The organism is Psychrobacter sp. W2-37-MNA-CIBAN-0211 (genome assembly GCF_040309405.1).
Classification (GTDB): domain Bacteria; phylum Pseudomonadota; class Gammaproteobacteria; order Pseudomonadales; family Moraxellaceae; genus Psychrobacter; species Psychrobacter glaciei.
This window is the reverse complement of record NZ_JBEOOU010000003.1, coordinates 288358-332016: the sequence shown is the minus strand read 5'-3', so window position 1 is coordinate 332016 and position 43659 is coordinate 288358. Positions and strand designations below refer to the sequence as shown.

Annotated in this window: 32 protein-coding genes (1 of these 32 only partly in view); 13 read left to right on the top strand and 19 right to left on the bottom strand. The window is 42.7% G+C overall.

Annotated features, from left to right (window positions below; all coding sequences use genetic code 11):
- Positions 1-117 precede the first annotated feature (117 nt).
- The 4 genes from yidC to rpmH all read right to left on the bottom strand — a co-directional run bounded on the left by yidC (position 118) and on the right by rpmH (position 3103).
- Positions 118-1815, bottom strand: coding sequence for a membrane protein insertase YidC (gene yidC, locus AAEY72_RS06000; protein WP_352309829.1), 1698 nt, complete (start codon positions 1813-1815; stop codon positions 118-120).
- Between the two features lie 219 nt (positions 1816-2034).
- Positions 2035-2409, bottom strand: a complete 375-nt coding sequence (gene yidD, locus AAEY72_RS05995) for a membrane protein insertion efficiency factor YidD (protein ID WP_352309828.1) — start codon at positions 2407-2409, stop codon at positions 2035-2037.
- 1 nt (position 2410) lies between these two features.
- Positions 2411-2782, bottom strand: coding sequence for a ribonuclease P protein component (gene rnpA / locus AAEY72_RS05990; RefSeq protein WP_240216406.1), 372 nt, complete (start codon positions 2780-2782; stop codon positions 2411-2413).
- Positions 2783-2968: 186 nt separating this feature from the next.
- Positions 2969-3103 (bottom strand): 50S ribosomal protein L34, encoded by a 135-nt coding sequence (gene rpmH / locus AAEY72_RS05985; RefSeq protein WP_007394757.1) that lies wholly within the window; start codon positions 3101-3103, stop codon positions 2969-2971.
- A 578-nt stretch (positions 3104-3681) separates the two neighbouring features.
- On the opposite strand from rpmH, the gene dnaA reads away from it, so the two are divergent.
- The 6 genes from dnaA to AAEY72_RS05955 all read left to right on the top strand — a co-directional run bounded on the left by dnaA (position 3682) and on the right by AAEY72_RS05955 (position 13362).
- Positions 3682-5127, top strand: coding sequence for a chromosomal replication initiator protein DnaA (dnaA, locus tag AAEY72_RS05980; RefSeq protein WP_189583876.1), 1446 nt, complete (start codon positions 3682-3684; stop codon positions 5125-5127).
- 205 nt (positions 5128-5332) lie between these two features.
- Positions 5333-6508 (top strand): DNA polymerase III subunit beta, encoded by a 1176-nt coding sequence (gene dnaN / locus AAEY72_RS05975; protein WP_352309826.1) that lies wholly within the window; start codon positions 5333-5335, stop codon positions 6506-6508.
- Between the two features lie 196 nt (positions 6509-6704).
- The gene (gene recF / locus AAEY72_RS05970; protein WP_352309825.1) at positions 6705-7919 is read left to right on the top strand and encodes a DNA replication/repair protein RecF; all 1215 of its coding nucleotides are present in this window, start codon (positions 6705-6707) and stop codon (positions 7917-7919) included.
- Positions 7920-8419: 500 nt separating this feature from the next.
- Positions 8420-11065, top strand: coding sequence for a DNA topoisomerase (ATP-hydrolyzing) subunit B (gene gyrB, locus AAEY72_RS05965; RefSeq protein ID WP_352309824.1), 2646 nt, complete (start codon positions 8420-8422; stop codon positions 11063-11065).
- Between the two features lie 126 nt (positions 11066-11191).
- The gene (locus tag AAEY72_RS05960) at positions 11192-12673 is read left to right on the top strand and encodes a DUF6880 family protein (RefSeq protein WP_352309823.1); all 1482 of its coding nucleotides are present in this window, start codon (positions 11192-11194) and stop codon (positions 12671-12673) included.
- Positions 12674-12732: 59 nt separating this feature from the next.
- The gene (locus AAEY72_RS05955; protein ID WP_352309822.1) at positions 12733-13362 is read left to right on the top strand and encodes a manganese efflux pump MntP; all 630 of its coding nucleotides are present in this window, start codon (positions 12733-12735) and stop codon (positions 13360-13362) included.
- A gap of 242 nt (positions 13363-13604) precedes the next feature.
- Here AAEY72_RS05955 and rlmF read toward each other — a convergent pair whose 3' ends face one another.
- Both rlmF and AAEY72_RS05945 read right to left on the bottom strand, forming a co-directional pair.
- The gene (rlmF, locus tag AAEY72_RS05950) at positions 13605-14642 is read right to left on the bottom strand and encodes a 23S rRNA (adenine(1618)-N(6))-methyltransferase RlmF (protein ID WP_189583864.1); all 1038 of its coding nucleotides are present in this window, start codon (positions 14640-14642) and stop codon (positions 13605-13607) included.
- A gap of 65 nt (positions 14643-14707) precedes the next feature.
- A complete protein-coding gene (locus AAEY72_RS05945) occupies positions 14708-15406 on the bottom strand; it encodes a LysE family translocator (protein ID WP_352309821.1) in 699 nt (232 codons plus the stop codon).
- Positions 15407-15621: 215 nt separating this feature from the next.
- On the opposite strand from AAEY72_RS05945, the gene AAEY72_RS05940 reads away from it, so the two are divergent.
- Entirely contained in the window at positions 15622-16425 is an 804-nt protein-coding gene (locus AAEY72_RS05940) for a crotonase/enoyl-CoA hydratase family protein (protein WP_352309820.1), read from the top strand.
- A gap of 107 nt (positions 16426-16532) precedes the next feature.
- Here AAEY72_RS05940 and AAEY72_RS05935 read toward each other — a convergent pair whose 3' ends face one another.
- The 4 genes from AAEY72_RS05935 to AAEY72_RS05920 all read right to left on the bottom strand — a co-directional run bounded on the left by AAEY72_RS05935 (position 16533) and on the right by AAEY72_RS05920 (position 24075).
- Complete coding sequence (locus tag AAEY72_RS05935; RefSeq protein ID WP_201589016.1) at positions 16533-18581, bottom strand: DUF262 domain-containing protein; 2049 nt, start codon at positions 18579-18581, stop codon at positions 16533-16535.
- A gap of 2 nt (positions 18582-18583) precedes the next feature.
- Positions 18584-20287: a DUF262 domain-containing protein gene (locus AAEY72_RS05930; protein ID WP_201589019.1), complete on the bottom strand. Its 1704-nt coding sequence runs from the start codon at positions 20285-20287 to the stop codon at positions 18584-18586.
- 668 nt (positions 20288-20955) lie between these two features.
- Entirely contained in the window at positions 20956-21795 is an 840-nt protein-coding gene (locus AAEY72_RS05925; RefSeq protein ID WP_352309819.1) for a hypothetical protein, read from the bottom strand.
- Positions 21796-21948: 153 nt separating this feature from the next.
- Positions 21949-24075, bottom strand: a complete 2127-nt coding sequence (locus AAEY72_RS05920; RefSeq protein WP_352309818.1) for a YadA-like family protein — start codon at positions 24073-24075, stop codon at positions 21949-21951.
- A gap of 489 nt (positions 24076-24564) precedes the next feature.
- Between AAEY72_RS05920 and AAEY72_RS05915 the strand changes: the two genes are divergently transcribed.
- A complete protein-coding gene (locus AAEY72_RS05915; RefSeq protein WP_352309817.1) occupies positions 24565-25731 on the top strand; it encodes a MalY/PatB family protein in 1167 nt (388 codons plus the stop codon).
- 62 nt (positions 25732-25793) lie between these two features.
- On the opposite strand, the gene AAEY72_RS05910 is transcribed toward AAEY72_RS05915, so the two are convergent.
- The 3 genes from AAEY72_RS05910 to AAEY72_RS05900 all read right to left on the bottom strand — a co-directional run bounded on the left by AAEY72_RS05910 (position 25794) and on the right by AAEY72_RS05900 (position 31105).
- Positions 25794-27359, bottom strand: coding sequence for an FGGY-family carbohydrate kinase (locus tag AAEY72_RS05910; protein WP_352309816.1), 1566 nt, complete (start codon positions 27357-27359; stop codon positions 25794-25796).
- Positions 27360-27513: 154 nt separating this feature from the next.
- Positions 27514-29172 (bottom strand): glycerol-3-phosphate dehydrogenase/oxidase, encoded by a 1659-nt coding sequence (locus AAEY72_RS05905; RefSeq protein ID WP_352309815.1) that lies wholly within the window; start codon positions 29170-29172, stop codon positions 27514-27516.
- A gap of 172 nt (positions 29173-29344) precedes the next feature.
- Positions 29345-31105 (bottom strand): FAD-binding oxidoreductase, encoded by a 1761-nt coding sequence (locus tag AAEY72_RS05900; RefSeq protein WP_352309813.1) that lies wholly within the window; start codon positions 31103-31105, stop codon positions 29345-29347.
- A 729-nt stretch (positions 31106-31834) separates the two neighbouring features.
- Between AAEY72_RS05900 and guaA the strand changes: the two genes are divergently transcribed.
- The 5 genes from guaA to AAEY72_RS05875 all read left to right on the top strand — a co-directional run bounded on the left by guaA (position 31835) and on the right by AAEY72_RS05875 (position 37317).
- On the top strand, positions 31835-33439 hold the full coding sequence (gene guaA / locus AAEY72_RS05895) for a glutamine-hydrolyzing GMP synthase (protein ID WP_352309812.1): 1605 nt from the start codon (positions 31835-31837) through the stop codon (positions 33437-33439).
- 315 nt (positions 33440-33754) lie between these two features.
- A complete protein-coding gene (locus tag AAEY72_RS05890; RefSeq protein WP_352309810.1) occupies positions 33755-34441 on the top strand; it encodes a DUF2628 domain-containing protein in 687 nt (228 codons plus the stop codon).
- Between the two features lie 45 nt (positions 34442-34486).
- Complete coding sequence (locus AAEY72_RS05885) at positions 34487-35299, top strand: hypothetical protein (RefSeq protein ID WP_352309809.1); 813 nt, start codon at positions 34487-34489, stop codon at positions 35297-35299.
- Between the two features lie 192 nt (positions 35300-35491).
- The gene (locus AAEY72_RS05880; protein WP_352309808.1) at positions 35492-36628 is read left to right on the top strand and encodes an SH3 domain-containing protein; all 1137 of its coding nucleotides are present in this window, start codon (positions 35492-35494) and stop codon (positions 36626-36628) included.
- 86 nt (positions 36629-36714) lie between these two features.
- A complete protein-coding gene (locus AAEY72_RS05875; RefSeq protein ID WP_010197577.1) occupies positions 36715-37317 on the top strand; it encodes a hypothetical protein in 603 nt (200 codons plus the stop codon).
- 74 nt (positions 37318-37391) lie between these two features.
- Here the strand turns inward: AAEY72_RS05875 and AAEY72_RS05870 are convergent, their stop codons facing one another.
- From AAEY72_RS05870 to AAEY72_RS05845, 6 genes are all read right to left on the bottom strand, one after another.
- On the bottom strand, positions 37392-38396 hold the full coding sequence (locus AAEY72_RS05870) for a YhdH/YhfP family quinone oxidoreductase (protein WP_352309807.1): 1005 nt from the start codon (positions 38394-38396) through the stop codon (positions 37392-37394).
- Positions 38397-38462: 66 nt separating this feature from the next.
- On the bottom strand, positions 38463-39443 hold the full coding sequence (locus AAEY72_RS05865; protein ID WP_352309806.1) for a zinc-binding dehydrogenase: 981 nt from the start codon (positions 39441-39443) through the stop codon (positions 38463-38465).
- Positions 39444-39718: 275 nt separating this feature from the next.
- Positions 39719-40696 (bottom strand): zinc-binding dehydrogenase, encoded by a 978-nt coding sequence (locus AAEY72_RS05860; RefSeq protein WP_352309805.1) that lies wholly within the window; start codon positions 40694-40696, stop codon positions 39719-39721.
- Positions 40697-41013: 317 nt separating this feature from the next.
- A complete protein-coding gene (locus AAEY72_RS05855) occupies positions 41014-41646 on the bottom strand; it encodes a GDYXXLXY domain-containing protein (protein WP_352309804.1) in 633 nt (210 codons plus the stop codon).
- The gene (locus AAEY72_RS05850; RefSeq protein ID WP_352309802.1) at positions 41643-42824 is read right to left on the bottom strand and encodes a DUF4401 domain-containing protein; all 1182 of its coding nucleotides are present in this window, start codon (positions 42822-42824) and stop codon (positions 41643-41645) included. Before AAEY72_RS05850 ends, AAEY72_RS05855 begins: the two co-directional genes overlap by 4 nt.
- A protein-coding gene (locus AAEY72_RS05845; protein ID WP_352309800.1) for a DUF2157 domain-containing protein crosses the window boundary here: on the bottom strand, positions 42821-43659 show its 3' portion. It continues 328 nt past the right edge of the window; the window shows 839 of its 1167 coding nt (coding positions 329-1167); the start codon falls outside the window, past its right edge; the stop codon is at positions 42821-42823. Before AAEY72_RS05845 ends, AAEY72_RS05850 begins: the two co-directional genes overlap by 4 nt.

The window sequence follows — 43659 nt, the reverse complement described above, 5'->3', positions numbered from 1 at the left end:
ACCCTTAGTTTAAAGTCGATGTCATACTTCATAAAATAACCCCCATAAGTTGTGTCCAACTTATGGGGGTCAGTTCATCTAGGCGGGTTTTTTATTATAGAGCTAACTACTTGTCGATTAGTCGAGCACTTTAACCGTACGGCGCTTTTGCTCTTCGTCAACTTTCTTATTAACGATATATTGCTGAGTCATACTAAATAAGTTGTTCACTGTCCAGTATAAAACCAGACCCGCTGGGAAGAACAGCATGAATGCAGTAAAGATAATCGGTAAGAATTTCATTACCTTTGCTTGCATTGGGTCAGCGGGCTGCGGATTTAGCTGTTGCTGTACAAACATCGATGCGCCCATTAGTAATGGCAAAATAAACCATGGATCCATCGCTGATAGATCTTGAATCCATAGGATCCACGGGGCATGACGCAACTCAACACTTTCAACCAGTACCCAATATAGTGCTAAGAAAATCGGCATTTGCATCAAGATAGGTAGACAACCCGCCATCGGATTGACTTTCTCTTCTTTATAGATCGCCATCATTTCTTGCGACATCTTCATGCGATCATCGCCATGCTCTTCTTTGAGCACTTTAAGTCGCGGTGCGATGGCACGCATCTTCGCCATTGAGTAGTAGCTCTTGTTTGAGAACCACATGAGAGCAATTTTAACCAAGATAGTCAGTACAATAATTGACCAACCCCAGTTGCCGATTACCTTATGAATGCCGTCCAAGATAGCAAATAAGATCTTCGATATTGGCCATAACAGACCATAATCGACCGTTTTGTTCAAGCCAACTGCCACGTCTTTAAGCTCAGACTGTACTTTCGGCCCAGCATATAACGTTGCATTTAGTGTGACTTGCTTGTTCGGTGCAACATTAACTGGCTGACTGTTAAAGCCGATAAAGTATTCATCAGCGGTTTCACGACTGAAGAACTTACCGGTGAAATTTTCAGGCGTCCATGCAGAGACAAAATAATGCTGCACGATGCCGACCCAGCCTTTATCACTGGTTGTCGTTAACTCACCATCACTAAAGTTACCGAACTTCAGCTTATTATAAGGATCATCAGGTGTGCCCCAAGCGCCGCCCAAATACGTCGCCATGCTTAGCGCGCCTTTATCAGACATCCCAGGATCTTTACTATCATCACGTTTTAACTGCGCAAACATCTGTCCTTGCCACGCTGCGGCAGAGGCATTTTGAATTTGATAACTGATATCAATCGGATATTTGTCTTGCGTAAAGGTGAAGGTCTTGGTAATCGTCACGCCATCTTTTTTATAAGTAAGCGGTACAGACAACGTTTGTTGCCCTTTTTCCATTACATAGTTATTAGCAGTATGGCTATAATTGGCACGACCTTCTGCAGTATCAATACCGTCTTGACCAATCAGACCAGACTGAGCCACGTAAACGCGATTGCTATTATTTTCTAATAGTACAAAAGGCGTCTCGCTATCGAGCATCGCGTCATACTGCTTGAGAGCAGCATAAACGATATCACCGCCTTCTGGATTGATTTTTATATCATAGCGATCGGTAGTGACTGTAATCAAACCAGCATCTTTCGCCGGAGTAGCCGTCACAGTGCCGTTAACAGCAGTCGCGTTATCCACAGGTAGTGTCTGTACCGGAATATCACCTGCTGCGCCCGTCGTAGATGGAATGTCAGCACCTACTGACGTCGCAGCTTCTGGTACCGTGTCTACAGCTGGTGCATCGGCATAATCATCTCGCCATGCCAAAATCAGCAGATAAGCGGTGATTAGCATCGCAATGATGATCATCACCCGAAATATCTTTTGCATAAACCTTTCCTAGATTAAAAAATTAGGGAATGAAAAATTAGGGCATGTGTCATGAACACAAAGCACCGTTATCTATTATCGCCATGACAACAGTATTGGCAGTCATTTACATAAAATGTGCATCATTTTACTAAAAATCCACCTCGAATGATACCAAGAGTGTGGATAACTTGTGGGTAACTCTGAAGACCTAACAAAACAGCCAGTCGAGCACCTATTCTATGTGGTCTTCAGCAAATAGTTTAAGCGGCTCACATAACTCTTATCGTCTCGATACACCCCAAAACCAAAGTTTTTAGAACTGCCCAACTTAGTAGAGGGCAAATACTGGTATTTATAGGTCGCTAAGGGCAGAGGCACAAAATCAATACCATGGCCACCTAATGGGTGACAGCGCCCAATGCGCTTTAACAACAGCCAACTACCTCTTCGCACTCCATGCCACGCTAAAGCTTGTTTGCCATAATTAGAACACGTTGGATAATATCGGCAACGGGCAGGAATAATTGGGCTTATGATTTTTTGATAAATAAGAATAATGTAATAAAAAAAACGATATAATAAAAATTTTAATTTTTTATAAATTAAATTCATTTTATTTTTTTTCTATTTTTTTAAATATATTAATTATTTCGTTTTTTAATTCTTTATTATCTAATTCTTTAATTGATTTTTTAACAATAAAAACAATGTCTTTATTTTCTAACATTGAGGACTTTACGCGAAACTGCTCACGTATTTGACGTTTTATTAAATTTCGAGCGACCGCAGTAGGTACTTTACGCTTGGTAATCGCCATACCGACTCGCGGCTGCTCATGCGTATTGGTGCGTACAAAAGCCATGAGATGGCTTTGGTGTAGCTTACGCTCAGGAGCGTCAAATACTTCACGGAAAGCCGCAGGCGTTAGCAGGCGTTGCGCTTTGGTGAAGCGGGCAGTCGATGTAGCTGGGACAGTAGTGGACATAGTACAACCTAGTATAAGAGCTGGTGACAATATCAGAAATAACCATAAAATATAGAGACAAAAAAAGCGCCTATTTGGGCGCTTTTGATATACGGCTACGTGTCAGTTGTGATGATTGACTATCGCAATCTATAAACAATAGGAACACAACAAGCACTAGTAGCCATGCTTATCGTTATCTAGTGATTATACAGTAAGACGATGACGTCCTTTAGCGCGGCGACGAGCTAAGACCTGACGGCCTTTTTTAGTTGCCATACGAGCACGGAAACCGTGAGTACGTTTACGCTTGATCACGCTTGGTTGGAATGTACGTTTCATAACTCACCTATCAAAATAATGGACTAAATTCGTAATAACGGAGGATTATACCATTGCATTGTATTTTGGTCAATAAACTAATTTTTTGTTGTCAACGTAATGATTAAATTCTTTCAACTGACTGCAGAATTCCATTAATTTATTAGTTATTGACTGGCTGATCTCAGTTTTAATTTCATAAAGTTATCCACAGAAATCGTCGTGCTCTATAATAATTAATGATTAATATATATAAGTATTGTTGTTATTGGGAGCACGATTATCTGGGGTTAAGTCTTATTTATCCTTTATTATCAAAATACTAGACTATGGGTAAACCTGTGGATAACCTGTGGGTGAAATATGGATAACTTGGGTTATTGACTTATCCACAAAACTATCCACAGTCTTATCCACAAAAAACAGGATGTTATCCACAGGGTATTTGTGTTAGATTAGCCCCCTGCTTGATATATGATTTTGGCGTATTCTCTAATGGTTTTTTTGAGATAGCACTCAGCGACAATATCGGATGCTGGTCGACCAATTATGCCGTTTAGGCACCTTTATTATTTCAGATTATGGGGTTATTGTTTTTCATGATAGATACAGCAACTATTTGGGATAAATGTCTAAACGACCTACGTTATAACGTCAAAGATAATGTATTTACTATGTGGTTAAGACCTTTGTCAGCTCATCAAGAAGCACAAACGCTGATCATTCTTGCGCCTAACGATTATTTTGTGACGTATATCAAAAAAAACCATCTGCAAGATATCCAGCAACTGGTGGCTAAGCACAGTCAAGGTGTTATCGAAGAAGTGATCGTGCGGGTCGACAATGCGGGTCGAGAGTCAGATGAAAATAATCAGTCACAATCAGGTTCGCTATTTGTAGAGGACAAACCCTCCCCTACCCCTGCCGAGCACAAATTTGAATCTATACATCAGAATAATGCGCGTGCAGATATCGATGCAAACATGCGTCACGCTGCCCTAGTAGACTCTGCTGATGCCAAATCTTTGAGCTATCTAAACCCTGACTTTACCTTTGAGACCTTTGTTACTGGTAAGTCTAATAATCTGGCATACAAGGCTTGTTATGAGCTTGGTAAACGCCAGTCAAAAAACCGTCATAATCCTTTATTTATATACGGCCCTTCAGGATTAGGAAAAACGCATTTAATGCATTCGGTAGCACATCGCTATTTAAAAAATAATCAAAGTTTTTATTATTTCACTTCTGAAAAATTTATTAATCAATTGGTTTATTCATTAAGAAACAATAAAATAGAAGATTTTAAAAAGAAAATAAAAAAAGTAGATTTATTAATTGTAGATGATATTCATGTCTTAGCAGGAAAGACTAAAAGTAGTAATGAGTTTTTAACGTTATTTGCAGATTTTACCAGTGGTGACAAGCAACTGATTTTGGCATCAGATCGTCATCCCTCGCAAATGACGGAGTTTGATGAACGTTTTAGATCTCGTTTTTCTTGGGGTTTGACGGTGGCTGTTGATCCACCTGAGATTGATACACGAGTACAAATATTGCAGAAAAAAGCGGCATCACATGGCATGACACTGCCTAAAGAATGCGCATTATTCATCGCTCAAAATGTGGTTTCAAATGTTCGGCGTTTAGAAGGTGCTCTAAATCAAGTATTTGCCAATGCCAATTTGACGGGTGCACAGATTACTCTCGAAATGGTGCAATATGCGTTGAAAGACATCGTCGCAATGCGTGTCCAAGCCGTGAATATGGATAATATTCGTAAAGTGGTCGCTGAGTACTATGATGTGACTATCAAAGATATGATGGGGCGTAAGCGCACGCGTAGTATTGCTAGACCACGCCAAATAGCCATGGCATTATCACGTGAATTGACCAGCGATAGCTTTCCGGAGATTGGACAGTCTTTTGGAGGCCGGGATCATACGACGGTGATGCATGCTTGTGACAAAGTTAATGAGCTGCGCGCCGCCGATCCTGCGTTCGATAAGGATTACAAGACACTCGCGCTGATGTTACAAGCAGGTTAAAGGCGTATGCAGTCGCTAAATTTAGGGTGTGGCTGCACTATTTTTAGGCTGTGGTTACACTATATTTTAGTCGGCTGATATGGTTTATAATATTGCGAGTGTCAACAGACAGATACCTTATGGATTATCGTCAGTAGACAAGGTATTATTGAGTCATTATTTTACATTTATATAAAAAGAATCATTCAAATAAGAGTAACCAAGCATGCAATTATCGATTAATCGAGAGTCGTTACTAAAAGCTATTAACTTGATCGCCAAAGCCGCTGACAAACGCCACAATATGGTTATCTTGGGTAATATCAAGCTACAGTTGTCTGAGTCAGCGCTTATTTTGACCGCTTCTGATTTAGAGGTAGAGCTGACATCGACGTTGAAATTGCCTGCTGGTGCTTGCGTGGAAGCAGGTACAACCACCTTACCTGCGACCAAGCTGAGAGATATCTGCAAATCTTTACCAGCACAAGCACAAGTTAGTCTTGCCACCCAAGAAAACGAGCGCTGCTTGCTGACCAGTGGTAAGAGCCGTTTTACCTTGGGTACATTGCCTAGCGAAGATTATCCAAGCTTGGGCAATCCTGAAAATATCACACCGTTGACCATCAGCCGTAGCCGTCTTACTGATTTGATTCATAAAACCCAGTTTGCCATGGCGATTCAAGATGTCCGTTATTATTTAACCGGTATGCTGTTCGATGTTTCACAGCAGCAGCTAACCACCGTTGCGACTGACGGACATAGACTGGCATTGGCACGTAGTGTTATTGATGTCAGTGCTGATTTAAGCATGCAGGCTATTTTGCCGCGTAAAGCTGTCATTGAGCTTGAGCGTTTGGCCTCTGAGCTTGGTAAAATGCTAGGTGATCAAGATAATGCAGTAACGCTAAGTTTCGGTCGCGAGTTTTTGCAAGTAAGCTTGCCATTCGGTGAGGTGGATAGTGCAGGGCAGGTGAGCGATAATCTAATGGTTACCTTTACCGCGCGTCTGATCGACGGTAAGTTCCCTGACTATCGCCGTGTCATGCCAAGCAATACCGATAAATTGGCCTTGTTTAATCAAGAGAAAATGACGGATGTGCTACGCCGCGTCGCGATTTTAAGTAACGAAAAATCACGTGGTGTGGTGTTTAATTTCGCCAGCGACGGTATGGTAGAAGTACGCGCTAATAACGCTGAGCAAGATGAAGCAGTTGAGATGATACAAGCTAAGTATCAAGGGGAGCCTATGGAGCTGTCCTTTAATGCTGCCTATCTGCAAGATGTGCTAGGTGTCATCCAAGGTGACCTACAAATGCATATGAGCCAATCTAACGCCTCAGTGCTAGTGAATCAGCTGAATGATGAATTTCATCAATATGTCATTATGCCAATGCGTATATAGTGCTTTTAGTTTTGTAGAAAGCTGTACAGTTAGACCGTGGCACTTGTCCTGTTAGACGGTGTCGCTATCTTTATAGCGTTGTTTTGAAGACCATTTTTACATTCAAAACTAACATCTGCAACCTTGAAAAATCTATAGTTAATTAAACTTTTGCCTGCTAAAATGTAGGTGGCGAAAATAGGCGGCTGTCGACATTATGATTGAACGTCTACAAATCTCACACCTACGTAACCTCAGCCAAGTCAATCTACTTGCCACTGCTTGCAACGTCATTATCGGCGCGAACGGTAGTGGCAAAACCTCGCTATTAGAAGCAATATTCTTGCTATCAAGAGGCAAGAGTTTTCGTCATCACCAGCCCAAACGCTATATTCAGCATCATAAAGACAACGCGACGGTACATGCTAGGCTCAGTGACAGCAGTACTTTAGCGATTCAAAAGCAAGCTGATGCGACGACGATACTACGCCTCAATCAAACCACGGTCTACAATCAAAGCATCTTAACCGAACAGCTCCCCACACTATTGATAGATCCTTCTACGATGGACATGTTAGAGCAGGGCAGTGCCAGTCGTCGACAGCTATTGGATTGGTTGGTGTTTCACATGAAACAAGGCTTTCATCCGCAGTGGGTGGCTTATCAACGCCTGTTAAAACAGCGCAATAGTTTGCTAAAAAAATCGCGTCATTTGAGCCAAGTTCAACTCGCTGAGCTAAAAGCATGGGACAAAGGTCTGAGCAATCATGCCGCACTTATCCACCACTATCGAGAACGAATATTTAGTGAATGGCAGCCTTACTTTGCTCAAAGCATTGCTCAGTTATTGCCTGCTTATGCGGAGCAATTGAGCTTGAGCTATAGCGCCGGTTACGATACCAATGTTGCGCTCGATGTACAGCTTAATGAGCGCTTGGAGCAGGATTTGCAGCTGGGCTATACCCGTATCGGTAACCACCGTGCCGATATTCATGTCCATTGGCGCTCTAGCGAGCCGCTAGCCATGCATGAAGGGCAGCTAACTAAAAGCACGACAGTAGAAGGCGATGTGCACACGAAATTACCCGTTTTAAAAGAGCAGGCCGCTAATGTGTTGTCGCGTGGTGAAAAGAAACTATTGATCACCGCATTGCGCTTATCACAGTTGCCGCTGCTACTTAATACTGAAAAAGGTGCTGATACCTCTAATAATGATTTTAAATCACGAGTGACACCCGTGGTACTGTTAGACGATATCACCGCAGAGCTGGATGATAGGGCGATTGAGATTTTATTGTCAACGCTAGCACAGCTGCCCTGTCAGGTATTTATGACCAGTTTGACCGAGGATATCGTGCCGCTAGTCAACAAACTATGGTCAGAACCTAATATGTTTCATGTGAAACAAGGTCAAATCTCATCTGCCCAATAGTAATTATTTCTGACATTATTGCCTCCTTGCTTTGTCGTCAACTCTGCATTTGATCTATAAATTCCACCCTTATTCCAACATAATTTTCACTATCCTAAAATACTTAACGAATAGTGATAAAACTGCCAGTAAACAGTGACTTAGAAGGGAAAAAATGCTAAAATGGGGCTTTATTTTTGTCCTATTCTCAGCAAGTTATCTTATGGCGTGATATAGAGTTTTTTTATTATCTATAAAATTCTAAGTGGCTGATAAACATGCGTTTTATTTATTTTACTTGGCTTCAATAATGTTCAAAAAAACAGAAGCTAGTATTAAAAAACTGAGCGCTAATTTTATGTCTTTAAAGACACGCCACAAAGTTGTAGCTAACGCTATTTAGCTACTAATACGCATGAAAGACTTTGACCATAAAACGTTAAGTCTAAGATAACATCGTGAGGCGTCACCGTAATGGTGCGCCCGTGATGGGCTGATGATGGCTAGATTAAGGAATGCACATGAGTGATTCATTACCTACCGATTACGAGCAATTGACAGCCGATACGACAGTTTCAGATGCTACAGTGTCAGATACTGTCGTTGACACGATTGTTCCTGCCGCCGTTCCTGAGAGTTTACCTTCTGATTATAGCTCCAAAGATATCCGTGTCTTACGCGGTTTAGAAGCCGTGCGCGTGCGTCCTGGGATGTATATCGGTGATACCGATGACGGCACTGGCTTGCATCATATGGTCTTTGAGGTAGTGGATAACTCTATCGATGAAGCGTTGGCCGGTCATTGTGATCAGATCGATATCGTCATTCACGAAGATGAATCGGTCAGTGTCATGGATAATGGTCGCGGTGTCCCTGTCGATATCCATCCAGAAGAGGGTGTGTCAGCGGCGCAGGTTATTATGACTGTCCTGCATGCAGGCGGTAAGTTCGATGATAACAGCTATAAAGTCTCAGGCGGTCTGCATGGTGTCGGCGTTTCGGTCGTTAACGCTTTATCTAAAAAGCTGGAAATGAATATTTGGCGTGAAGGCTATCACTATCATCAGACTTATACGGATGGCGTGCCTGATGCTGACATTCAGCAAATGGAAGCAACGGATAAAACCGGTACTCAAATCCGCTTTTACCCTAGTAATGACGTATTTACTGGCACTATCTTCGAATATGATATTTTAGCCAAGCGTTTACGTGAGCTGTCGTTTTTGAACTCAGGTGTACGCATCGTCTTGACCGATGAGCGTATCGATAAGCGTCATGAGTTTGAGCATAAAGGTGGATTGTCCGAGTTTGTCAGCTATATCAATGCGGGCAAAGATGGCGTCAACGAAGTCTTCCATTTTGATAGTGAGCAAGACGATGGCATCAGTGTCGAAGTGGCCCTGCAATGGACAGATACTTATAACGAAAAAGTATTGTGCTTTACCAACAACATCCCGCAGCGCGATGGTGGTACGCATTTATCAGGCTTTCGTTCAGCATTGACCCGTTGTCTAAACAGTTATATGGATCGTGAAAACTTATTTAAAAAAGAGAAAGTGACCGCGACGGGCGACGATGCGCGTGAAGGACTAACGGCGATTGTCTCGGTCAAAGTGCCTGATCCGAAATTCTCTAGTCAAACCAAAGATAAGCTGGTCTCAAGCGAAGTAAAATCTGCTGTTGAATCGGCCATGCACGACAAATTCAACGACTTTTTGTTAGAGAATCCAACGGCTAGTAAAGCCATTGCGAATAAAATCATTGATGCAGCACGAGCGCGTGACGCAGCTCGTAAAGCGCGTGAGATGACGCGTCGTAAGACTACTTTGGATATCGCCGGTTTGCCTGGTAAGTTGGCCGATTGCCAAGAAAAAGATCCAGCGCTTTCAGAACTTTATATCGTGGAGGGTGACTCTGCAGGTGGTTCAGCGAAGCAAGGTCGTAGCCGTAAGACCCAAGCGATTTTGCCACTAAAAGGTAAAATTCTAAACGTTGAGCGTGCGCGTTTTGATAAAATGCTATCGTCTGCGGAAGTGGGTAACCTAATTACCGCGCTTGGCTGTGGTATTGGCCCTGATGAATATAATCCTGATAAAGTACGCTATCATAAAATCATCATCATGACCGATGCCGACGTTGATGGGTCACACATTCGTACCTTGCTGTTGACCTTCTTCTTCCGCCAAACGCCAGAGCTGATCGAGCGTGGCTATATTTATATCGCTCAGCCACCACTATATAAAGTAAAAAAAGGTCGTCAAGAGCTGTATCTAAAAGATGATGAAGCGCTTAAAGCGTATCTACTGTCATCTACGATTGACAATACCAAGCTACATATCAGTGAGGATGCGCCTGCGATTACTGGGCAAGCGTTAGAAACGCTATTGAACGACTATAACCAAACGCAGCTGATTAAAGCCCGTTTGCAAATTCGTTTTCCAGCGGTGATTTTGGATGCTTTAACGCATACGCCGAAGCTTAGCACCGACATGACTTACGATAAGTCTGCTATGCAAGGGTGGCAAGAGGCTATGCAAACTCAGCTTGAGCACTTCGGTAGTGATCTGAGCCCTGAGATTGAATTGGTCAATATTCATGCGCCGCAACCGAAAAATATGGATGCAGCCGCTGCAGACTTATTGGGTATGAAACCTGCCGTAGCAGCTGAAGATGGCGACACTTCTGACGGTGAAGCATTATCGGCTAAAGCGCAATGGTTACCTCGCATCACGGTTTATGTGCATCAATTGGCCCATCATTATCTGCTAGATGCAAGCTTTATCAATTCAGGTGAATATACCAAGTTGCTACGATTATCGGCGGAATGGAATACTTTGCTTGAGGATAGCGCGTTTATCCGCCGCGAGAATACTACGGGTGCTAGCAAAGACATTCCAGTCCGTGACTTTGATTATCTCTGGCAACAGATGATGCTGGATGCGCGTCGTGGTTTGGCAATCCAGCGCTATAAAGGGCTAGGGGAGATGAACGCTGATCAGCTTTGGGATACCACTATGGATCCTGAAAACCGTCGCATGCTACGCGTCACAATCGAAGATGCTATCGCAGCGGATCATATGTTTACCTGCCTAATGGGTGATCACGTTGAGCCACGTCGTATCTTTATCGAAGAAAATGCGTTAACAGTGTCTAATTTGGATATTTAGCTTTTAAGCTTTGAGATTGTAGACCTTGAAGTTTGAATATAAGTATTTATTGGTATAAAGTCATCTTGCTCGCAAGGTGGCTTTTTTCATGTGAAACATTACCAGTAAAATAGTGAGGGTAACACTATGCTAAACGCAGAACAAAAGAAGTATTTGTCACAACTATCAAAAACGGCCTTAATTGATTTTGTCTCTGATGTGTATGGTGTAGATAAAATGCTCGATAAAAAAATTGAGCGTCTGCTATTACAATCAGATAAGCCTAAACTTATAAAAAAGTTAACCACTACACTAAAAGGACTTAGAAGACGAAGGAAGTTTGTAGATTACTGGGAGTCTAGCGAATTTGCTACTGAGCTTCAGCACTTAGCCAGTGACATAATGAGTTTTTATCCTGAGCAACCACAAGAATGCTTGACGTTACTTGAGTTATTTATAGAATCTACTAATGCTAGCTTAGGGCGTGCTGATGATTCCAACGGCTATATTGGTGATATTTATAGGAGTTTGACTGCATCTTGGCTGATAGTAGCTAGCACATGCTATGAGCAAGAAAAGCGAGACATACCTGTTGATGAGCGCGATATACTCAGCCATGCTTGGATAAAGAAAGTAAAAGTGCTGGCTGACGATAATGATTATGGTACTAAAGATAGTTTATTAGAAGATATTAATCAGCTGTTATCTGAGCCTGAGATACGTGGATTGATCGCTGATTATCAACAAGAGCGTGAGATTATACAAACAAAAAAGGCAAATGAAGATGTGCCCAATGAAAGGCAAAACAGCCCTTTAAGCGATGGTGCTTTTTCAATTAACTATGAAAAAATGGTAATTGAGATCGCCATAAAAAGTCTAACAAGGGCGCTAGGTGATGTGGGTTTTTTTGAAACGATCTTTTTTGAGATGCAAGAGACTAGACCAGTTCATCCTCGAATATTAGAAGAGTTGCTAACATTTTTGCTAAATCAAAGAGCTTTTGATAAGGCACTACACTACTTAAATGAAGAGTGGCAAAGCGATGGTCTGTTAGATAAGACCAGACGCTTAGATTGGCTGAGTCACATATATCATATGCAAAAGAATACCGATGCGCTCATGGAAGTGCTAGGCGAGGCATTTGAGCTGCAACCAAGCGCTTCAAGGCTAAAAGCTATCATGGCTGAGGCCAGTCCTGCTCAGCAAGCTCAGTGGCGAAAAAGAGCTTATGAGCTGGCAGAGCAACAAGAAAATGTATTTATGGCAACATCACTACTGCTAGAAATAGGAGAGGTTGGGCTTGCCAATCAAGTCGCAGTTGCCCAGTATTGCCAGTTTGCTGATGTACATTATACAGCTCTAACCGGCATGTTAAAGGAGTTGCCAGCTGAGACTGATTTACTTCAAGTTATTATTTATCGCACTTTACTTAATGATATTCTAGACAGCTCTCGCAGCAAAGCCTATGGTCACGCGGCTCGCTACTTCAACCGTCTAACAAAGCTTGATACGGTTATTAGTAAATCGTCTAAGCCTTACAGCGAACTTGCAACCCATGAAGAATATGTCATTACGCTTAAAGATAAGCATGGCAAAAAGCGTAGTTTTTGGGAAAAGGTAAACGATTAAATCGATGTGATGTTTCACGTGAAACTTATGGCAATAAGCAAAAATAAGCGAAGAATAAAATGATTGAAGTTGTATTACTTGCCATTGCTCTTGCGATGGATGCGTTTGCCGTTGCGATTGGGCTAGGGTCAAAATCACAAAAACAAAGCAAGCAGTATTTGTTACGTTTAGCTGTTTATGCGGCGTTATATTTTGGTGTTGCGCAGGGTATTATGCCGCTTATTGGCTATTTATTAGGAGCGGCTTTACTAGGTTGGTTGGCTGCTGCTGCGCCTTGGATTGGCGGCATTATACTGATCGGTCTCGGTGGCAAAATGCTGTATGAGGTGTTTACTGGCGATGGGGAGGATGCGGTAGACAGTGCGCTTCATCTAAAAGCCCATGATATTGATACGGCTGGCAATGAAGTTGCCGTCATTCATACTGGAAACAACCATATCAATCATCGCACTATGCTTACGCTCGCAATTGCCACCAGCATCGATGCCATGGCGGCAGGGTTTACGCTTAACTTATTGGCGCTGAATGCTTGGTTTGCGTGTTTAATTATCGCTGTAGTAACGGCTGTATTTGGGCTGTTCGGTGTTTATTTAGGCTGGCGCTCTGGCACATGGTTAGAGGATAAAGCAGAGGCACTGGGTGGTTTGGTGCTTATTTTAATTGGTGTAAAAATCATGTTTTTTGGCTAAATAACTATAGGGTCTGTTGAACATTCAAATGTTAGGACTGCTGATATCAATTTTTCTTGCTTGCTGTGCCTGCGCAGACAGAGGCGACAAAAAATTGATATCAGCAATACCGACGCGTTTTTAGGATATTTTTACTATATTTCATTTCAACCCATTTTCTCAATAAAAAGCACCGCTCTAGAACCCAGAGCGGTGCTTTTCTTTGTTTCACGTGAAACTTTAAGAATTAAAAACGGTGGCTACTACTCTTCGTCAGTGTTAAAACGCCATGCCAATATACGGGTATTTTTCTGCCCTTGGCTCATCTCAATAATGCGCATCTGTGTGACATCGAGCTGCTTTAGCAATAGCTGTAAAGGTTTTACGTTTTCAGACTTAGAGACTAAGCTAGTAAACCAGCCAACATGCTCAGCAAAGTCTTGGCTCTCTTTTATCATCTTAGTTAAAAAGGTAATCTCGCCGCCTTCACTCCATAGCTCTTTATGCTGACCACCGAAGTTTAGGTTTTGTGCCGCATTGCCAGATTTCGTTGAGCTACGGCTTACTTGCTCGCTTTCGTTCTTACCACGATGTCTTTGCAAATTATGCTGCTTGCGGGTATTGGATTCCATCGCCTCTTCTAATGAAGCATGGAACGGAGGGTTACAAACGACCACATCGAAGTAATCTTGACGACCGATGATGCCTGCAAAAAACTTTTTGGGGTTAGGTTGCAGCTTAACTTTCACCGCGCCTTTTAGCTTTGGATTGGCGTCACAAATAAGTGCGGCGGTATTGACCGAAATAGGATCGATATCGCTCGCGGTAAAGCGCCAACCATAGCTTTGACTACCGATAATCGGATAAATGGCGCTGGCACCCGTACCGATATCTAAAGCGTGGATTTCTTTGCCCGTTGGCGGGAGGTTATCGTCATTGGTATGACTGGTTTGCGCAAGTAAGTCGGCAACATAGTGAATGTAATCTGCGCGTCCCGGAATCGGTGGACACAAGTAACCTTCAGGAATGTCCCAAAACTTGACGCCATAATAATGGGCCAATAGCGCCTGATTAAGCACTCTTACCGCTTGATGATCAGAGAAGTTAATCGTTGGCTCACCATTAGGATTGGTAATCGTATGCTTGGCAAGCTCTGGCAAGGCACGGGTCAATACCGCAAAGTCATAGCGACCTTGGTGCGGATTGCGCGGATGTAGCTGACCGAGTTTTTTAGCAGTCTCAGGCGATCTGTTTCTGTGATTGTTGGCGGTCGGGCGACGGTTCATAGGCTTACTGGTCATAGTATCGGGCTTTGATGTTTGAATATAATGCACCATTTTAGCAGATTTCGTAGGTAACGAAGGTCTTATCGGCTACGTAAGATAAGATTTAATCCCAATACAATCATCGCTGTACCCAAGACGCGGTCTATCCAATGCTCAAAGCGTTGAAAGCGGCGATGAATCGCAGGGATAGAAAGTAACATCACCACCGTGCTAAACCATGCCATCTGCAAGACCATCATCCATACGCCATAGATTGCTAACTGCCAAAGCGGTATGTCAGGTGACAGTACTAAGGTAAATATGGCGACAAAATACACCGGCGCTTTTGGGTTAAATACATTGCAAAAAAAGCCGCGACGTAGAATGGCGAAAGTTGAGTCGCTATTAATAAAAGGTTTTTTGGTAGAAAGCAGCTGTGCTTGCTCGGTAGACTTAGTGTTTGAAGTATCAATGCCTACATTTTCTGAAGCTGCTAAATCTAATGGTTTTTTTGGTTTGGCTTGAATACCTTGCCATCCAAGATAAATTAGATAGCTACCACCCAACCATTTAATAGCGGTCAATAGCGGCTGTGAATGGGCAATCACTGTTGCCAGTCCCAGCACCGAATAGATAATGTGTACAGCAAGACCCAAGGTAATACCAAGGCTACAAACCAAACCCGTGCGTCGACCTTTTGCTAATGTCTGCTGTGATACCAAGACAAAATCAGGCCCTGGAGAGGCAGCAGCGAGTAGATGGACGCTAGTGATCAGCAAAAAACCGTGCCAAAATTCCATAAAATACTCTGAGTCATGTCTTAGTTTGAATAATAGTTGCACTTATCGCAAATCAGGTCAACTAATATTGATGTCAGCTATTCATCAACGCGAAAACGGTGCTTGCGTTGCAGAGGGCGTATGTCTATATTAAAAGTAAGTCGAATAAATCTTTAGCAATATTGATTTGGCATAAGGTGAACCCTGCAAACTAGCATTCTAAAAAGGACAAGACCATGACTATGGAAAATAATAACCGCACAGACAATCGAATTACCCAAGAAACAGACGGCCATATTTGCCTGATCGGGCTAAATCGTGCCGATAAACGCAACGCCTTTGACAGTCATATGATTGCGCAGTTATCTGAAGCGCTCACTCGCTATGAGGAAGATGACAATTTACGCTGTGCCTTAATATTTGCTCATGGAGATCATTTTACCGCAGGTCTGGATTTGGTAGAGCTGCAAGACAAGCTAAATGACGGTGTGTTTGAGTTTGACGATAACCAAATCGACCCGTGGGGCATCAGTGGAAAATTGCGTACCAAGCCCGTAGTAGTGGCGGTAAAAGGCACTTGCTTTACTGTGGCTATCGAGCTGATGCTCAATAGTGATGTGGTCATCGCTAGTGATAACTGCAACTTTGCACAAATGGAAGTACAGCGCGGTATCATGCCATTTGGTGGTGCAACGGTACGGTTTGTAGCAGCAGCAGGCTGGCAAAAAGCCATGCCGTATCTACTCACGGGTAAGGCATTCGATGCGCAAACGGCTGACAGGCTGAATCTAGTCAGTGAAGTGGTGGCAAATGGGTCTGAATATGAGCGAGCACTGACGCTTGCGCAAGAGATCTGTCAGGCAGCACCGCTAGGTGTGAGAGGGGCATTGTCATCAGCACAAGATGCCAGCCGCAATGGCGCTGCAACTGCATTGGCGAATATCCATAGTTATCTGCCGCCGCTGTTTCATTCAGAAGATGCGACAGAAGGCGTGATGGCGATGGTTGAAAGGCGAGCGGCTGAGTTTAAGGGGCGTTAAATTCATTGTATTATGCAAACGGACAGACCGTTTGCATAGATAGTCCCATGATTTGCTAAGATAGTTCAGCTATGAAACATAATGATTCCACCTTTAAATTAAAAATATTAATTTAAAGGTGGAATTCTAGTACTACCTTCGGCGTTCCTTGGCCTAGCACTTTTTAAAAGATAACAAAATTTATCATCATCTGAAATAGCGATAAATTTTGATTTCGAATTATCAAGCAGTAATGTATTTTTAATAAGTATTAATTTCCATTGTGGAAAGCTCTCAAGTGGAGAAAAATTGTTAATAATATCTATTAAGTCTTGGCTTTCAAGACTAAGTATGAGTTTTTTAAAATATTCACGATGATCTGAGTGAAGAATATATTCAATTTCTCTGTACTTAGACACGAGTTTTCTCTTTATCATATCTTTTTCAAGGTGATACCAATAAGAATGCCAATAGTCATAGAACTTAAATTCATTATCAACTTCAATAGTAAGTAGTGCTCTTCTGAGGTTGTTGGTTAAACAACTTTCGTTACCTAAGTTTTGAATAAAAGTTTTAGCAACTATTTTAAACTTATTGTCATTAAAAGAGCTGTCTGTAATTAAGTCAAAGTTTGGATTAAAATCTATACAGTAAAAAATAAACTCCAATCTTCCTCTTAATATATCTGTGCTTTCTAATTCTAATATAGTCTTTTCCCTATTAGGATCAGATAATATTAGATAAGCTTTAACTCTTTCCTCTTCAACTTGAGTTCTGGAAAAAGCCGAACTTATTTTGTTACTATTATCAGCTAAATATTCGTAAATATTATTACTACCATTAGATATTTCAGAAATAAGATTTAAGACTCCAGGAAAAGCCTGATGGGTACGAATTATATCGGGCCTTTTGCCGTTTTGATCTACATCTCCAAGAGCAATTATATTTCTTATAACTCTCATCCAGTTATTATAAAAATTACTATTAAAGTCAGATAAGTCATTAAGATTCAAGAAATATTGAATTTGAGCAAATAGTAAGACTTTTTGAGTATAAGATACTTCATTTGTATTTGTAAGCATTTCATGTAGGAAGTTTTTATCGGGACTATGTCTAAAAAAATCCAAATGAAGTTCATTGTCAACAATTATTGGGTATGCCCTATTAAGAATATTCAAATAGCTGACTAATCTTTTAAAAGCATCCTTTGTAAGTAATTCAATAGAAATATTATGAGAATTATCTTGAAGCTGTCTAACTATCTCATTCCTATCGTCTGTGTTAAGATTTTTACTAAAAGTTGAATCAACCATGAAAACAAATGCGAAGAATCTAACGAATGCTTCATCAATAGATGTTCCAACTTTAAAGTTATTCCAAAAGAGATCGGTCCATTGTCCATCAATTTTAATATTAAATGTATCTTTAATGTCTATATCTTTTTCCCATATAGATTCACTCAGTTTCTTTTCTATACTAGCTTTAAAGTTTTCAAAAGTTGTCAAGAGTCTACCACGAGCATTCATCTTAATATATAGGTCGTCAGTTAGGCCCAAGTGCTCTAGTTCTATATAATAAAACTGAATTATTTTTTCCTGAGTTAGTTTTCTCCAAAGGTTTTTAATGTTAGAAAACATATGGTGAATATCGTTAAGAGTAGTAAGCATCGCATCTATCGTTGGATCATTTCTCCAAGAAAGAAAAAACCAAGAAGAATCAGTAATTACACTACCAAGTTCGAATACTTCAGAGTTAGCTTGTTTATTAATATTTATTTGTGAAAGGTTACCTAAATTGTCAACTAATTTTTTACAAAAGTCTCTTGAGGTCATACGGGTTTCATAGGAAAATCTTTTTAGAATTTCTGTTTCTTGATTTGAGACTTCACAAATTATAGAGCCATAACAGTGAAGCAGAAATAAGGTTGTGAGTCTCTGCTGACCGTCTAAAGGCTGGAATTTTTCTTCATCTAGACTTCCATATATGAAATCTAACATGAGTGGCTCTTCATTATTTAGGCTTTTATATAAAGCTTTTAAGAAGCTCTCTCTTACTTTTGACTGAGATTTTCTACCTTGAGCATAATCTCTTTGAATTATAGGTACTTCCACAGGGTATTTTTCTAAAAGTTCGAAAAAAGTAAGTAAATCCCCTTTGTAGTCAGAATCAGAATGCATGTTTAGCTCTCAATATATTTAGATAAGGTATTAGTTAGATCGTTTTCGTAATTCTTTCTATCTTCTTGAGTCCAAAAAGATATTTTAGGTGGGTAATTACTAAAGTACTTTAGAAAAACATTTTTAGTACATATTGGAATGAATGCGCCTTCTTTATCTCTATCAATAATAGTTTTTCTTTTCAATGGAAATATAGCGTTTTTATAACTCCTGTTAGTAGCTGAGTCTAAAAGTGCTAAGTTGGAGAGATTATTTATATCATCTTCTGAGTCTATATAATGATTGAAATGGTTGTTTATTTTCTCGAATAAAATAGAAAATCCTGTATCATCCGCATCCTGCCAATCATCGATAAGTGTTACTAAGTCCTCTTGCTTTTCTTCTTTTAATAGATTTTTATCGATAAATATTTTGGCATCCTCTAACCATTGTCTTCTAAACTGTTCCTCAGGCTCTTTGTTTCTAATAGATGTAATATGTTCAATATCCCACTTCTGTTTTTCATACAAGTCAAAAGGAAAATAAGAGTTGTCTTGTTCACTTGATAACATTGTTAATATGTTATAAAGAAGAAAAACTTGCTTAACATAAGAGTTGTCACTGTATTGTAAATCTAAAATATTGATATTTTTCAAGCTATTTTTTATTTTAGTATCTAAGTATTCATCAAATTCTGATTTCTTTTTTGTGGTTGACGCTAAGTATAGTTCATTGATGCTTGTAGATTTAACTGAAACTAAATAACCAATTTTGTGATATAAATTTCTATCTTTATACCATTCGTAAAACCTACTATAGTAATCTTTAATTTCTTCCCAGTTATCTGCTAAAATTTTATTACTTGGTTTTTTAAATTTTTTACTAAAGAACCTGAAAGTGGTAAGTTTATCATTAGGGTCTGGGTTTTCGTTCATTAAATCAAATATAAACTCAATACGATTAGTAAGACCTTTTTCTTTATTTAAAAAATACCAAAATTTATCATCTTGTAATGAGTTTTCAATTCTATCCCATTCATTAGCAATTTCTAATTGACGTAACCTTAGCTTATTATTCTGTTCATTAAAGTTTGAACTATTTAAGAATAAAGCCTTTATTAGCTCTGAATTAGTTAACGGTATTTTCCCAATATTAATGCGTGTAAAAATAGAAATAGGGTCATCTTCCATACTTTCATACCAAATAACTCTTGAATGGAATTTAAACTTCGATAAAAAATTAGATTTATCGAAAAAATGATCTTCTGACTTTCTATCGAACCACGAGTTAATAGTCTTATAAGCTTGAGAGATGTAGTAGAAATCTATATTATCTTCATTAATACCTTCAAGACGCTCTAAGCCCTCTAAAAATTTACCAGAATCTTGTCTAGTATCGTAGTCTAACTTGAATAGTTTATCTCTCTTTTCTACTACATAATCTCGATTTAAGCAGAATAATATTAGATGAATAGTCGTTAGTCGCTGTTGTCCATCAATCACCTCAAAATGTCCATTCCGATCTTTTTTTACTACTATTGGTTGCAAACAATACCAAGTACTATCATCAGGGTCAGACTCAATTGCACGAGGTTTGAAGTTATCAATATCATTTAATAGCTCTGATATTTCAATTTCAGTCCATCTATAACCTCTTTGATATGATGGAATAATAAACTGATAGTCGCGTAATTCACTTATAGTTTTAAGTTCTAGTGTATTTTTCATAGTTTCCAGTTTCCAGTTTCCAGTTTCCAGTTTCCAGTTTCCAGTTTACTTAGAGTTAGTTGTTATGTTTACTTTGCAACACAAATGTTTAACATTACTTTTAACAAACTATGAGGTGATATACAAGCTTTTTAGTCAGATAAGTTTAGTTTTAAGTTGAGGATAATTATTTAATTATTATATTCAGATTTTATTACTTTTAGTAAAAGATGTGATTGAAATTTAGTGTGGTTGAGTTGAAGCATTTAGTTTAACTTTCTGCTTTTTCCTCTGTAAGAAAGTTGTCCTGCCTTAATAAAACCACGCCCCTCAACTAAATTTCGATTTATTTATAGAGGTTGCCCTAAAAAGCGTTTTAGCCCTGACAGTAGCGGCTATCCTGCTTGAATAGGCGTGTTGCGAAGGCTAGGTTTTGGGGCGGTCTCGTGACCAAACAGGAATGTCCCAAGCCGTAGCCACGCCACGCCTATTTAAGCAGATAATAGCGAATGGCAGGATTGGCTCCAACTTTATAATAACTCTAATAACCACGAAATCTAAAGCGGCACTTCAAAACACCATCAAGCAAACCAAACATACCAACCAAAAAAACCTCGCAATTGCGAGGTTTTTGATTTTATTTAGTATGACTGTTTATAGCTGTCCCAGTGTTAGTAGTTCAACTATAATTATTTAGTCGACTTATAGTAGTCAACCATCATAGTGCCTAACGTGCCATTGTCATCGATAGTGACGATTCTGACCGTACCTGACTGTGCTGCGGTACTAGATTGCACTTGTCCGGCATTACCTAAGACCACTTGGTTGGTTTTGGCTGCCATTGCTCCGTTACCGATAGCGATGCTATTCATGCCAGCTGCCATAGATTTATTACCAACAGCGACCGAGTTTGCGCCTTGTGCTGCTGCCGCTTCACCGACTGCCGTAGCACGAACACCACTAGCGTCAGCCAAATGACCGAATGCTTGTGCGCGCTCGCTTGTGGCTTTGGATTTCCAGCCGATAGACGTTGAGCCTAGACCAGCAGCATTGGCTTCGCCGCCGACAGCCGTTGCGGAATTCAGACCTGCATTGGCTTTATTGCCGACAGCGACGGTGTCATTGGTGCCACCAGCCATAGCGGCTTCACCAACAGCAGTAGAGCGAACACCGCTAGCATTGGCTAAGTGACCAAATGCTTGTGCACGTTCGGCAGTGGCTTTTGACTGCCAACCGATAGACGTTGAGCCTAGACCTGCGGCATTGGCTTGACCACCGAGGGCAGTGGCTGAGTTCAGACCTGCATTGGCCATATTACCGATAGCAACTGTGTCGTTAGTGCCGCTAGACATAGCACTATTGCCTAAAGTAATGGCAGTAGGGTTAGCGTTTGCCATCATTTGAGCGTTTGCAGTAACAGGTTGAGTCTCAGCGCCTGTTGCCATAGCAGTGCATGCAGAAGTGGCGGCAATGGCGAGAGTAAGAGCACTAATTTTTAGCGTTGATTGTAGTAGAAAGTCCATTTTCATGAGTAAATCCTTTTTAAAAGCCCAAAAGGCTGGTTGGTGTGATTAAAGAGTACGTGCAGTAATAAGTAAAATAGACATACCGCAAGAAACCCCGCAATCGCGAGGTTTTATTGAGTTAAATAGCGATTGGTTGAGTCGATATTTTTGCGCCATTTACCAAGCGAAGGTTACCCCGCCACGTGCCCCGACTTTTCCAGTATCAAGACCAAATCCTGCACCCGCTGAGATCGTCATGCTGTCATTCACGCGTCCAGCAAATGAGGTGCTCAGTGCTGAGCCACTATTATAATAGCCTGTGCCAATGGTCATGGCGTAGCGTTTGCCTGAAGGAATGACTGGTGTCTCGAGCGCTAGCGCCATTGCGATACCGTCTTCCGCTTCATCTAAGCGATCTTCTTGACGGTTGTACTCGTTGCGCAAATCGTTAATTTGTCTCGCATTGCTAACTGAGGCTGTGCCTAAGTTGGCGACTTGAGCATCCGTGTTGGCTAGCTGGTTTGCGGTAGCCAAAGAGTTGACAGAGACGCTAGCGCCTAACGTGCCATTGGCATCGGTAGTGACTATGTTGGTTGCGCCTGACTGTGATCCTGTACTGGCCTGTAATTGACCGGCATTACCTAAGACGATTTGGTTGTCGCTTGCTGCTGTTGCACCATTACCGATAGCAATAGCATTTGCACCGCTAGCACTAGATTTATTACCCACTGCTACAGAAGAATCACCTTGAGCTGCTGCCGCTTCGCCTACTGCCGTAGAGCGTACTCCTGTTGCTGATGCTAAGTGACCGAAAGCTTGTGCGCGTTCGGCGCTTGCAGTTGATTGCCAACCTACTGCGGTAGACCCTGCTTGAGTGGCTTGAGCTTGCGCACCGACGGCGGTTGAAGAAGTGCCAGAAGCAGTCGTCTGACGTACTCCACTTCTGTCCCCACCAATCGCCACGCCGTCAAGGCCTGAGGCTACTGAGTTGTTACCGATAGCGATGGTGTTGTCTGACTCAGCGCTGGCCGCTTCACCAACCGCAGTAGAGCGCAGGCCAGTCGCAGAGGCTAAGTGACCAAATGCTTGCGCACGTTCAGCCGTGGCTTTTGACTGCCAACCGATAGAGGTAGAACCTAATCCTGCTGCATTGGCTTGACCGCCAACTGCGGTGGCTGAGTTCATGCCAGCATTGGCTTTGTTACCGATGGCGACAGTATCATTAGCACCAGCTGCGGTAGCTGCTTCACCGACAGCAGTAGAGCGTACGCCGCTGGCATTGGCTAAGTGACCGAATGCTTGTGCACGTTCAGCCGTTGCTTTTGACTGCCAACCGATAGAGGTGGAGCCTAATCCTGCAGCATTGGCTTGACCGCCAACTGCAGTGGCTGAGTTCATACCTGCGTTTGCCGCGTTACCGATGGCGACGGTATCGTTGGTGCCACCTGCCACGGATTTATTACCTAACGCTACCGACGCTTCGCCTTGAGCGGCAGCGGCTTCACCGACTGCCGTAGAGCGTACACCGCTGGCATTGGCTAAATGACCGAATGCTTGAGCGCGCTCGGCACTAGCGGTTGATTGCCAACCTACAGCAGTAGTACCCGCTTGAGTGGCTTGCGCTTGCGCACCGACAGCAGTAGAAGAAGTACCCGAAGCAGTCGTCTGACGTACACCACTTCTGTCACCGCCGATTGCCACGCCGTCAGCGCCTGAAGCAACGGCAGTATTGCCTATCGCAACCGCATTAGTACCTGAAGCCACGGCATCTTCAGCACCAGCAAAACTTTGGTCGCCTGATGCGGTCGTTTGATGACCGACTGCGGTAGCCATAGCCCCAGAAGCTTCTGCCTGCCAACCCAAAGCGGTCGCGCCTGGGGTGTTCGCTAAGCTTTCGCCACCAATGGCAGTTGTCGAGTTACCTAACGCCTGCGCACCTGCGCGCGAACCATTTGTAGATACACCACCGCCAAGCGCTACAGCATCGACACCGTCAGCTTGTGAGTTTGCACCAATAGCGGTAGCATTTTCAAAAGAGGCAAAGGCGGTGTTACCGATCGCCACAGCGTTTTCATCCGACGCAAACGCATTTTGACCCACTGCGGTGGCGTTGTCGGCAAAGGCGCTGGTGTTCGGGCCACAAGCTAGGGCATCTGTCCCCAAGCTGGTTGCGCCTCCTGTGTTCCCACTGCCTAATTGACATTCAGCCGCCATCACAGCGGAAGTACTCAAAGAAGCAGCGGCAATGGCTAGGGTAAGCGCACTAATTTTTAGTGCTGAGCATGGTAGAAAATCCGTTTTCATAATGCTATATCCTTTTTTAAAAGCCCTCGGGGCTAATTGGTTGGTAGAGGTCAATGTCTATCTTAACGCTCGTCATATCAGCGTACTCTGACGTAAACGACTAAGGCGTGTCATCATTTAGATTGAGAGGCTTAAACTGAGGAAAATTGCAGCCAAACAAGGAAGAAATTGCCGTAAATATGAACATATTGACAAGATTTCTGACGATGTTTGGCAAAATTTAGCCATTTTAAGACCACTAAATGTATCCATGTGCTAATTGATAACACGGCCTAGATACTATTCAGAATTCGCAATATAAATGTAACATTAATATTTGATAGAAATTTAACTATTGTTAGCATTATTTACTCAAAGGTCGTTTAAGCCGATGAATAGATAATTACGGTTGAAAGAGACTAATACTACTAGGGCGTGTCCTAATCATTCAAACAGTAAAGACAACGCTATTATCTAGACTATAATAAGTGACCACTATCTGTTAGGAGAATGTCAGTGCTATACAACTTTGATGAGATAATTGATAGGCGTGATACGGGGTCAGTCAAATGGCATTATACCGATGACACGATTCCACTATGGGTGGCGGATATGGACTTTAAGGCTGCCCAGCCGATATTAGACGCGATTGAGAAAATTGCGCAGCATGGCATATTGGGCTATACCAAACCCACTGCGGCTTTGTATAAATCGATTATTCAGTGGCATGGCAGTCGCTATGATTTGTGGTTGGATGAGCAGCATATTTTGTTCTCACCTGGTGTCGTGCCAAGCCTCGCACTGATGATGAGCGTATTTACTGAAGTAGGGGGTGCGGTATTGGTCAATGATCCCATTTATACACCCTTTATGACTAAGGTGGAGCAAAACGGTCGCAAGCTGGTGACCTCTGCATTAAAAGAAACTGAGGGTAAATATCAACTTGATTTGGAAGACATTGAAGCCAAAATAGTTGAGTATAAGGTTAAGCTGTATTTGCTATGCAATCCGCACAATCCGGGCGGGCGCGTGTGGGCGAGAGATGAGCTAGAAGCGCTGCTTGCGGTTTGCAAAAAGCACAATGTAGCGATTGTCAGCGATGAGATTCATCAAGATTTAACCTTACAAGGTTACACATTCACGCCTTTTTTGACGCTAGCAAAAGATTATGAGCACAACGTGGTAAGCCTTACCTCTATGACCAAAACTTTTAATATCGCCGGTATTAAAGGCTCGATGATCTTTGCCAAAGATGAGGCATTACTCAGAAAAATCAGCGAACAGCAGAACTTAAACGATGAATATGAACTGAATCTATTTGCTTATGCGGCTATGCGTAATGCTTATGAACAGGGTGGTGAGTGGCTTGAGCAGGCGCTTGGTTATATTGAAAAAAATATCGAATTAACGATTCACTTTTTAGAAGGGCATCTACCTAAGATTAAGGTGATGCGCCCAGAAGCGTCGTATTTAATCTGGCTAGATTGTTCGGCGTATGGTGAGACTGATCAAGTGCTTTATGACAAACTGCGAGACGCTAAAGTTGAGCTAAATTCTGGTGTCAAATATGGTAATGAGGGACACCTTAAAATGCGTATTAACGTGGCCTGTCCTCAAGCGGTGTTGAGAGAAGGCTTGAACCGTATTTATACAGCCTTAAGTAGTGATGACAATTAAACAGCAACGCAAGCCATCACTCCTAATCAATATTAAGGTTAGGCTGACGCAGCCGTTTTATCTTATTTGGCAGGGTAGCCAGTGATGTCTTGAATGCTATAATACAAGGGCTGTAAGCGCTCGTACATCTTTAGATAGACTTCATTATACAAGCGCTTGTAGAGCTGGACATTGGCATCAATGGGTAAGAATTCATCGCCCAAATGGGTCATCGCTTGTGTCGCGGTTAAATGGTCAGGATAAACGCCAAGACCCACCGCACAGTTGATGGCAGCGCCTAAGCCTGAGGCTTCATAAGTATGCGGTCGGTAGGCGGGCATGCCAAAAATATCTGCTGTGAGCTGCATGGCTGAGTCACTTTGAGAGCCGCCACCAGAGACACGCAAGTGTTTGATGGGCTTGCCCGTGCGCTTCTCAATGGTATCAAAACCAAGCTTAAGCTCGTAGGCCAGTCCCTCTAAGATAGCACGGTAAACGTGCGCCCGCGTGTGCACATCGCCGAAGCCAATGAGCGCGCCTTTGCCCTCAAGCCCCGGATGACGAACACCGGGCGACCAATACGGCTGCATCATCAGACCCATAGATCCTGCTGGAATGTCTTTGACCGCTTGATCGAGGAGCTTTTCAGTATCGATACCCTGAGTCTGCGCCAGCTGCTCCTCGTAGTGAGCAAACTGCTCTTTAAACCAGCTGACCATCCAAAAGCCACGATAGATCATATACTCATGATTGTAATAGTTTGGCGCGGCGGCGGTGTAGGCAGGCATGTGCTTGAGGACTTCGACGTAATCGGTAGAGATGGTGTTAATAGTGGCAGTGGTACCAAAGCTTAAGCAGGCCGTGTCGGTAGCGAGACCCGCTGCCCCTAGAGCTTCGCAAGCTTTATCGCTGGCGGCAGCAATCATCGGTGTGCCCTGTAGAATACCTGTGGCCTCGGCGGCTTGAACATTAATTTGACCGAGCTTTTGACCGGGCGAGATAATTTTGGGCATTTGATCAGGGGTACAGCTGAATAAGCGCCATTTGAGATCTGTAGGTTTTAGCCACTTTTGTGCTTTAAAGTTGTAAGGCAGGTAGCCAACTGAATGGCCTGTCGAATCAGCGAGTTCACCAGTGAGCTGATAGGTGAGGTAGGCGGAGAGATTGACATAGTGCGCAGTCTTCGCCCAGATTTCAGGCTCGTTTTGCGCGAGCCAATTACAGCGCGCTTTTTGCTGAGCTTCTTGTACTAGCTCGCCCATGCCAATGATTTTGGTCAATGGACTTAAGAAGCCAATATCATTGGTCTCAGCGCGGCGCAAATCCATCCATACGATAGCAGGGCGCAGCGGCTGTTTATCCTTATCCAAGCAAATCATCGTATAGCGCTGGGTCGCGAGACTGACACCGGCGATTTGTGCTGGGGTGACATCGCAGCTTTGCCATAATTGCTGGCAGGCCTCGCTGAGCTTTTGCCAATAATAGTCGGCATGTTGCTCGGCATAGTTGGGCTGCTTAGAGAAATACGGCTCGATAGGCACACGGGCTTTGGCGATCTCAGTGCCGAACTGATCAAAGATAAGCGCTCTGACGCTTTGGGTGCCGTTATCGATAGCTAAGAAATAAATCGGGTCATCAAGAGTGGTCATAGTTGTCCTTAACTATGTGGTGATAATCATAAACGTCAAAACGTGCTACTGAAATACATTTTCCTTGCTTGCTGTGCGACCTCAAAACTCTAGAGGCTGCGTAAAATGCATCCCAGTAGCACTGACCTTGAATATCAACGTAACTTTAAAAAAATTAGGCAGCAGGCAGATGATAATAGCGTTGCCATAATTGTTGATAACGCTCGGCTTCTTGCTGCCACCTTTGCTCATCCCAGCCCAGCTCCTCTTGGCAGATTGGCTTCAGTCTGGCGCTAATCAATGGCGTCATCGCGCCATGCGGTAGTATCAAACCTAAGCGCGTGCGCCGCAATAGTAAGTCATCTAAATGAATAACCTGCTCATAATGCGCGGCAAATCGAAGCTCGGCCCAAATGGTATTGCTATCGTTGACGTAAGCTAAGTCTTCGTCATGTGCCAGCTCAAGCAAGCTGTCAAGTTGCCGGCCGTAAAACCCTTGTAAGCGCTGTTGTAAAGGTTTTGGCAAGGTAGTAAATTTAGGATTGGTTGGGATTTGATTGCTAAAGACTTGATCGCTGTCTGGGTTATTGTTTTGAATAACTGACTCATCAAGGGCGAGCACTTCTTGACACTTTTTAAGGACATCAAGCGCAATGAGGCGAAAGGTCGTCAGTTTCCCACCGCTGACGGTCACTAGGTTGTTATCTAGCCACACGCTATGGTCGCGTTTTTCTTTGCTCGGACTGACGCGCTTACCATCGCCGCCTTCTGATATCAGCGGACGCACGCCTGCCCAAGTGCTGATCACATCCTCTCGGTTTAGGTTGACGTCATCAAAGAGATCATTGGTCGCGGTCAACAGATAATCCACCTCTTCGCTGGTGATGCCGACCTCTTCATCGCCTAACGGTGGATGATCCAAATCAGTGGTGCCAAGGACAGTGCGGTTCTCCCAAGGGAAGACAAAAACTGCTCTTTTATCGATAGGATGCAAAAAGGTATAGGCTTGCGTAAGCGGTAAACGCTCTTGACTAACCACCAAATGACTGCCGCGAGACGGACGAATTTGCTTATTAAAGGTTTGTTCGGTTTGTTGGCTGGCTTGCATCCGTAGCGTATCTGCCCAAGCGCCCGTCGCACTGACGACGACTTTGGCATGAACGTTATAAGTTTGAGCGTTGTTAGCTATAGAATTTGAATCAGCGGTATCTTTTAGCGCTGCACCTATTACTAAGCCCTGCTCATTAGTGAGTAACGTCTCAGCTTTTAAATAGTTAATCGCCTGTGCACCGTCATGTATGGCTTCGTCTAGCACGCGCATCACGAGCCGCGAGTCATCGGTCACCGCATCACTAAACTGACTGGCACCCAAAAAATTCGTTTGCTTGATATGAGGATTCAGACGCAAAAAAGCGTCCTTTTTAAAGTAGGTAAAATAGCGCTTGCCTGCTAGCTTATCGTAGACACGAAGCAAAGTATTAAATATCCATGGCGGTGGAAACTTGCCTTTATAATGCGGCATAACGAAATGCATCTCGTTGACCAAGCCGCCAGCCTCACTCAGCATGCGCTCACGTTCACGCACGCTAAGCAAAGTCGTTTTATAGTCGCCCGAGGCAATATAGCGCAGCCCACCATGTACCATTTTACTAGAGCGGCTGGACGTGCCCCAAGCAAAGTCTTTTTGCTCGATGAGTAATACCGCCAAGCCGCGCCGCGCTGCTTCGCGGGCAATCCCAGCACCAGTAATACCGCCGCCAATAATGAGCATATCCCAAATCTGTGATCGAGATAGGGGCGCTAGGGCTTGCTCACGTTGTGTGGTTTGGTTCATAGATGATTCATCTTAGTTATCCATTGATATGACATAGGCAGTTTTAAACAAAAAAGCGTCATGATTACGGTGTGCTACAGCAATAGTTTTTTCTTGCATGCTGTGCGCTTCGCCAGATAGAGGCTGCGTAAAAAATATTGCTATAGCACTTATCGTTCCTCTTTTTAAGCAATCACTTTTCAAGTAAAACGCCCGGATTCATACGTTGTTCAGGATCTAAGCTTTTAATCATATCACTGGTGACTTGTAGGCCAAGCGCGCCTTTTTCAGCGCCAAGATAAGGGGCGTGATCACGACCAACGCCATGCTGATGCGATATCGTGGCTGTACCATTAGCCAAACTAACACTGGCGGCATGTTTGATTTTTTGCCAGCGTTTTAAGGTAGCAGCGTGATCTTTTGCCGCTCTAAAGAAGTAAGTGGTATAAAGACTGGCACCTTGTTTATAAACGTGCGAGATATGAGTAAAGGCCATCACTTCTTCGCCTTCATCTGCTAATGAAGTTTTCACCGCATCCTGCATCTGCGCCATTTGCTCATCGATATTAATCCAGTTGGTCGCGGTCTCAAAGGTATCGACCATGATGCCTTTTTCCCACAACGTACCACGCAAATAAGGAAACTTAAAACGCCCGTGTGCCCAGATATTGCCCATGATATCGGTCAGCTTACCCGTGACACTACCGTGCTGCTTTAGTAGTTTTTTAAACTGGGTAAGTGCCAATTTATTCTGTGCTTTGTCACCTGAGACGCCATAAGTCAGCATGACTTTATCTGAGCTGAGTCCGCGCGCTTTTAGGTAAGTGCTGATCGCTAAAAATTGACTAGGCGTAGTGCCCAGATGTAAGTGAGCGTCAGTCTCAACCGCATTACTTAGACGTAGCATAGACAGACGGATATTACTTTGCACCGCTTGTTTTAATACGGCTTTACCTGCTGCCCAATTGGGTAAAAAAGCAACTTTGAATAGCTCTTCTTCTGGTTGTGACTGTACGCGCATTTTGACTGTCGTAAAGATGCCAGCACGACCTTCGGTGCCCATCATCATCTCACGCAAATCAGGCCCTGCCGATGACGCCGGAATATCAGCGATATTTAGCACACCTTGTGGGGTAACTAGCGTACCGCCCGCAAACATTTGCTCGATGCGCCCGTAGCCCAACGACTGCTGACCACTGGAGCGCGCGGCGATCCAACCGCCAAGGGTTGACAGCTCCCAAGACTGCGGATAATGTCCTAGACGGTAACCGTGCTCGTCCAATTGTGCCTCAACCGCAGGCCCTTGCGTACCCGCACCAAAAGTCGCGATTTGACTCTCATTATCCAAATCAATCAGCTGATCCATCTTGCTCATGGCGATAGTTAATACGGCACGCGAGCCTTTTTGTGGATTGATGTGACCGACGACTGACGTACCGCCGCCAAACGGAATGACGATAAGGTCGTGCTCGCTGGCAAGCTTTAATAAGGTTTCGACATCATCAGTCGATTCAGGGAAAGCGACACCATCAGGAAATACTTCAAAATTGCCACCGTGCATAGCGATCCAATCGGGAAAGCTTTGCCCACGCGCATGTCTGAGCCTGACCTCTTGATCGACCGACACCGTATCAAGATTGGTAAGGGCAGTAGGCAAGCGCGATTTGGGCACAGTTTTGAGCACTTGTTGCAAGCTCACAGATTTTAGCTTATTGGTTTTGCCGATGTGTGATTTGATCAGTTTTGCGCCATGTGGCGAGACTTTTTTATTGATACTGACATTGCCCCAACCATTCCAGCGCGTTTTTTCGATGGGGGTATTTAAGGAGGTATTATCTTTTGAGACGCTATCTACACTGACGTTATCGATATTTTTATTATCAGAATTTACGGCGATAGGTTCAGACTGGTCAGATTTAGGACTTTTACGGATAAGGGATTTGATTTTGCTCATAGAGAGTTAGCCTTTCGATTTATTATATAGTCAAATCCTATATAAATCGGATGCGAGGTCAGGCGCGCTCAGTCTACTATCCTGTAGACACTTCACTCGTCTTCCTTGTATCCAAATTATCTTGAACCGACTATCACTTTTTATTTAGGTTTGGATTGAGATCTGGTGTTAATTATTAGAGCCAATGTAACGATCGCTTAACGGCACATAGTGAGCGACAGCTAGCGATGCTACTGCTTACTCATATGAATCCACTATAAACTCACTGCAACATCAACCTCGCTGACCACACTAATGTATAGCTTGAACTCGGTTGCTTTATATTGATATGCATTGATATTATTTTGGATTCACTATACATCTACCGTGCTAACGTTAAACTGCTTACTATTTCAGCATATCACAATATGAACAAAACGTTTATACGTACTCGTCATTTGTATAATAAAAATTTATAATTTTTGTTAAATAATCGTATGATTAAAGCTTGCTCGAATATAAATCATATCTCCACCTAGCTATTTATCAAGAGCTATTTATCAACCTTGCTGTCTCTTTTTTTTCCACGCTTGCTTTCTGTCATTCAAATAATCGTCAATATTTGCTAATAACGGGCCATCGCTATTAATAACTAGCAGAAATCGTCAATAATTAATCATCTAATAGCCATTAATGTGCTCAAACTTGTTAAAATAGGCTACCAATTTATTTATTGATGGACATCGATTTATGACCACTGCCGCTGACACTTCTGCAATACCGACTATCAAGCAAGACCGCATTCTTATTCTCGATTTTGGCTCGCAATATAGCCAACTTATCGCCCGCCGTGTGCGCGATTCTGGGGTGTTTTGTGAGATGCTACCTTTTGATATCGATACCCAGCGCATTACCGATTTTGGTGCCAAAGGCGTTATCTTGTCAGGCGGCCCTGAAAGCGTACACGCAGAAAATAGCCCGCGTATCAACGATGCCGTGTTTGACTTGGGCGTACCGGTTTTGGGTATTTGCTATGGCATGCAAGCGATGGCAGATCGTTTTGGCGGGCAGGTTCATGCCAGTGATATCCATGAATTTGGCGCGGCGACTATCAACATCAATGGTACCTCGACCTTGATCGATGGTATCGAAGATGCTGCTGGCACGCTCAATGTGTGGATGAGTCATGGTGATAAGGTGATTGAAGCGCCACAAGGTTTCGATATCATCGCCAGTACGCCAAGCTGTCCAATTGCGATTATGGCCGATGACAGCAAGCATTATTATGGTCTACAGTTCCATCCTGAAGTGACCCATACCCTACAAGGTCAAGCGCTGCTTGGTCGATTCGTGCATCAAATCTGCGACTGTGCAGGCGATTGGACGCCAGACAATATCGCTGATATGCGTATCGCCCAGTTAAAAGAGCAAATCGGTGATAAGCAAGTCTTGCTAGGTCTGTCAGGCGGTGTCGATAGTTCAGTGGTCGCTGCGTTATTGCACAAAGCCATTGGCGATCAGCTGACTTGTGTATTTGTCGATAATGGCCTCTTGCGTCTGAACGAAGGCGACCAAGTGATGCAAATCTTTGCAGAAAACATGGGTGTTAAAGTCATTCGTGTCGATGCAGAAGATTTATTCTTAAATGCGCTAGCAGGTGAGTCTGATCCAGAGAAGAAACGCAAAATCATTGGTAAAACCTTTATCGATGTATTCGCTGAGAGCGCACGTCAAGTGAGCGAGCAGAGCGATGGTAAAGTGGTTGAGTTCTTAGCGCAGGGTACGATTTATCCTGACGTGATCGAATCTGCCAAATCGCATCAAGGCAAAGCACATGTGATTAAGAGCCATCATAACGTTGGCGGTTTGCCAGATGACTTGGCATTTAAGCTGATTGAGCCGTTACGTGATTTGTTCAAAGATGAAGTCCGCAAACTGGGTGTTACTTTGGGTCTGCCAGCCAAAATGGTCTATCGTCATCCGTTCCCTGGTCCAGGTTTGGGCGTGCGTATCCTTGGTGAAGTCACCAAAGAATATGCGGATATCTTGCGTCAAGCTGATGCGATATTCATGGCAGAGCTAGAAAAATCAGGTTGGTACGATAAGACTGCACAAGCATTTGCCGTATTCCAACCCATCAAATCAGTTGGTGTGGTCGGTGATGGCCGCCGCTACGCGTGGGTCATTGCGCTACGTGCTGTTGAGACCGTGGACTTTATGACGGCTCGCTTTGCACATCTGCCATATGATTTGATTGAGACGGTATCGAACCGTATCATGAATGAGATCGCTGAAGTATCACGCGTGACTTATGATGTGTCGAGTAAGCCGCCTGCAACGATTGAGTGGGAGTAACACTTAATAAAAGCTATCAAACTAAAAATCTGATTAGCGTCGTCAAACTCGTTCAGCCTACTTGATGTAGTGCTATCACTTGTTTTCCTCGCTACTCAAATGTTTTGAATTGATATACAGCTTGTCGTCAATAAAAAAACACTCAACTTGGTTGGGTGTTTTTTATTGCTCAAAATCATCAGATAGTTGCAAATACCCCAGTTTTTTATTGAACATTTGTCTTTATTGTCTATAATATGATCGACTTTAATCGGTTTTATTTATCGTTGAAGTTGAGATAAAACTACAAACCGTTCAGTAAAACTAAGGGATAAGATGCTTTGTAATAACTGTGGTCAAGAAAACTCAAATGAAGCAGTTTTGTGTTCAAACTGTGGACACAATCTGTCTGACATTCAAGGACAAACACCACCACCGTTAACAGCGGTCAATATTTCTAAAGATGCGCAAAGCATGCAAAACACACCATCATCTGACTCTCAGACAGCTGATACTTCACTGGCAGCTTTTGTTGGTGAAAAGTATGACAGTTTTTATCGTGACAAATGGTTTAAAAACCATGAGCCTACTTTAAATACTGACAATAAAAAATTTAATTTTCAAAGCTTCAATTTAGCGGGGTTTTTCTTAGGCTCGTTTTGGTTTTGCTATCGAAAAATGTATCTAGCTGCCTTTTTAATCATAATGGGTATAACCGTCATTGATCTGGTTTTGATGTATTTGCTTGGTATGGAAAAGTACAGTATGTTAGGCCAATCCCTTTTCATAGGTGTATGGGCAGGCTTTGCTGGCGTTATGGGTAATTACTTTTATCTTAATCACAGTGTTAAAAAAATCAAAAAAATTACGGATACTTATACAGATTCGGCTGTAATTAATGAACAATTAGCCAAGCAAGGTGGCACGTCGTGGATTGGTTCAATCGGTGTTACTCTCTTACTTATATTACTTTCGGGCGGTATAACCTACTTACTCGCGCCTGAGTGGTACTGGATAGTGTAGTACTTCTAATAAATAAGGTTGATCTAAGGAGGCGAGGTAAGAGTGATGGAACCATTAAAACAAGCATATGATTTGGAACTAACGGATAAAGATCATGGGCAAGGTTGGGCTTTTGGTCGCCCAGTCGGCATCACCACGGATCAATGGCCGCGAAGCAGGATTAACGGTCTACCGATGGCGCACTTATGGACGATATTAGTGCCTGAAGCGTATCGTGTAAAAGGGAAAGATCTAGTGGGAATCTCTTTTTTTCAAGCGGATGATGCCTTTGAAGATAGGGTTGGTGGTGTCGAGGACATGATTACTAACCTCACTGAGATGAATAATATAGACGCTGAAGATTTTTGGGCATCATTGAGTAATTATGCTAACCATCGTCATCGTCAAGAAACTTATCTGGAAGATATTATTGGTGGTGGCTGGGCATTGATTTGGCTAACGGAAGCAGAGTTCTCTGGTGGGTCCACACCGATGCCCAATAAAGAAAATACTATATGTCTAAGCTATGAAGTAGAAGAGTGGAGTAGCACTTGCTTTGTCAAAGATGCACCTGCTCAGTTTATTCAGCACGTTGTCCGAATAGATGATCCTAATGTCGGAAAAATGCTTGATGAGTGGCCAGATGAAGGTGATGAGAATACTTATATTCCGATGTTCTCTGAAAAAGGTGAGATATTAAAGCTTGATAGGTTTCATGCAAAAAGTCATTTTGGTGGTACAGCTAATCCCATTCAGGGTATGCCAGAATTTAGCCCTTTTTATATTGAGTTTGAAGAAGAGTTTGGCGATGCCAATATGGGTGGTGGTAATGGGCAAATTGATTTGCTGAACGATCAGTTTGACTGGGCGTGTGGCTAAGTGTTGATTGGGTTAGGATGGTCATGTCAGCTCAATATGGCAATAAAAACACTCAACTTGGTTGGGTGTTTTTTTTATTACCCAAAGAAGTAGAAGACAAGTAAAGGTTAGTGCTCTGTCTCACTAACTATTATGCTATCTTTAAAATTGATTTTGGACAATTAAAAACGGTTCAATAAAAGGAATTTGGAAATGGATGAAGAACCTAGAAAAGAATACAAACTACCATCGATGTTAGAAATGTTTGATAAAGTTCAGAGTCAAATGAACCCGTTATCCTACCAGCTTGAAAAATTAAACAGTATACAAGAGATAGCAAACCAGTATGAGCATCTTAACCCAGCTGTAAATATTGCAAGAAAAGCTGTTCAACCAGTAGATTTGGCTTCCAGCAGTGTTGTAGACCATATTGCAGTAGCAATGAATGCTCAGTTGAGAGTTCCAGAAGCAATGGCCGTGCAAGATAATTTTCTTGAAATGAAAAAGGGGATGGGTGCCTACAATAATAGTCTCATGTCTGTGAGAGAGAGCCTGATACAAAGTACAGGAGGAACTAGTGTATATGAAAATATGATGTCATCAGTAAATCTAATCAGGGATTCGTTAGAACCATATAGAAGCACTTTTGATGCAGTGCGTACCTCATTTGAAGCAAGCGAATCTTTTAAACTTGTAAGAGAGCTACAAGCTCAAGTAGCTTTGGCTAATTCATTCTCATCAGAATATTCAAGTCTTTTTGAGCAGTTTGATTCGTTACGCAACTTTGAGTCCTTCCAATCAGTATTTAGACTAAATGACGTTCAGTTTGAAGAGGTCATAAGTACTAATTTGACGCAAGAAGACATAACTAATTTTTCTAGCAAGCCAATTTCTGAAATTGATTCCGACTTAAGCGATGAAATAGAGTCAGGCAAAGATTTTAGTTTATATTCAGAGAAAGCTAAAAAGATTTTACATTTCATCTGCACCGTCATCTTATTACAGTACATAATTGGTATGGCTAGTAGCGTAAGCGTTAATTATATTCAGCAGTTCCAAGAAGAATCAAAAAATTTAGAGACTTCTAGAGAGATAAAGTCTTTTATTAGATCACCTCTTCCCTTAGTTGACCGACGAGCGCTAAAAGGACATCGAGTTACAACAGTAAATACTTTAAATTTTCGTGATAACTTGGGTAAGAATTCAACGATAGTTGATACTATCCCTATTGGGACTATAGTGAGAGTTATGGATAAGTCAGATAAATCTTGGCTGTTAGTAGAAGTTGAAATTGACGGTGAACTAGAGCAGGGTTGGGTTTTGAGACGTTATACGACTTATTTTAAGTAAATTAGTTATAGAAAAATTAGTTTTTAAAATCTACTTTATGAACGCAAATGAACGCAAAATCTATTTGGTATGTATAGGACTATTTAATGACTAATGAAAACGAAACGTTTAACTACGATCTAATCATACCAAAAGGTGGAAAAATAGATGGTTTAATATTTGAGAATGACCATGTCAACATTCCTATGACACTATTTTATAGTATAGAAGTTGAGCTAGAAACGTTCGAGATCGAAAATGAAGTTACTGATACTTCTTTGATTCTAGACTTCATAAGCTTTAATATCAATGATCTAAAGGAACTCGAAAATAGAGCTTTTGATTTTCGAATTTATCCTGAGAAAAATTATATCGATGCTTCAGTTTATATATTATGGACACATCATCCTGTATCTGTGTCAAAGCTGACTTTTGGAAAGATAGACAACGGTTATATAGCAATCACCATTGATTATAATATTCAATATTTGCATTCGAATGTTCAAGACTCAGTGGTTAGAACATTGAGTACCACCCTTAAATTAGACAAACTATCTATTTACTCTGAAATACTAGAGCCGACTCAAGATAATTTTGCTAGTGCAATAAAGCTAATGTCCAATTTCTATAATATTGAAGGATTAGAGACGCCAAGAATTAACTGTAACGAATTTGACGTTAAAAACATTGTATTCGATATCAAACAATAATCTTTTAAAAAATAAAAAAAGCAGCACCTCAAAAGAGATGCTGCCTTTTATGTATAAAACTAGCTCTTAAAAACCTAACCCTTCACATTCACTACATAACGCCCAACCGTCTTGCTCGCCATAAAGCGATCTAAGTATTCAGGTGTTTGTTCAAGCGTAATCTCTTCGCCATAGCTCTCTAAATTAGGCAGTTTCATATCGGTTGAAACACGCTGCCAAATAGCCTTTTTATCGTCTAATGGAATATAGACCGAATCGATACCGAGTAGGGATACTGCGCGCGTGATAAATGGCATGACCGTCATCGTAAACTCAGCACCGCCCGCCAACCCACAGCTAGTCACTGCGCCGCCTGCTTTGGTTTGTTTGAGTAAGTTGGCTAAGTAATCGCCGCCTATCGTATCGATAGCGTTCGCCCATAGTTCACGACCAATAGGTTTGTTACCGATTTCATTGATGGTATCGCGATGACGCACTTCGCTCGCGCCCAATGCTTTTAAATGTTCGCTTTGCTCTGGCTTACCTGAGAAGGCAATGACCTCGTAGCCCAACTGCTTCAATATCGCAATACTGATGCTGCCCACGCCGCCCGTTGCGCCTGTGACAGCGACTGGACCATCGCTTGGTTTTGCGCCCATTTTTTCTAACTTTTGCACACTTAACGCTGCGGTGAGACCGCCCGTACCGTAAATCATCGCTTCTTTTAGTGTCAGCGACGACGGGCAGGGGAGCGCCCAATCGGCAGGGATAGAAATCATTTGACCAAGACCACCATCGGTATCCATACCGAGATCATAGCCGAAGACCACGACCTCTTGCCCCTCTTTAAAGGTGCCAGACTTATCACTGACCACGACGCCTGCCGCATCGATACCGGGTGTGTGCGGATAGTTTTGGGTGATTCTCTTATTACCTGATGCTGACATCGCATCTTTGAAATTTAACGATGAGTAATGCACCTCGATCAACAGATCGTTCTCAGGCAAATCGCTGATATTACGCGTTTGGATACTTTTATTGAACTTGCCGTCGCTGGTTTCTTCGACTACTAAGGCTTTAAAATTTTTATTATTAGACATGTTATTATTCCTATTTTATTGCTTTTGTATTGAATGCGCTTTGAACGAGTATCTCAAACGAGCCGCTTATGGTTTTAACAATATTTTGCCTTTTTTGCCAGATTGTACCTTGCCAGATACCGCGTCTTTAATATTGTCCAGCGTATGAATGCCGCCTGTTGGTAGCTTTAACTTACCGCTAGCGGCGCGCTCGATAAGCTCTTTTATTAAGCGGCTTTTATTATCTGCATCCATCTTTTGCATCATCGCACCGCCCCAAAACCCTTTGAGTGTCGCTTGCTTAAAGATGAGATGAGTCGGGTTTAGCGCGAGCGGCTGACCAGACATCGCACCCACTGCTGCCATGATGCCGCCATGACCGAGCAAGCTTACTAAGTCACCACCAGACTGACCGCCGACAGAGTCGACCGCACCGCTGATTTTTGCATCGCCGATAATTTGACGGACTTGATCTTTCCAGTCGTCGTCATCGCTCACCACGTTGTTTTCAGTAATACCAATCTCAGTCAGCTCATTTGCTGACTCTTTACTACGCACGACGTTGATGGTATTGATACCGCGCTCAGCGGCTAGCATCGCAAGCGATTCACCAACTGCGCCATTAGCGGCATTTTGGATGACCCATTGGCCTTTCTCTAGTTCTAAAAACTCAATGAGCATCAAGGCGCTCATTGGCATGGCAATAAGCTGCGCGGCCATTTCATCATCGATGGCGTCTGGTATAGGGATGACGCTGCTGGCAGGTGCGGTGAAGTACTCGGCCCATGTGCCTTCGACACCGGTGACCACCACACGTTGACCCGCTTGCATACCTTTGACGCTAGTGCCGATAGCATCAATAGTACCCACGGCTTCGCTACCAGCAAGAGCGGGCAGTTTTGGCTTGGTGCCATATTGGCCTTGGATAGTGATGAGGTCGTGGTTATGGATGGAGGAAAGAATGGTTTTGATACGGACCTCGTTGTCCTTTGGCTCTGGCATTGGGCTGTCAGTGATCGTTAGTACGTCTGACGGTTTGCCAAATTCGTTGTAGGTTACGCTGCGCATACTTATATCCTTTTTTATTGTTAGATAGCTATCGTTAATTATTAATCTTTAAATGATGGTGATTAATCACTCATCAACCTTAACAAGTAGGGCTTGATACCCGCAACCTGACTTTGGTAAATGAACGTTGCCCGCTGTTTATCAATATACTACTAGGTAAGTTATAAGCGGTAAGCTATAAAAAACTGCTATAAAAAATGACAGCGCTCTCACTGTAAAGAACGCTGCCATTATCAATAAAAGTAAGGCTGGCTAAATGACAAGTTAACGACAGTTTAAGGCTTTAGCAGTACTTTACCTTTTTTACCCGACTGCAATTCGCCATCGACCGCTTTGGTGATATCAGCCAAATCAAAAGTGGCTTCGACCGATAGCTTTAATTTGCCATCGACTGCCCGTTCAATGAGCTCATTCACTAGGCGCTGCTTATGCTTCACGCTCATCTCTTGGCTGAGCTTGCTGCCCCAAAAGCCTTTCATTATGGCTTGTTTAAAAATCATATCAGTAGGATTGATGGCCATGGGCTTACCTGACATCAGACCAAAAGAGGCCAAAGTACCATAATGACCCAGCAAGGATAATAGCTCGCCACTGTTCTCTCCGCCGACGGAATCAACCGCTGCACTGATGGCCTCATCACCGACGATATGACGGACTTGATCCTGCCAGTCTTCATCTGAGGTGTTGATATTGTTTTTGATCCCCAACGCTTCCAATTCTTTTATTGCGTCACTACTGCGCACCACGTTAATGGTTTTGATACCGCGCGCCGCTGCCAGCATCGCAAGCGACTTGCCGACTGCGCCATTAGCAGCGTTATGGATGACCCATTGACCCGGTTGTAATTCTAGGAATTCGATCATCATTAGAGCGCTCAGCGGCATCGCGATAAGTTGCGCGGCCATCTCATTGTTCAGACTGTCGGGTACAGGAAATATCATATCGGCTGACGCTACGAAGTATTCCGCCCACGTCGCTTGTACGCTTGCTGCTGCCACGCGCTGTCCGACTTTTAAGTCTTTGACTTCACTGCCAACCGCATCGATGATACCAACTGCCTCAGAGCCACCAATCGCTGGCAATTCTGGCTTGAATCCGTATTGACCGCGAATAGTGAGCAGATCATGGTTGTGAATAGAGGCGAGGGTAGTTTTAACGCGTACCTCATTGGCTTTGGGTTCTGGAGTAGGACTGTCGCCTAAACTGAGGACTTCTGTTGGTTTGCCAAATTCGTTATAAGTTGCACTACGCATAAGGTATTCCTTTATTTATTTTTGAGTGTAGTCAATCCTATATAAATCAGATACAGCGTCAGGCTCGCTTAGTCTACTACTTGTAGTACTTTCACTCGCCTTTCTTGTATCCAAATTATGTTGAATCAACTATATTTTTTGATTATGTATAGGGATTGGTCATGGCTGCTAGGGCATGTCCTCATATTAAAAACGAGGACGCGCCCTAGTCATAAGCCAAGATCTACAGTAACAAGGGATGCTTAAGTACCTCAATATTACTTTGGTTAAGTGATGTTGTTGCTTGCTCTTATTTGAATGTTCAACACACCCTAATCTTAAGGATTATTTTGTATTGCCTTATTTTCAACACTCTTAACTTCAGGCTCAATCATTTTAAATGCTCCATCAACCATATCTGTGAGTAGCGGCTCGCCCTTATCATTCACGCGAAACAATCCATACTCTGCCATCTCAAACGCTTCAGCATGACCTTCTTGAAAGAAAAAAGCGTTGGTCGCCAGCTTCAATTTGTTATTGCGCACGCGATAATGAAGCGCTATTTCATTCGATGCTAGATGGTTAGGCTTAGTATCGACTAAACGGCTGAATGTACCGACGTTATTTTCATCTAAAGTGACGATGACGTAGCCTTCACTAGCATCAATATAGTATTCATTTTCTGGAAGTCTCTCGTTTAATTGGTCAAACACATCACGCTCTAACGCATAGCTTAAGGTCATATAGTCGCCTTGCATAAAGCCGCGCGGATCAACGGGTGCAAGCTCTAATAGCACGGTATCACCAGTAGCCAAATGGGTCTCAAATTTTGCGACATTCACTGTCATTATGGCTAATATTATTGTCAAACCCAGTAGCGCAACGCTGATAGTAAATGTACGCTTTTGCCACCATGGTAGCGGCTTGGCTACAGACTTTTTCCCCAGCAATGGATCATTTATCCTATTCATGACAAGCGCTCCTTCTCGTTAGCCACTGTCAGTGCTTCGCCACTCCCTTTGCTAATCGCAAAATAACGTTTTATGAGTAACCAACGCATCAGTAGTAAGCCGATACCGATGCTTAGCATAGAGGCGGATTTGACCAATAAAGAGGTATCGAGCTGATAGTAATACCAAAAGATATAGCCGACTAATGCTGTAATACCTAGCCCTAATAGCACGCGCTGACTGTTGGCAACCGCGATGACGATGATAAGGCTGGTCGTCAGCAATCCTGAGACATAGATAGACATAATACCCAATATAGCAATGGCGAAAACAATGATGAATCCAGCCGCTGATAGCAGTTTGACTTGATAGCGCTTGAGGATAAGCAAAGCAGCATAAAGGCTGGCAAGCGTTAGTAACCCTTGTGCGAGGTAGTAGTTATAGTTAAAGGTCTCACCATAATTATCAAGGCTATCAAAGCCGCCTCCATATTCAGCCGCGATAAAGTAGACCGAAATGCTGAGCAACATCAAAGCGCTGGCGTAGGAGAGCGCTTTGCTAATATCAAAGGCCGCCAGCCGCCATTTAATAGGGATTCGCTGTAATATTGAATAGCGTTGTAAGTTGGCAACGGCAGTCATAAGCGCCAGCAGCCCTAAGCTTAACTCGGGCAGGTGATAGAAGTTGAGTAGATAGATGACACAGCCCAGCGCTACCATAGCGCTTAATAGGCGGTAAATAGAATTGGGCGTGACGATGGTCATGAACAGCTGTATAAATAGCAAGATGATTAAATTTACGGGCTGTTCAATCTCATTAGTCAATAAGGCAAAGGCAATATAACCTTGACCAGCGATAGTAATCGCAAAGGCTAAGCTGTTCCAAAATGGGCTATGACGTAAATGCGCGTTATAAAATAAAGACCAGCCAATAGCGCTCAATATGCCGCCAGTAACCAATACTCCAATGATACTGTCAAAAATCTCAGTCTCAAATAATATTAACGTCAAAAATCCAATGAATAATAAGCTGGCAAATATCCCACTAAAACCAAAAAGGATGTTGATAAACCAAGGGGTATGCTCTTCAGATTCAGTTTGGTTTAACAAGCTATCGTTCCCATTTTGCTTGTTAATAAATCCGTGCTGTTGTAATAGCAAAAGGCGACGACGTTGCTCATCGTTCATATCATTGGTCATAATTGCTCCCCTTTAACGGTGGTATGGGGCAAATTTTTCTCGTTTTTAAGACGCGCAACTTTGCGTAGCCAGACGACGGCATAGGAGCTCATACCGATCAGTACCAGCCCTAATAATAAGAAACCGCCAGCGTCAAAATTGCTCAGCAGTGCTTTGCCTAAAATAAAGACAACAATCGCAATCACTGAGCCTGACAAGTAAGTCAACATCAGCAAATCAGTCGTACGCTTGCGGAACCGCCAATGCATAAACACACACCAACCTAGCCATAAAGAAATCGCGACTAAGAACAGCAGAATATTTTTATTATCAAAAAAAGTGCTTATCGTTAGATAAGTGATGGTATACGTACTGAGTATACCGACGACATAGGTACTCCAATGTAGGCTGGATTTGGCGGCAGTATGGAGAGTGGTTGAAGAATTGAATTTGCTATTGGTAGTAATATCAGCAGTAACGCTAGAAAGGCTCAAGTCAGAAAGGCTTAAATTAGAAAGGCTTAAATTAGATGTCTTTAAATTAGAAAGCCCTGAATCACGTTTGTCTTCAAAGCAGATCAGCCATAAATAAAAAGCGATAACATTAATAACTGTGATTACGGTGAATTGCCAAAAGTCTTGGTAATAGTAATCTATGCCAAAAAACAATGACATATCGATATAAAACAAAGTGACAGTATTAATGAGCCCAAGCCACAGCAGCCACAGCGCAGGGAAACGGGCGATGATGACCCACGGCAAAATTAATACTGCCCAGCCAAAGAATAGCTGCCACGTATCCGCACCGGTCTGATAGACCTGCCCAAACAGCGCCAATAAACTACCGGTGATTATGC

Coding starts and splice junctions, on each gene's coding strand:
- yidC (WP_352309829.1), bottom strand. CDS start 1,815: ATGCAAAAGATATTTCGGGTGATGATCATCATTGCGATGCTAATCACC.
- yidD (WP_352309828.1), bottom strand. CDS start 2,409: ATGAATTTAATTTATAAAAAATTAAAATTTTTATTATATCGTTTTTTT.
- rnpA (WP_240216406.1), bottom strand. CDS start 2,782: ATGTCCACTACTGTCCCAGCTACATCGACTGCCCGCTTCACCAAAGCG.
- rpmH (WP_007394757.1), bottom strand. CDS start 3,103: ATGAAACGTACATTCCAACCAAGCGTGATCAAGCGTAAACGTACTCAC.
- dnaA (WP_189583876.1), top strand. CDS start 3,682: ATGATAGATACAGCAACTATTTGGGATAAATGTCTAAACGACCTACGT.
- dnaN (WP_352309826.1), top strand. CDS start 5,333: ATGCAATTATCGATTAATCGAGAGTCGTTACTAAAAGCTATTAACTTG.
- recF (WP_352309825.1), top strand. CDS start 6,705: ATGATTGAACGTCTACAAATCTCACACCTACGTAACCTCAGCCAAGTC.
- gyrB (WP_352309824.1), top strand. CDS start 8,420: ATGAGTGATTCATTACCTACCGATTACGAGCAATTGACAGCCGATACG.
- AAEY72_RS05960 (WP_352309823.1), top strand. CDS start 11,192: ATGCTAAACGCAGAACAAAAGAAGTATTTGTCACAACTATCAAAAACG.
- AAEY72_RS05955 (WP_352309822.1), top strand. CDS start 12,733: ATGATTGAAGTTGTATTACTTGCCATTGCTCTTGCGATGGATGCGTTT.
- rlmF (WP_189583864.1), bottom strand. CDS start 14,642: ATGACCAGTAAGCCTATGAACCGTCGCCCGACCGCCAACAATCACAGA.
- AAEY72_RS05945 (WP_352309821.1), bottom strand. CDS start 15,406: ATGGAATTTTGGCACGGTTTTTTGCTGATCACTAGCGTCCATCTACTC.
- AAEY72_RS05940 (WP_352309820.1), top strand. CDS start 15,622: ATGACTATGGAAAATAATAACCGCACAGACAATCGAATTACCCAAGAA.
- AAEY72_RS05935 (WP_201589016.1), bottom strand. CDS start 18,581: ATGCATTCTGATTCTGACTACAAAGGGGATTTACTTACTTTTTTCGAA.
- AAEY72_RS05930 (WP_201589019.1), bottom strand. CDS start 20,287: ATGAAAAATACACTAGAACTTAAAACTATAAGTGAATTACGCGACTAT.
- AAEY72_RS05925 (WP_352309819.1), bottom strand. CDS start 21,795: ATGAAAATGGACTTTCTACTACAATCAACGCTAAAAATTAGTGCTCTT.
- AAEY72_RS05920 (WP_352309818.1), bottom strand. CDS start 24,075: ATGAAAACGGATTTTCTACCATGCTCAGCACTAAAAATTAGTGCGCTT.
- AAEY72_RS05915 (WP_352309817.1), top strand. CDS start 24,565: ATGTCAGTGCTATACAACTTTGATGAGATAATTGATAGGCGTGATACG.
- AAEY72_RS05910 (WP_352309816.1), bottom strand. CDS start 27,359: ATGACCACTCTTGATGACCCGATTTATTTCTTAGCTATCGATAACGGC.
- AAEY72_RS05905 (WP_352309815.1), bottom strand. CDS start 29,172: ATGAACCAAACCACACAACGTGAGCAAGCCCTAGCGCCCCTATCTCGA.
- AAEY72_RS05900 (WP_352309813.1), bottom strand. CDS start 31,105: ATGAGCAAAATCAAATCCCTTATCCGTAAAAGTCCTAAATCTGACCAG.
- guaA (WP_352309812.1), top strand. CDS start 31,835: ATGACCACTGCCGCTGACACTTCTGCAATACCGACTATCAAGCAAGAC.
- AAEY72_RS05890 (WP_352309810.1), top strand. CDS start 33,755: ATGCTTTGTAATAACTGTGGTCAAGAAAACTCAAATGAAGCAGTTTTG.
- AAEY72_RS05885 (WP_352309809.1), top strand. CDS start 34,487: ATGGAACCATTAAAACAAGCATATGATTTGGAACTAACGGATAAAGAT.
- AAEY72_RS05880 (WP_352309808.1), top strand. CDS start 35,492: ATGGATGAAGAACCTAGAAAAGAATACAAACTACCATCGATGTTAGAA.
- AAEY72_RS05875 (WP_010197577.1), top strand. CDS start 36,715: ATGACTAATGAAAACGAAACGTTTAACTACGATCTAATCATACCAAAA.
- AAEY72_RS05870 (WP_352309807.1), bottom strand. CDS start 38,396: ATGTCTAATAATAAAAATTTTAAAGCCTTAGTAGTCGAAGAAACCAGC.
- AAEY72_RS05865 (WP_352309806.1), bottom strand. CDS start 39,443: ATGCGCAGCGTAACCTACAACGAATTTGGCAAACCGTCAGACGTACTA.
- AAEY72_RS05860 (WP_352309805.1), bottom strand. CDS start 40,696: ATGCGTAGTGCAACTTATAACGAATTTGGCAAACCAACAGAAGTCCTC.
- AAEY72_RS05855 (WP_352309804.1), bottom strand. CDS start 41,646: ATGAATAGGATAAATGATCCATTGCTGGGGAAAAAGTCTGTAGCCAAG.
- AAEY72_RS05850 (WP_352309802.1), bottom strand. CDS start 42,824: ATGACCAATGATATGAACGATGAGCAACGTCGTCGCCTTTTGCTATTA.